Source organism: Xanthomonas sp. A1809 (assembly GCF_017746015.1).
GTDB lineage: Bacteria > Pseudomonadota > Gammaproteobacteria > Xanthomonadales > Xanthomonadaceae > Xanthomonas > Xanthomonas euvesicatoria.
In genome coordinates this window covers 1-48,997 of record NZ_JAGHWZ010000008.1, presented here as the reverse complement: position 1 = coordinate 48,997, position 48,997 = coordinate 1, and the positions used below count along the sequence as shown (strand labels likewise).

Annotated in this window: 35 protein-coding genes, 1 pseudogene and 1 riboswitch; of the genes and pseudogenes, 19 read left to right on the top strand and 17 right to left on the bottom strand. The window is 64.6% G+C overall.

The window, feature by feature from the left end; translation table 11 throughout:
• Nucleotides 1–282 precede the first annotated feature (282 nt).
• From J7396_RS12655 to J7396_RS12645, 3 genes are read left to right on the top strand one after another with little or no spacing between them, the layout of a single operon-like run.
• Nucleotides 283–711 carry a hypothetical protein gene (locus tag J7396_RS12655; protein ID WP_008571740.1) on the top strand — a complete coding sequence of 143 codons (429 nt, stop codon included), beginning with the start codon at nucleotides 283–285 and terminating at the stop codon, nucleotides 709–711.
• A 10-nt stretch (nucleotides 712–721) separates the two neighbouring features.
• Entirely contained in the window at nucleotides 722–1,171 is a 450-nt protein-coding gene (locus tag J7396_RS12650) for a type II 3-dehydroquinate dehydratase (protein WP_031424894.1), read from the top strand.
• The gene (locus J7396_RS12645) at nucleotides 1,152–1,379 is read left to right on the top strand and encodes a hypothetical protein (protein WP_005914565.1); all 228 of its coding nucleotides are present in this window, start codon (nucleotides 1,152–1,154) and stop codon (nucleotides 1,377–1,379) included. The genes J7396_RS12650 and J7396_RS12645 overlap by 20 nt, the downstream gene beginning before the upstream one ends.
• A gap of 339 nt (nucleotides 1,380–1,718) precedes the next feature.
• Here J7396_RS12645 and J7396_RS12640 read toward each other — a convergent pair whose 3' ends face one another.
• Both J7396_RS12640 and J7396_RS12635 read right to left on the bottom strand, forming a co-directional pair.
• Nucleotides 1,719–3,449 carry a PQQ-binding-like beta-propeller repeat protein gene (locus J7396_RS12640; RefSeq protein ID WP_209261536.1) on the bottom strand — a complete coding sequence of 577 codons (1,731 nt, stop codon included), beginning with the start codon at nucleotides 3,447–3,449 and terminating at the stop codon, nucleotides 1,719–1,721.
• An 830-nt stretch (nucleotides 3,450–4,279) separates the two neighbouring features.
• Nucleotides 4,280–4,864, bottom strand: coding sequence for a gluconokinase, GntK/IdnK-type (locus J7396_RS12635; RefSeq protein ID WP_008571736.1), 585 nt, complete (start codon nucleotides 4,862–4,864; stop codon nucleotides 4,280–4,282).
• A 157-nt stretch (nucleotides 4,865–5,021) separates the two neighbouring features.
• On the opposite strand from J7396_RS12635, the gene J7396_RS12630 reads away from it, so the two are divergent.
• On the top strand, nucleotides 5,022–6,404 hold the full coding sequence (locus J7396_RS12630; RefSeq protein ID WP_008571735.1) for an MFS transporter: 1,383 nt from the start codon (nucleotides 5,022–5,024) through the stop codon (nucleotides 6,402–6,404).
• A gap of 2 nt (nucleotides 6,405–6,406) precedes the next feature.
• Nucleotides 6,407–8,806 (top strand): NdvB protein, encoded by a 2,400-nt coding sequence (locus J7396_RS12625; protein ID WP_209261535.1) that lies wholly within the window; start codon nucleotides 6,407–6,409, stop codon nucleotides 8,804–8,806.
• A 93-nt stretch (nucleotides 8,807–8,899) separates the two neighbouring features.
• Here J7396_RS12625 and J7396_RS12620 read toward each other — a convergent pair whose 3' ends face one another.
• The gene (locus J7396_RS12620; protein WP_209261534.1) at nucleotides 8,900–11,542 is read right to left on the bottom strand and encodes a glycosyl hydrolase 115 family protein; all 2,643 of its coding nucleotides are present in this window, start codon (nucleotides 11,540–11,542) and stop codon (nucleotides 8,900–8,902) included.
• Nucleotides 11,543–12,264: 722 nt separating this feature from the next.
• On the opposite strand from J7396_RS12620, the gene J7396_RS12615 reads away from it, so the two are divergent.
• Complete coding sequence (locus tag J7396_RS12615; protein WP_029820741.1) at nucleotides 12,265–15,717, top strand: NahK/ErcS family hybrid sensor histidine kinase/response regulator; 3,453 nt, start codon at nucleotides 12,265–12,267, stop codon at nucleotides 15,715–15,717.
• Between the two features lie 96 nt (nucleotides 15,718–15,813).
• Here J7396_RS12615 and J7396_RS12610 read toward each other — a convergent pair whose 3' ends face one another.
• On the bottom strand, nucleotides 15,814–16,398 hold the full coding sequence (locus J7396_RS12610) for a manganese efflux pump MntP family protein (RefSeq protein WP_209261533.1): 585 nt from the start codon (nucleotides 16,396–16,398) through the stop codon (nucleotides 15,814–15,816).
• A gap of 12 nt (nucleotides 16,399–16,410) precedes the next feature.
• Nucleotides 16,411–16,571: riboswitch (yybP-ykoY riboswitch) on the bottom strand.
• Between the two features lie 263 nt (nucleotides 16,572–16,834).
• On the bottom strand, nucleotides 16,835–17,584 hold the full coding sequence (locus J7396_RS12605) for a helix-turn-helix domain-containing protein (protein ID WP_008571729.1): 750 nt from the start codon (nucleotides 17,582–17,584) through the stop codon (nucleotides 16,835–16,837).
• Nucleotides 17,585–17,764: 180 nt separating this feature from the next.
• Here J7396_RS12605 and fucP point away from each other — a divergent pair, with 180 nt between their 5' ends.
• Nucleotides 17,765–19,066: an L-fucose:H+ symporter permease gene (gene fucP / locus J7396_RS12600; protein WP_008571728.1), complete on the top strand. Its 1,302-nt coding sequence runs from the start codon at nucleotides 17,765–17,767 to the stop codon at nucleotides 19,064–19,066.
• Nucleotides 19,067–19,068: 2 nt separating this feature from the next.
• Complete coding sequence (locus J7396_RS12595) at nucleotides 19,069–19,428, top strand: L-fucose mutarotase (RefSeq protein WP_008571727.1); 360 nt, start codon at nucleotides 19,069–19,071, stop codon at nucleotides 19,426–19,428.
• A gap of 220 nt (nucleotides 19,429–19,648) precedes the next feature.
• On the opposite strand, the gene J7396_RS12590 is transcribed toward J7396_RS12595, so the two are convergent.
• From J7396_RS12590 to J7396_RS12565, 6 genes and pseudogenes are all read right to left on the bottom strand, one after another.
• Nucleotides 19,649–20,971 carry an L-fuconate dehydratase gene (locus J7396_RS12590; protein WP_008576008.1) on the bottom strand — a complete coding sequence of 441 codons (1,323 nt, stop codon included), beginning with the start codon at nucleotides 20,969–20,971 and terminating at the stop codon, nucleotides 19,649–19,651.
• Nucleotides 20,972–21,580: 609 nt separating this feature from the next.
• The gene (locus tag J7396_RS12585; RefSeq protein WP_008576006.1) at nucleotides 21,581–22,438 is read right to left on the bottom strand and encodes a fumarylacetoacetate hydrolase family protein; all 858 of its coding nucleotides are present in this window, start codon (nucleotides 22,436–22,438) and stop codon (nucleotides 21,581–21,583) included.
• 169 nt (nucleotides 22,439–22,607) lie between these two features.
• Complete coding sequence (locus J7396_RS12580) at nucleotides 22,608–23,378, bottom strand: SDR family oxidoreductase (RefSeq protein ID WP_008576004.1); 771 nt, start codon at nucleotides 23,376–23,378, stop codon at nucleotides 22,608–22,610.
• Nucleotides 23,375–24,247, bottom strand: a complete 873-nt coding sequence (locus tag J7396_RS12575) for an amidohydrolase family protein (RefSeq protein WP_008576002.1) — start codon at nucleotides 24,245–24,247, stop codon at nucleotides 23,375–23,377. Before J7396_RS12575 ends, J7396_RS12580 begins: the two co-directional genes overlap by 4 nt.
• The gene (locus tag J7396_RS12570) at nucleotides 24,244–25,254 is read right to left on the bottom strand and encodes an aldo/keto reductase (RefSeq protein ID WP_008576000.1); all 1,011 of its coding nucleotides are present in this window, start codon (nucleotides 25,252–25,254) and stop codon (nucleotides 24,244–24,246) included. The genes J7396_RS12575 and J7396_RS12570 overlap by 4 nt, the downstream gene beginning before the upstream one ends.
• A pseudogene (locus tag J7396_RS12565) lies at nucleotides 25,251–25,488 on the bottom strand (hypothetical protein). The gene J7396_RS12570 and the pseudogene J7396_RS12565 overlap by 4 nt, the downstream one beginning before the upstream one ends.
• A 72-nt stretch (nucleotides 25,489–25,560) precedes the next feature.
• Here J7396_RS12565 and J7396_RS12560 point away from each other — a divergent pair.
• On the top strand, nucleotides 25,561–27,183 hold the full coding sequence (locus J7396_RS12560) for a family 43 glycosylhydrolase (RefSeq protein WP_071117428.1): 1,623 nt from the start codon (nucleotides 25,561–25,563) through the stop codon (nucleotides 27,181–27,183).
• A gap of 208 nt (nucleotides 27,184–27,391) precedes the next feature.
• Here the strand turns inward: J7396_RS12560 and J7396_RS12555 are convergent, their stop codons facing one another.
• Complete coding sequence (locus J7396_RS12555) at nucleotides 27,392–27,595, bottom strand: hypothetical protein (protein WP_005922076.1); 204 nt, start codon at nucleotides 27,593–27,595, stop codon at nucleotides 27,392–27,394.
• Between the two features lie 3 nt (nucleotides 27,596–27,598).
• On the bottom strand, nucleotides 27,599–28,162 hold the full coding sequence (locus tag J7396_RS12550; RefSeq protein ID WP_008575992.1) for a TlpA disulfide reductase family protein: 564 nt from the start codon (nucleotides 28,160–28,162) through the stop codon (nucleotides 27,599–27,601).
• A gap of 553 nt (nucleotides 28,163–28,715) precedes the next feature.
• Here J7396_RS12550 and J7396_RS12545 point away from each other — a divergent pair.
• Nucleotides 28,716–29,624 (top strand): DUF4424 domain-containing protein, encoded by a 909-nt coding sequence (locus J7396_RS12545; protein ID WP_209261532.1) that lies wholly within the window; start codon nucleotides 28,716–28,718, stop codon nucleotides 29,622–29,624.
• A 289-nt stretch (nucleotides 29,625–29,913) separates the two neighbouring features.
• On the opposite strand, the gene J7396_RS12540 is transcribed toward J7396_RS12545, so the two are convergent.
• Entirely contained in the window at nucleotides 29,914–30,582 is a 669-nt protein-coding gene (locus J7396_RS12540) for a response regulator transcription factor (protein ID WP_008575987.1), read from the bottom strand.
• 286 nt (nucleotides 30,583–30,868) lie between these two features.
• Nucleotides 30,869–32,812, bottom strand: coding sequence for an acetate--CoA ligase (gene acs / locus J7396_RS12535; protein ID WP_008575986.1), 1,944 nt, complete (start codon nucleotides 32,810–32,812; stop codon nucleotides 30,869–30,871).
• Nucleotides 32,813–33,108: 296 nt separating this feature from the next.
• On the opposite strand from acs, the gene J7396_RS12530 reads away from it, so the two are divergent.
• From J7396_RS12530 to J7396_RS12505, 5 genes are all read left to right on the top strand, one after another.
• Complete coding sequence (locus J7396_RS12530; RefSeq protein ID WP_008575984.1) at nucleotides 33,109–34,491, top strand: DcaP family trimeric outer membrane transporter; 1,383 nt, start codon at nucleotides 33,109–33,111, stop codon at nucleotides 34,489–34,491.
• 86 nt (nucleotides 34,492–34,577) lie between these two features.
• Nucleotides 34,578–34,895, top strand: coding sequence for a DUF485 domain-containing protein (locus tag J7396_RS12525; RefSeq protein WP_008575982.1), 318 nt, complete (start codon nucleotides 34,578–34,580; stop codon nucleotides 34,893–34,895).
• Nucleotides 34,892–36,619, top strand: a complete 1,728-nt coding sequence (locus J7396_RS12520; protein WP_209261531.1) for a cation acetate symporter — start codon at nucleotides 34,892–34,894, stop codon at nucleotides 36,617–36,619. Before J7396_RS12525 ends, J7396_RS12520 begins: the two co-directional genes overlap by 4 nt.
• 688 nt (nucleotides 36,620–37,307) lie before the next feature.
• Nucleotides 37,308–38,087 (top strand): exodeoxyribonuclease III, encoded by a 780-nt coding sequence (gene xth / locus J7396_RS12510; protein WP_209261530.1) that lies wholly within the window; start codon nucleotides 37,308–37,310, stop codon nucleotides 38,085–38,087.
• Nucleotides 38,084–38,521, top strand: a complete 438-nt coding sequence (locus tag J7396_RS12505) for a GFA family protein (RefSeq protein ID WP_008575974.1) — start codon at nucleotides 38,084–38,086, stop codon at nucleotides 38,519–38,521. The genes xth and J7396_RS12505 overlap by 4 nt, the downstream gene beginning before the upstream one ends.
• A gap of 61 nt (nucleotides 38,522–38,582) precedes the next feature.
• Here J7396_RS12505 and J7396_RS12500 read toward each other — a convergent pair whose 3' ends face one another.
• Complete coding sequence (locus J7396_RS12500; RefSeq protein WP_209261529.1) at nucleotides 38,583–38,834, bottom strand: GlsB/YeaQ/YmgE family stress response membrane protein; 252 nt, start codon at nucleotides 38,832–38,834, stop codon at nucleotides 38,583–38,585.
• 126 nt (nucleotides 38,835–38,960) lie between these two features.
• Between J7396_RS12500 and J7396_RS12495 the strand changes: the two genes are divergently transcribed.
• Nucleotides 38,961–39,557: a 4'-phosphopantetheinyl transferase superfamily protein gene (locus J7396_RS12495; protein ID WP_209261528.1), complete on the top strand. Its 597-nt coding sequence runs from the start codon at nucleotides 38,961–38,963 to the stop codon at nucleotides 39,555–39,557.
• A gap of 18 nt (nucleotides 39,558–39,575) precedes the next feature.
• On the opposite strand, the gene J7396_RS12490 is transcribed toward J7396_RS12495, so the two are convergent.
• A complete protein-coding gene (locus J7396_RS12490; protein ID WP_008575967.1) occupies nucleotides 39,576–41,147 on the bottom strand; it encodes an alkaline phosphatase D family protein in 1,572 nt (523 codons plus the stop codon).
• 522 nt (nucleotides 41,148–41,669) lie between these two features.
• On the opposite strand from J7396_RS12490, the gene J7396_RS12485 reads away from it, so the two are divergent.
• Genes J7396_RS12485 through J7396_RS12475 form a run of 3 tightly spaced genes read left to right on the top strand, consistent with a single transcriptional unit; the run spans nucleotide 41,670 to nucleotide 48,455 of the window.
• Entirely contained in the window at nucleotides 41,670–47,123 is a 5,454-nt protein-coding gene (locus J7396_RS12485; RefSeq protein ID WP_244669649.1) for an RHS repeat domain-containing protein, read from the top strand.
• Between the two features lie 46 nt (nucleotides 47,124–47,169).
• Nucleotides 47,170–48,015: an RHS repeat-associated core domain-containing protein gene (locus J7396_RS12480; RefSeq protein ID WP_244669653.1), complete on the top strand. Its 846-nt coding sequence runs from the start codon at nucleotides 47,170–47,172 to the stop codon at nucleotides 48,013–48,015.
• Nucleotides 47,985–48,455 carry a DUF4265 domain-containing protein gene (locus tag J7396_RS12475; RefSeq protein ID WP_209261526.1) on the top strand — a complete coding sequence of 157 codons (471 nt, stop codon included), beginning with the start codon at nucleotides 47,985–47,987 and terminating at the stop codon, nucleotides 48,453–48,455. Before J7396_RS12480 ends, J7396_RS12475 begins: the two co-directional genes overlap by 31 nt.
• The last annotated feature ends 542 nt before the right edge of the window (nucleotides 48,456–48,997 follow it).

The window sequence follows — 48,997 nt, the reverse complement described above, 5'->3', positions numbered from 1 at the left end:
TGAATTGCGGGGAGTCGACAAACCGATGACGGGGCGGCCCAGGCCGCTATGTAAGCTGTTGAAATCCGATGACCTCTGGTCGGCCCTGACGATCAACCTTGCAGCGCCGATGAACATACGAGCGGCGTCTCCACGTTGCGGTGAGGCCGGGTCCAGGAGTTGGATAAATTTGGCCTGCAGATACAACGTTTTTATGCCTGATCCGCATTGCGCGAATGGCGCCTTTACGCCCAGCAGATTTACCTTGGCACTCCCGCACTGTGGTGCGTTGAGTCGAACACGATGTGTATCCTGATTTTGCGCGGTCCTCAGGCCGATCCGGCACCGTCGGTGACGATGCAGTTGCCTGAGTGTGCTGGCCGTGCGTTGCGCACGTTGGCGTGTGCCGATGTGGATCGCTTGATTGCCGAGCTGCATGCGGCCGGTGGCGATGCCGAGGTGGAGCTGGTGTTGCTGGATTCGGGCGATCTGCCCTTGTCCGAGCGCAGTTGTGCGCGAGCCTTGCGTGCTGCCGTGGACGCGTTGCCCACGCCGTATATCGAGCTGCATACCGATGCCGATCAGGAACTGGAGCCGTGGCTGCATGCGCAGCATGCGCCATTGGCAGTGGTGATCACGCCGCACGATGCGCCGCGTGCATATGCGATGTCGCTCGGCATTGCCGCGCGGTGTCTGCCGCCGATACACGCGCCACTGCGCGTTGCTGCCTGAGGAGGTCGCCATGTCGATCATGATCATGCGTGGGCCGGAGGCGGCCATGCCGCAGGTGCGTGGGCCGCAGCCGTTGCCGCGCGCCGTCATTCGCCAATTGGTGGCGTGTGCCGGGGACGCGGGCAAGACGGTGGCCTTGCGTGCCTGTGGCTCGGAACAGGAACTGCTGGATGCGCTGCGTGTGGCCGGCCAGGCGCGGATGGAGATTGCGCTGATCGATCCGGGCAGCTGCGTGGACAGTACGCGGTTGCATCGCGTGTTGAGCCAATTGCCTTACCCCTATGTCGAAACGCACGACGACAGCGTGGACCGTCCGGAACGCTGCCTGCCGCACGGTTTGGGGCAGTGCATCGCCACGGTGCGTGGCTACTGCGCGCAGAGCTATCTGTTGGGGCTGGAGATCGCGCTGGAACATCTGGGCTGCACGGAGATTCAAGGCGATGTCCACGTCGGGACCTGAGCGGCGCCAGCTGCATTACTTCGCCGACTACGAGGGCTACTGCGATGGTCGGCCGGTGCTATGGGGGCAACTGGCGCACAGCGTGGACGTGCCGGCCGATGGCGAACTGGACGCAGCCGCGCTGGTGCGCGCGCTGCGCCGCCGTGCGGCCGAGGCACACGGCCTGGAAGCAGGGCAGATTCGCCTATGCCAGGTCACGCGGTTGTAACTGGGAGCCTGGAGCAGCTACAACCGCGTGTGCGGCAGCCACTAGCAGCCACTCGGCGGGTGCGGCCTCTGCTCGCCCGGCATGGCATGTGGACGCTGCGGTTGCTGCACGCTGTCCTACGCACCTGGCAACCACTGGCGACGTTTAGTTTGCCGCGCTGTGTTTGGCGCGTGGACGCGGCGTCATCGCTGCAGACGATTCCGCACCGCATTGCGGCTCACGCCGTGCAGCGTTTGCAGCCACACCAGCCCAACAACAATCACTGAAAGACACTGCCGCCCGAAGGCGGCAGTGTCGTGTTGCAGACAGGACGCGTCACTGCCGTCCTGCGAACTCCGCTTACTTGGCTGCTGCGTTGTCCGGCACGAACTTGGTCAGCTGGTTGCCGGTGGCCGCCGTGCCGAAGTTGAAGCGGCCGTAGCCGGCGCCCCAATACAGCGCGCCGTTTGCGATGGCCGGCGAACTGATCACCGAGCCGCTGGCGTTGTAGTTCCACACGGTGGCGCCGGTGTCGGCGTCCAGTGCCACCATATTGCCGGCCATCGAGCCCGCATACAGCAGGTTCGGCGACACCGTCAGCGAGCCCTGGCCGCCCGCCGGCACGGTCGGATTCACCGGGTTGATGCCGGGCACCTTGACCTGCCATTTGATCTTGCCGGTTGCCGCGTCCAGCGCGGCCCACGAACCGCCGTTATGGGTCTGCACGTTCGCCGGCCCCAACGTATAGGTGGCGTTGGAGTTGTTGTTGATGGCCACGTAGATCTGCGACTTGTACGGGTCGAACGCGGTACCCCATTCCACGCCACCGGTGGTGCCGCCGGGGCCGACCTGGGTCGACCAGACCTTGGCGCCGGTCTTGGCGTCGAAGGCCCAGTAGATGCCGCTCTTCTGACCAGCGCCGACCAACTGCTGCAACCTGCCGTTGCGCGGCACGGCAAACAGTTGCACGCCGGCACCGCCAAAGTCGTAATCCGGGCCGGTCAGGTTGGTTGCCTGCGTGTTGGGGCACAGACCGTTGGTCGGCGCCACGATGCAGGACAGGTTCCACGCATCGTATCCCTGTGCACGGTTGGCCCAGATCAATTTGCCGGTATCCAGATTCAACGAAATCACCGAATCGACGTAGTTGTCCGGCGCCATGCAGTTGAGCTCATCCTGCACGGTGAGTTCGCTGCCGCGATAGGAGCGCGCGTTTGAAACGCAGTTACCCACGCCCTGCGGAATGTTGTAGTTGTTGCCGGTGCCGAAATACAGGCGACGGTTGATCGGATCGATGGCCACCTGGCCCCACACCGATGCGCCGGTGTAACCCTCGGGCACGTTGTAGAACTGCCATACCTTCTTGCCGGTGTTCAGATCCACCGCCACCACGCTGCCGCGGAAGCTGAAGGTGTGGTTGGCCGCCAGGTTGCCCCAGTCGCCGGAGGAGACGCCGACGTAGATGCGGTTGCCGTAGATGACCGGCGAGGAGGTGATGCGCGCCTGCGGGTTGGCTTCCACCGTGGTCTTCCACAGCAGCTTGCCGGTCTTCTTGTCTAGCGCCAGCAAGGTGCCGGCGACCTGGTCGCCAACGATGATGCTCTTGGCGCTGATGGCCGGCGTGTTGCGCGTCACCGAGTTGGCGTTGCCGGTGTAATCGGACAGTTTGGCTTGCCAGTTCGGCTTGCCGGTTTGCGTGTCCACGCTATACAGCGTGCCACCCCAGTCGGGCACATACAGGGTGCCGCCTTCGACGCTGGGCGTGGCCGAGATGTCGCCGGTGGTGGTCAGCGTCCACGCCGGTTTGAGCGTCTTGGCGGTGGTGCGATTGATCTTCCACTCGCCCGGTGCGAAACGCGAGTTCAAGTAGCCGCCACCGGCGGTGGTCCAGTTGGTGGGGCTGGCGAAGGGAAGGTCTTGACCGAAGCTGCGCCAGACCTGGCCGGAGCGTGCGAATGCCTCGGTATCCAGGGACGATACCGGCTGTTGCGCGGTGGTGGCGCCAGACTGCGCGAAAGCCACGGCACTGACGAGCAGGCAAGGAACGAGCGTCAAACTGCAAAATCGCAAACGGCGTTTGGGATTGGTCATCACGGCATGTCCTAGATGGAAGGAAGCGCTGGATCCCCCCGGATCTGCTGACCGAACGATGGACGATTGACGTGACTGCGCAACACCTGCGCGGCCCTGCATTCAGACAGCGGTCGGGTCCGTTTGCATCTGGTGCGACCAGCTTGAAAAATTTACGTTCAATCGGTTCGTTATTCGCACAAATCGTGATGATTCATCACTATTTCCTGGGTTGCGATAGAAAAAATGATTGATGCGGGCTTGGCCCAGGATGCGCCGATGACGGCGGTTTGCAAGAAGTAACCAGGAAATGTTGCGCAACCTTGTGTGGTGGGTCTTTGCAACGGATGGACGCGATGGGGAAGGGCGCGAGGAGAACCCGGTGCGCAGCGTCTCCGGTCGATGGCAGCGTCCTGCGGTATGTACCGAATGGGGCGTTTGGGATCGGCGCTGTGGCCGATTGCATTGCGCGTTGCGTGTCGTGCCGCGTGCGGCGGTGGCGGGATGCGCGATGCGGGTGGCCGTACCCTCATCCGTCGCTTCGGGACACCTTCTCCGGCGGGAGAAGGGCATGGCGCGTTGCAGATGCGGGCACTTCGCAGCGGCGTGCGGCCGTGCGGCTGCGCGCTGGATACGCAAGCCAGCGCGACAGCAGATGTTTCGCGCGCTACGCCGTGATGGGTACCACCGATCTGCACTGCGGTAACGCTGCGCGCCGCGCATCGCTGCAGGTTATCCATCTCGACACGGAAGCGGCAGCCTCGCGACGCACAACGCACGACGCATAACGCACAACGCACAACGCATAGACGGCACCCACTGCACGCATCACGCAAATGGTCTGCGTCCGCTTACACCCGCTCCGACGCGCGCGAAGCGTGTTGCACTGCAGCGGGATCGATCGCTGCCAGCTGTGCGATCGCATCCTGCACAACCGCTGGCACGCTGGCGTCCACGTCCACCGACACCACGTCCGCTTCGTCCAACGGCAGCTCCAATGTCTGCAGCTGGCTGTCGAGCAAGGTGGGTGGCATGAAGTGGCCTGCGCGGTTGCTCAGGCGGGCGGCGATCACGTGCGGGGCCGCATGCAGGAACACAAAGCGCATCGGCACGCCGCTGTTGCGCAGCAGTTGGCGATGCGCGCTGCGCAAACCGGAGAAGGCCAGCACCACCGATTCGCCGGCCTGTACGCAATCGCGCAGCGTGGCCGATAGCAGTTCTACCCACGGCAGGCGCATCGCGTCGGTGAGCGGTTGGCCGGCCGCCATCTGCGCGCGTGCTGCCACGCTGTGGTAGTCGTCGGCATCCAGAAAACGGAAGCGGTAATGCGCTGCCAGCGCGTGTGCAATGGTGGTCTTGCCGCTGCCCGACACGCCCATCACCACGATGGCAAGCGGCGAAGCGGACGCGGGCGTGGCATGTGTGGCGGTGTCCATCACGTCAGGTTATATCTCTGGATCGATTCGGCATTCGAATGGATTTCACGTTGGCGGCAGCCGATGCGTGGTGTAGCGTCGGCGCTCCTCGCCAGGTGCGCGGGCACCCAGCGTAACGGCGTGCTCGGCCGGGTACAACGCATTTGAAGGTGTGTCGATGACGTCATCGCCCGCAACGTCTCCTGCATCGGCGCGCCTGCGCTGGCGCGAAAAGCTGGGCTATGGTGCCGGCGATCTGGGTCTGAATCTGTACTGGGCCAACATCTCGGCGTTCTTGCTGATCTTCTACACCGACACCATGCACCTGCCGGCGGCTGCAGTCGGCACCATGATCCTGTTGACCAAGATCGCCGATGCGATCGCCGACCCGGCGATGGGCGCATTGGCCGACCGCACGCGCAGCCGGCTGGGCAAGTTCCGCCCGTACCTGTTGTGGGGTGCGTTGCCGATGGCTGCTGCCGGCGTGCTTGCCTACACCACGCCGGATCTGGACCAGCATGGGCGTATGTGGTGGGCCACGATCACCTTCCTGGTGATGATGCTGGCCTACACGGTGGTGAGCATTCCGTACTCGGCACTATCCGGCGTGATCACCGCCGACAGCCAGCAGCGTACCGGTCTGATCAGCCTGCGTTTCATCGGTGCATTTGCAGGGACCACGTTGGTCAATTACTTCACGATGGACCTGGTGCGCTGGTTCGGCGCAGGCAACGATGCGCTAGGATGGCAACGCACGATGCTGCTGTATGGCGCAGTGGCGCTGGCGTTGTTCGTCACCGTGGCGCTGACCACGCGCGAACGCGTGCAGCCGCCGCCGCAACAACGCACGCCGATTCGTCGTGACATCGCCGACCTGCTGCAGAACAAACCGTGGTGCGTACTGTTCGTGCTGTCGTTGATCATCATGATCACGATCACCATGCGCGGCGGTGCGGGCGTGTACTACCTCAAGTACTACGTACAACGTCCGGATCTGGTCGGCCTGTTTCTGGGCAGCTACTCGGTGGCCCTGGGCGTGGGTGCGGCCATCACGCCGCTGCTGACGCGGCGCTGGGACAAGCGCCAGCTGATGTTCTGGCTGATGGTGCTTGTTGGCCTGCTGAGTTGTGCGATGTTTTTCGTGCCGGCCGATGCGGTGTGGGCGGTGTTTGTCTTGAACATGCTGATCGGCCTGGCGCTGGGGCCGAAATCGCCGTTGGCGTTTTCGATGTATGCCGATAGCGCCGACTACACCGAATGGCGCACCGGCCGCCGTGCCACGGCGATGACGTTCGCCGCGGCGACGTTTTCGCAAAAGCTCGGCGGGGCGTTGGCCTCGGCCGGCATTGCCTGGGTGCTGGCTGCAATGGGCTATGTCGCCAATACCGCGCAGTCCACCGGGTCGTTGACCGGCATCGTGCTGTTGCTGACAGTGATTCCAGGCGCGGTTGCGCTGCTGGCGGCCTGGACCATGCGCTTTTATCCGCTGGACGACGGGCTGTTGAACCGCATCCAGCTCGAACTGGCCGCGCGCAAGCGCGACGAACCGGAGCACCCCTGACCGTGTCTGCAACGCCCCCCGCCACGTCCGATGCGCTGTCCAGCCTGATGGCGCCCAGCGCCGATGGTGCGCGCTATGCGCTCTACAGCCCTACTGCAATGCCCAATGCCGGCGGCTTCCTGTGGAACCGCCGCATGATGGTGCAGCTGACCTGCCGCGGTTATGCCACCGGCCAGTTCATGCAGCCGGAGCCATCGAAATACGCGCATGCGCCGATGCTGGAAGCGCGCAATTTCATGATGCCCGAGCAGCCGTACTACGCGCATCATCCCGGTCGCTTTTTCTATCTCAAGGACGAAGACACCGGCGCGTTGTACTCGGTGCCGCATGAACCGGTGCGCGCGCAGCCGCAAGCGTTTGAATTCTCTGCAGGCAAGCACGATGTGCGCTGGCGGGTGCGCCACGACGACATCGTGGTGGAGTTGTGCGTGTCTCTACCCACCGACGATGCGGTGGAGCTGTGGGAATGTCGTGTGCACAACCTGTCCGGGCGCGCACGCAGGCTGAGCCTGTATGCCTATTTCCCGGTCGGCTACATGTCGTGGATGCATCAGTCCGGCGGTTACGAGCCGGCCTTGGGCGCAATCGTCTGCCGTAGCGTGGCGCCGTATCAAAAGGTGGACGATTACTTCCGCCAGCGCGATTTCAAGGACTGCACCTTCCTGCTGCACGAGCAGACGCCGGTGGCCTGGGACGCGCAGCAGATGGCATTCGAAGGCGAGGGCGGGTTGCACGCGCCTTCGGCCGTGCAGGCCGAGCAGCTGGGCAACCACGATGCGCACTACGAAACGCCTGCCGCCGCGTTGCAATACCGGCTGACACTGGACGCCGATGCGGCCAGCGTGTATCGCTTCGCATTCGGGCCGGCCAAGGATGATGCCGAAATCGCTGCGCTGCGTGCGCGCTATCTCTCCGAAGCCGGTTTCGCCCAGGCGGCGCGTGAATATGCGGAGTATCTGCAGGCCGGTCGTGGCTGCGTGCAGATCGCAACACCCGATGCGGCGCTGGATAATCTGGTCAACCATTGGTTGCCGCGCCAGGTGTTCTATCACGGCGACGTCAATCGCCTGACCACCGATCCGCAGACGCGCAATTATCTGCAGGACCATATGGGCATGGCCTACCTGCAGCCTGCCACCGCACGCGCGGCGCTGTTGCACGCCCTGTCGCAGCAGGAGCCCAGCGGCGCAATGCCGGACGGCATCTTGTTGGTGGAAGGCGCCGAGCTCAAATACATCAACCAGGTGCCGCATACCGATCATTGCGTGTGGTTGCCGATCTTTTTGAGCGCCTATCTGGCCGAAACCGGCGATACCAGCATCCTGGACGCGCTCGTGGAAACCCATGACGGGCAGCGCCTGAGCGTGGCCGAGCGCCTGGATGCGGCCATGCAGTGGCTACTGGATGCGCGCGATGCACGTGGGTTGAGCTTCATCGCGCAGGGCGACTGGTGCGACCCGATGAACATGGTCGGCTGGCGCGGCAAGGGCGTGTCCGGCTGGCTCACCGTGGCCACCGCGTATGCAGTGCGCCTGTGGTCGGAGATCTGCACCGCGCAAGGGCGCAGCGCGCAGGCGCAGGCATTCGGCGAGGCGGTTGCCGTCATCAACGCCGACGCCAACCGTGAGCTGTGGGACGGCAACTGGTACGCGCGCGGCATCACCGACGACGGAGTGCGCTTCGGCATCGCCGACGATGTGGAGGGGCGCATCTATCTCAATCCGCAGAGTTTCGCGCTGCTGGCCGGCACTGCCGATGCACAGCAACGTGCGGCGCTGCTGGAGGCGGTGCGCGAGCAGCTGCACACACCGTATGGCCCGGTGATGCTGGCGCCGGCGTACACGCACATGCGCGATGACGTAGGACGGCTGACCCAGAAGTGGCCGGGCGCGGCGGAAAACGGCGCGGTGTACAACCACGCAGCGGCATTCTATTTGTACAGCCTGTACCAGATTGGCGAGGCCGACCGCGCCTGGGAAATCCTGCGCGCATTGCTGCCGGGGCCGACCCGCGAGGATGTGCTGCAACGCGGCCACCTGCCGGTGTCGCTGCCCAACTACTACCGTGGCGCGTGGCATCAATACCCGCGCACGGCCGGGCGTTCGAGCCAGCTGTTCAACACCGGCACGGTGGCATGGGTGTATCGCTGCGTGCTGGAGGGCTTGTTCGGACTGGTCGGGCAGGGCGATACGCTGGCGATCCGTCCGCAGCTGCCGTCGCATTGGCCGCACGCGCGTGCGAGGCGCCAGTTCCGTGGTGCGGACTTCGACGTCACGCTGACGCGCGAGCCGGGTCGCACCGCGATGGAGGTACTGGTCGATGGCGCGCTCTGTCCGGAGCAGCGCATCGGCAACATCGCGCGCGGGCAGGTGTATCGGGTCGAGGTCCGGTTGCCCGGATGAGTCCGCGGGCCGGTCGCCGCCTCGGCGTTGGCGGCGGCAATGGACGGCTGAAGCGGCTGGAGCGCGCTTGCGACGCGCTCCAGCTGGCTTGCGTCAGCGTGTCGGCGCTGGCCCCAGATAGGAGGCAGGCACCGGCACGGTGCTCAGCACGAGCTTCTCCAGGACGATGTTGTCGTCGATCCTGAAGACCTTGATCGTGTGCCGACCCTTCGCCAACGCGCCCATCTGCGCCGAGACGAACACCGCATTGTCCCGTACCGCGGTTGCCCAGGCTTTTTCGGCGGGCGTGTTCTGTGCCCCGCCGGTCGGGTGCAGCTCCCAATTGACGGTGGTCACCGGACCGTCGTCGATGGAGACGCCGAGGCGGAGCGGCCCGCGGTTGGACGTATCCAGTGTGGGCGCAAGATACAGGCCGAGCGTCGCAGGGCCCGGCGTGGTGACCACCACGTCGTACTCCACTGCGACACGGTCTTCGGCCGTGGTGGCAGGCTGTCCCTGCGGCAGCGCGACCAGGGCGCCTTGCGTTCGTCCCAGCGCGGGGATCGCCGTCCATTGCAGCCCCTTGTTGGCGATGACCCGCGAGAACATGGGCGCTTCGAGCGCAAGCACCCCTGGCGTTTGCGGGGCAGGCGGGGCGAATGCGATCGAGCGCGCGATCCGGTCGGGCGGCGTATCGCCGCCAACGCGGCTGATCGAGGGCATGGACTGTTGGGTCGGGTCGTTCCAGATCACATAGCTCATGTGGACCTGATTCATCATGCCGTCCCATTTGCCGCCGTTGATCGCGTGGTAGCGCTGTGTCAGGGCCTTGTCGCGCTCGAAGGTGGTTTCGACCATGTCGGCGAAGTAATTGGCACGTGCATCGTTGCGAGCGGCCAGGCGCTTGTTCCATGCGGCCGCGTAATAGAGCTGGTACAGATTGGAAACTGCCGCGATCGGGTATTCGATCAATTGGTAATAGGCATCTTGCTGGTCGGCAGGCAGGCTCGCCTTGACGCCGAGCATGCGCTGCTCGAGCGCCTGCCACTGCGCAACCATTGCGCCGAACTCGCCGCCATCCAGCTTGGCCGGCGCACCTTCGCCCAGGGCGAAGCTGTCCTGATCGACCAATTCCGGCTTTCGCCGCGCAACCAGCATGCTGTAGCGGGTGATCAGCTCTCCGATGCGTGCGGCATGCGCCGCGTCGAACGATTCCTGCGCCCATTGCTGCGGATACGCCGCAAGTGCGCCGGGCGTCATCGCTTCCGGATTCCAGGCCATCTTCAGGAAAAAGCTCAGTGGATATTCCATCGGCTTGATATCGCCGACGTTGACCACCCACAGTTGCCGTGCGCCGCGCCGATAGGCCAGATCCATCTGCTGCCAGATCTTTTCGACCTGATTGGTATTGATCCATTTGTAGTTGCGCGGCACCCCCACATAATCGAAGTGGTAGTACACGCCGTACCCACCGGCGCGCTGCAGGTCGGTGACCGGAAGACGGCGGATCTGGCCCCAGTTGTCGTCGGAAAACAGCAGCGTGACATCGTCGGGCACCTGCATTCCGTGGTCGTAGTAGTCCTGCACTTCCTTGTAGAGCGCCCACACCTGCGGCGTTTGCGCGGCCGGCGCCTTCGTCACATCGGCAATGATGGCGCGCTGGTCAGCCACAACCTGTTCCAGCAAATGGCTGGCCGTGCTCTCGGCCATCGGTTCGTCGCCATCGCCGCGCATGCCGACGGTCACCAGGCTGTCGTAGCGTTGGCCGCCGCCCTTGGACATCATTCGCGCAATGCCGCCCTTCCAGAAGGCGCGCAGGTTGGCGGCATTGCGGGTGTAGTCCCAGGCGCCGCCGCTGTTGGGGATGCTCTTGAGATGCCACTCCTTCTGCGCGCGCATCATCGGCTCATGATGGGAGGTACCCATGACGATGCCCATCTGATCGGCCAGCAACATGTTGTTGGGGTCATCGACATTGAATGCCTTGCCCCACATCGCCGGCCACAGATAGTTGGCCTTCATGCGCAGGCCCAGCTCGAAGACATGCGCGTACATCTTCGCATTGACGCCACCGAATTTCTTCGTCGCCCAGCCCTTCAAGGCAGGGTCTTCGTCGTTGATGAAGAATCCGCGGTAGCGCACCTTCGGCGCATCGGACACGCTGCCGCGGGTGATGAACAGGTTGGATCGATGCGCCGTTGCGACGTCGGCAAACCAGTACCACGGCGACACGCCAATCTTCTCCGAGACATCGTAGGTACCGAAGACCGCGCCACGGCGATCGGCGCCGACGATGACGAGCGCCCGATCGATCTGCGGCGTGGGGCGATCGACGACAATCTGCGTATACGCCTCCCAGCGTTGCAGCAAGGCGCGCCTGTCGATTTTCCCGGCGGCGATCAGCGTATCGATGATCGGGCTCTGGCCGAGCGTGCCCACGATCACGGCCGTTCCGCGGACGCCTGCCAGATCGGTGCTCACGCCACTGGTGCGGCCGGCAACCCGTTGCAGGTCGGCTGCGAAATTGTCGGCCACCGATCGCACGGCGGAATCGGCCGAGGCATCGACCACGACCGTGGCGGGTACGTCCGAGCGGATCAGCGCAAGCGCACCGGCGCTGTCGCGTTCGCACACCGACACCGGCGTGCGACAGGCCCAGGCACCGTCGGCGGCGAAAAGGCCGGCCACGATGAGCAGCAGGGATCGCACGCCCGACGGCGCACTAGACGAGATCTGGCTTCTTGCTTGAACGGACATGGGCTCTCCACATGCGGTGCTGATTTCTGGATGGTGCGACACACGGATCGATGGCACTGCCAAGCGGCGGTCGCGGCCGATGCACCGCACCGGTCTGCGCCACGCCTGCACGAGGGGCCGCGTTCCATCGCGTGATGATGACGCGCAACTGGGTGCGTTGACTGCCGTCGTTGCACTGCAGCAGTCGATCGCACTGGCGCAGTGACGCAAGCGATGACGTTGTGCCTGGCATTGCTGTCATGCAAGACGCCATTGAGCAACGAAATGCTTTGGGTACATCGTCCGATTCAAGGTGGACAGACAGTATGTTGTGTTAGCGCTAACATCAAGCCTGCCGGCAAGCCCGGCTGCTCGGTAGACGCTCCGCAGCCCTGCGCAGGTCACGTCTTGCGCGGCCATGGTTTCGCCGAGCGCGGCGATGGTCGCGGTGTGGCTCAACCGTGCCGGCATGTGTGAATGGCCACGGGCGCCGCGCCGGTGGCCGCACACCAACCGCAGATATGCCCCCAGTCCGCGCGGGCATGTTTGCGCAATCTGCGATGCCAATGCCCGGCAAGGCGGGGGGCAGTGCAGGCCACCAAGGTCTTGCGCAGCCCGGCAGGACGCAACGCGCATGCCGATGCACCACACCGCAGAGCCGCCCGGCCCGGATGCGGCGCCTGCAACGCCGATGTGCGCGACTGCGTAAACTCCACCGCTGGCGCTGCGCCACGTCGGAGGACATGTTGGTCTCGAGCTGGATCCTGCTGCTGGTGTCCCTGGGTTACGCAGCCCTGCTGTTCGGGGTGGCGTGGTGGGGCGACCGCCGCCCGCTGTATCCGGAGCGGCCGTGGCTGCGGCCGGCGGTCTACAGCCTGGCGCTGGCGGTGTATTGCTCGTCGTGGACCTTTTACGGCGCGGTCGGCTCGGCGGTGCGCAATGGCATCGGCTACCTGCCGATCTATCTGGGCCCGCTGCTGTTGCTGCTGTTCGGCTGGCGCATCATCGAGCGCCTGGCGCTGATCGCGCGCGCCGAAAATACCGTGTCCATCGCCGATTTCATCTCCTCGCGCTACGGCCGTTCGCGCCGGCTGGCCGCGTTGGTGGCGGTGATCGCACTGATCGGCATCGTTCCGTACCTGGCGCTGCAATACAAAGCGGTGGCGATGAGCCTGGAAGTGCTGACCGGGCATAGCAGCGCCGGGCGCGGCATCTTCGCCGACCCGGCGTTGTATGTGGCATTGCTGATGGCCTTGTTCGCCACCTTGTTCGGCACCCGCCAGGTCGACGCCACCGAACACCACCGCGGCATGATGCTGGCGATCGCGCTGGAGTCGGTGATCAAGCTGGTCGCCATCGTGGCGGTGGGGCTGTTCGCGTGGCTATGGTTGAGCGAGCACCAACTGCATATCGCCGATTCGGCGCGCACGCTGTTCGAGCACACGCCGTCGGTGGGCTTCATTTCGCAGACGCTGCTGAGTTTTCTGGCCGTGATCTGCCTGCCGCGCCAGTTCCATGTGGCGGTGGTCGAATGCAGCGACGTTGGCGATATCCGCCGTGCGCGTTGGTTCTTCGGCGCCTATCTGGTGATCATCTCGGCGATGGTGGTGCCGATCGCCTCGGCAGGCATCGCACTGTTCGGCAAGGGCAGTGCGGTGGTCGACGATGCGGTGGTGCTGGCCCTGCCACTGAGCCAGGGCAACACGGTGCTGGCGCTGGTGGCGTATGTGGGCGGGTTTTCGGCGGCCACCGGCATGGTGATCGTGGCCAGCATCGCGCTGGCCACCATGGTCAGCAACGACCTGGTGATGCCGGTGCTGCTGCGTCGCCGCGGCAGCGCCGATGCGCGCGCGGCGGTGGCCTCGCGCGTGTTGTGGATCCGACGTGTTGCCATCTTGCTGCTGGCGCTCATTGCCTATGGGTATCACCGCAGCGTGGCCAACGACACCACGCTGGCTGCGTACGGGTTGATGGCATTTGCCGCGGTGGCGCAGTTTGCGCCCGGTGTGATCGGCGGGCTGTATTGGCGCGGTGCCAGCCGCAAGGGCGTGGAGACCGGCATGGCGCTCGGCTTCATGACCTGGATCTACACGCTGCTGCTGCCGGCGGCCACGCGCGCCGGCTGGCTGCAGACCGACTGGCTGGTGGACGGGCCCTTCGGTATCGCCTGGCTGCAGCCGCAGCAGCTGTTCGGCATGCGCGGCTGGGACCCGTTGGCGCATGGCACGTTCTGGTCGCTGCTGATCAACGTGGGCGCGATGATGCTGGTCTCTGCGCGCTGGCGTCCCGGCGTGGACGAACGGCTGCGTGCAGCGCCGTTCCTGGATCCGTACGCGCAGCGCCCGGCGGTGGCCGGCGACTGGCCGGGACATGTGCGCGTGGCCGATCTGCAGGCGCTGGCCGAGCGTGTGGTGGGCGAGCGGCACGCGCATCGCGCTTTCGTCGACCAGGCGGTGCTGCTGGAACGCGAGCTGCAGCCCACCGTGGTGGCCGACCGCGCCTGGGTACAGTTCACCGAACGCCTGCTCGCGGCCTCCATCGGCGCCGCCTCCGCGCGCCTGGTGCTGACCAGCCTGTTGCGCGGTTCGGGCATGGAACTGGGCGAAGTGGTGGCAGTGCTGGACGAAGCCGGCCAGGAGCTGCGCTTCAATCGCGAGATCTTGTCCACCACGCTGGAAAACATCAGCGCCGCGGTCAGCGTGGTCGACCCGGACATGCGCCTGACCGCCTGGAACCGGCGTTATCAGCAGTTGTTCGGCTATCCCGATGGCATGTTGTATGTGGGCCGGCCGGTGGCCGATCTGATCCGCTACAACGCCGAGCGCGGCGAACTGGGCGAGGGCGATATCGAAGACCAGATCGATCGGCGTATCCGGCATATGCGCGCCGGCTCGCCGCATGTGTTCGAACGCACCCGCAGCGACGGCAAGGTGATCGAGATGCGTGGCCAGGCGCTGCCGGGCGGTGGCTACGTCACCAGCTACAACGACATCACCGACTACAAGCGCGCCGAACGCGCGTTGCTGGACGCCAACGAAAACCTGGAACAACGCGTGGCCGATCGTTCGCGCGAAGCCGAGCTGGCGCAACAATCCAAGACCCGCTTTCTGGCGGCCATCAGCCATGACGTGTTGCAGCCGCTCAACGCCGCACGCCTGTTCGCCTCGGCCTTGCGCGAGAGCCTTCAGCACAACGAAGAGCAGCGGCATCTGGCCGAACGCGTGGATGCCTCGCTGCGTGCGGCCGAAGAATTGCTCGACGGCTTGCTCGACGTCTCGCGCCTGGATGCCGGTGGATTGCGTCCCACGGTCGAGGATTTCGACGCCAGCGCGCTGATGCACGAGCTGGCCGCGCAATACGCGCCGGTGGCGGCCAGCCGTGGTCTTCAGCTACAGGTGCATGTGCGCCCGATCTGGGTGCGCAGCGACCGCCGCCTGCTGCGCCGGGTGATGCAGAACTTCCTGGCCAATGCGCTGCGCTACACGCGCCAGGGCCGCATCGTGCTGGGCATGCGCGGGCGCGGGCAGCAGGTGGAGCTGCAGGTGTGGGACACCGGCCCTGGCATCCCCGAGCACCACATGCGGCAGATCTTCGAAGAATTCCGCCGCTATCAGCAGCCCTTCGATTGGGGCGAGCAGGGCCTGGGCTTGGGCCTGTCGATTTGCCAACGCATCTCGCGCCTGCTCGACCACGACCTGAGCGCGCGCAGCCAGGTCGGCCGCGGCAGCATGTTCTCGATCCTGTTGCCGCGTGTGGCGCCGGTTCCGGCGGCACCGCTGTTGCCGGTGACGGCCGCACGTGCATCGCCCAGTGGCGATTCGCTGGCCGGCCTGCGCGTGCTGTGCGTGGATAACGACCGCGAAATTCTCGATGGCATGCGCGCGCTGCTCGGTCGCTGGCAGGTGGAGGTGATCACCGCCAGCACCGTGGACCAGGCACTGGAACGTGCGCGCGAACAGCCGGACCTGATGCTGGTGGATTACCACCTGCACGACCGCATGGATGGCCTGGACACGCTCGATGCCGTGCAAGCCGCCGCACCGGCGCCGATCGCCGGCGCCCTGCTCACGGCCGACGGCCGCGACGAACTCAAGCAGCTTGCGCGCGAACGCGGTTATCGGCTGTTGACCAAGCCGGTGAAACCGGCCTCGTTACGCGCGTTCCTGAGCGCCTACCACGATGCAAAGACACGCTGACAGGTGCGGCTGCAGCGTAGGAGCGTGCCTGCGCGCGATTGGGCATTACCGATAACGCTCCGTCGCGCGCAGGCACGCTCCTACGAGGAGAGGTGCTTACGCCGCGCCGCTCAGGTGCTCGTAGAGAATCACGCTGCCGACGATCACCAGGATCAGTCCACCCAGGATTTCGGCGCGCTTGCCGATCAGATTGCCCAGCGCGCGGCCCAGCATCACTCCGGCAGTGACCATGCTGAAGGTGCACAGGCCCACCACCACCGCCACCACGCCGATATGCACGTCAAGAAACGCCAGGCTGACGCCGACCGCCATCGCATCGATGCTGGTGGCAAAGCCGGTGGTGGCCAAGCCCAGCACGCCATGCCGTTTTGGCGTGTCGGAGGCTGCGTCTTCGGCCTCTTCCGGCCCGTTGCGCAGGCCGGCCACGATCATGTGCGTGCCCAATGCGCCCAGCAGCACGAAGGCGATCCAGTGATCGTAGGCAGACACATAACTGGATGCGGCACGGCCCAGCAGCCAGCCGATCACCGGAGTGATGGCTTCGATGCAGCCGAAGATCAGGCCGGCGCGTAGCGCATCGCGCCACTGCGGTTTGCGCATCGCCGCGCCCTTGCCGATCGCCGCGGCAAACGCATCGGTCGACATCGCAAAACCGATCAACACAATGGAAAAAGGAGACATCGACACTCTCGGGTTGGGCACGGTCACAACGGCATGCGCCCGCGCCAACCGTCGTCGTGCACGCATGCCGCTGGTCTCGCCAAACCGAACTGGTTGCCTGCACCACGGCGCACTGGCCGAGTATGTTGATGCAGGCGCTTTCGATGCACGAAAGCAGGCTACTCCCCAAGGGGCGCGCAGTGTACCAACGCATTGCCGCGTTCGGTGCGTTTGCACTGCACGCGAAGGTCGGTCTGATCTTTATAGCCGTGGCTATCCGGGCGCCATGCGTGCGGCCTGCCCGCTTCTTCAAGCTGGCCAATAAGTGTGCATTTCTTACATCGCAGGCATCGACGTGCGGCGCAGTGGCAGCACGGGCGATGCGGCATCGCGCAGGAGCCGGGCGCCTGGAAACGCGTATGGCAGGCGACGGCGCGAGTGCCGGGCGTGCACGTGGCTAGTGCAGCGCGCTGGAAATCTCGGCGGTTGCCGCACACAGGGCCTGCAACGCCGCTTGCGGGCTCACCAGCGCAGGGCGCCGTTCGATGAAGGGCACCGTGAGCGTGTAGCTGGCGCTGCCGCGTTGCAGGATCGGTGCAGTCAGATCGACCACGCCCACCACTGCCTCGCTGGGCTGCATGGCATAGCCATCGCGGCGCGCCTGCGCGGCGGCGGCCAGGAACTGCGCGCGCTCGAATGGCACGTCGCTGGCTTCGAGCATGTCCAGCCAGCGCGCCTGCACCTCCGGCTGCTGGAAGGCGAACAGCACCAGCCCGGAGCTGGAATGCGTCAACGGGCGACGATGCCCCGGGCGCACCACCAGGCCCAGGTCGCTGGGCACGTCCATTTGCGCGATCACCACGATCTGGTCGCCGGACGGCGCCACCAGGTGGCAGGGCTGGGAGATCGCATCGGACAGCCGCCGCATCACCGGCAACGCGGCCTCGCTGATGCTCTGCACGTGCGGCTGCTGCATGCCGAGCATGAACAGCCGGTTGGTCAGCACGTAATCGCCTTCGCCATCGCGCGTGAGGTAGCCGCGCTCTTCCAGCACCTGCAGCATGCGAAAGATCTCCCCGCGCGAGCGCCCGATACCCTGCGAGATCGCGCCCATGCTCATCGGCTGCGCCTGGCGGGCGAGCAATTCCAGGATGTCCAGCCCCTTGTCCAGGGCGGGTGCGCGGTACTTGGCGGGTTCGGTGCTCATCCGTTTGCGGATCCAGGCAAGGTGCGGCGCGCCAGGGTACAGGCATCACAGGCACGGCGGCGGTGGAGGTCTCTTCGTGCAAATATAAACAAAGATTTTATATTTGCATGGCGCTGGTCTGCGCAGTACGCTCGCCCGATTGCAACGCAAGCGCCACAGCCTTGGGAGGGGAACGGTCGCATGCATCACAGTGACATTGCCGCGTCGCCGCGCGGCAGCCTGGCGCGCACCGCCATGGTTCCGCTGTTGTTGATCGTCAGCCTGTTTTTTTTGTGGGGCATGGCCAACAACCTCAACGACATCCTGATCAAGCAGTTCAAGAAGGCGTTCGAGCTGACCGACCTGCAGGCCGGGCTGGTGCAGAGCGCGTTCTACATGGGCTATTTCGTGTTTGCGATGCCGGCGGCGATGTTCATGCGCCGCTACAGCTACAAGGCCGCGGTAGTGCTGGGCCTGCTGCTGTACGCCTGCGGTGCGTTCCTGTTCTATCCGGCCGCGCAGGTGCACACCTACTGGCTGTTCCTGCTGGCGCTGTTCGTGATCGCCAGCGGCCTGGCGTTCCTGGAAACCACGGCCAACCCGCTGGTGACCGTCCTCGGTCCGGCCGATGGCGCGGCGCGACGCCTGAATCTTGCGCAGGCGTTCAACCCGCTGGGCTCGATTACCGGCGTGCTGGTCGGCCAGCACTTCATCTTCTCTGGCGTGGAGCACACCCCGGCCGAACTGGCAGCGATGGCGCCGGCCGCGCGCGAGGCGTTCTTCGCGACCGAATCGGCGGCCGTGCAGATGCCCTACCTGATCATCGGTGCGGTGGTGGTGCTGTGGGCGATCCTGATCGCGCTGGTGCGTTTTCCCAGCGGCGCGCCGGAGGCAGACACCGGCGTTGCGCCCAGGCGCGCACGCTTCGGCGAACTGCTGCGTAACCGCTTGTTCGTGTTTGCGGTGGTGGCGCAGTTCTTTTACGTGGGCGCGCAGGTCGGCATCTGGAGTTATCTGATCCGCTATCTGCAGGACGCAGTGCCTGGCACGCCGGAAAAAACCGCTGCGACCTATCTGACCATCTCGCTGGTGCTGTTCATGGCCGGCCGCTTCATCGGCACTGCGCTGTTGCGTTACCTGGCGCCTGCGAAGCTGTTGGCAAGTTTTGCCGTGATCAATCTGGTCTTGTGCGCGGTGGCCATCGCGCTACCCGGCTGGACCGGGCTGTACGCGCTGGTGGCGGCCAGCGTGTTCATGTCGGTGATGTTCCCGACCATTTTTGCGCTGGGCCTGGACGGCATGCACGACGATGCCCGCAAGCTGGGCTCGTCCATGCTGGTGATGTCCATCATCGGCGGTGCCTTGCTTACGGCGGCGATGGGCGCGGTATCGGATATGGCCGGCATCCACTGGGCGATGGTGGTGCCGGGTGCGTGCTTTGCGGTGATTTTGTCGTTCGCGTTGCGCGCACGTCGCGCGGCGCCCGTCGTTGCAGGAGCCTGAGCATGCCGCGTCTTTGTTATGTGCTGGATCTACACGACGATGCAGCGCTGATCGCCGAGTACGAGCGCTGGCATCAGCCCACCGAGGTGTGGCCGGAGGTAGTGGCCTCGCTGCAGCAGGCCGGCATCCTGGAATTGGAGATCTTTCGCAGCGGCGACCGGCTGGTGATGCTGATGGAGGTCAGCGAGGACTACGACCCGGCCGCCAAAGCCGCGCGCGATGCCGCCGACCCGCGCATCCAGGCGTGGGAGCAGTTGATGTGGCGGTTTCAGAAACCGCTGCCCGGCAGCGCCCCAGGCGAGAAATGGCGGCAGGCCGGGCGGATCTTTGCGCTGGGCGAGGCGATCCACGCGCAGCGCTAAGAGCGCCCTCATCCGCCCTGCGGGCACCTTCTCCCGCAGGCGGGAGAAGGGCATGCTCCGCGTTGATCCAGGCGTGGCAGGTTTAGCCAGCTGTTGGCTGTTCTGCATGGCCGAAAGCTCAGGCCGAGATGTGTCAATCCGAATTGCCGAGCGGTCCCGGACCGCTCCTTCTCCCGCGCGCGGGAGAAGGTGCCCGAAGGGCGGATGAGGGAACGCGGGCTCAGGTCTTGGCGCTGGCCGCCAGATCCTCAACCCAGAACCGTCCACCCGGATAGCTGAACTCCGCGATCGAGGCGGCGTGCATTTCTGCGGAGAAACCAGCCGCTTCCGGGGCGAGATAGCGGCCGTGGCGAATGCGCACCGGGTCCAGGAAGTGTTGGTGCAGGTGGTCGACGAATTCGATGGCGCGGTCTTCCATCTTGCCGGTGATGGCCACGAAATCGGCCATGGCCAGATGCTGCACCAACTCGCACAGACCGACACCGCCGGCATGCGGGAACACGCGCACGTTGAACTTGGCGGCCAGCAGCAGGATGGCGAGATTCTCGTTGACCCCGCCCACGCGCGCGGCATCGATCTGGATCAGGTCCACCGCACCGGCCTGCAGCAACTGCTTGAACACCACGCGGTTCTGCGTGTGTTCGCCGGTAGACACCGGCACCGGAGCGATGCCCTGGCGGATGGCGGCATGGCCGAGCACGTCGTCCGGGCTGGTGGGTTCTTCGATCCAGGCAATGTCGAATTCGGCCAGCTGGCGCATCCAGTCGATCGCAGGGCCCACGTCCCAGCGCTGATTGGCATCGACCGCCATGGCGATATCCGGGCCGATCGCTTCGCGCGCCAGGCGGCAGCGACGGATGTCGTCGCGCACGTTGGCGCCAACCTTGAGCTTGATGGTGCGGAAGCCGTCGGCCACCGCTTCCTTGGCCAGCCGCACCAGCTTCTCGTCCGAGTAGCCGAGCCAGCCGGGCGAGGTGGTGTAGGCGGGGTAGCCTTGCTCAATCAGCCGCGCGATGCGCTGCGCGCGCTGCGGCTGCGCAGCGCGCAGGATGGCCAGCGCTTCGTCGCGGGTGAGCGCGTCGGTGAGGTAGCGGAAGTCGATGGTGTCGACCAACTGCTCGGGCGTGAGTTCGGCGATGAAGCGCCACAGCGGCTTTTTCGCCGCGCGTGCGGCCAGGTCCCAGGCGGCGTTGATCACCGCGCCGATGGCCATGTGCATCACGCCCTTTTCCGGGCCCAGCCAGCGCAGCTGCGAGTCGTTGGTGAGCCGGCGCGCGAATGCGCCCAGATCGGCGATGACCTCGTCGACCGACAGGCCAACCACATGCTCGGCCAGGGCCGCCACCGCGGCGGTCTGCACGTCGTTGCCGCGGCCGATGGTGAACACCAGGCCGTAACCGGCCAGGTCATCGGCTGCATCGGTGCGCAGCACCACATAGGCGGCCGAGTAATCCGGATCCGGGTTCATCGCGTCCGACCCATCGAGCTCGCGCGAGGTGGGGAAGCGGACGTCATGGGTTTCGAGGGCGATGATGGTGCGCATGAAAGTCCTGGCGGTGGATGGCGGGAAATGGAACGGATGGGAAAAAGTGGCTGGAAGAACTAAGTGACGAAGAAATACGTGAGCGGAGAAGTGCGTTTAAGCCCCTCTCCCACCTGGGAGAGGGGTTGGGGTGAGGGTACGAATGCGTAGCGCCAGGGATGTGGAGGCGCTGCAGTGACTCATGCCTTTGCAACGCAGCCCAATAAATCGATCGCACAACCAGCTGTGTATTGCCATCGAAGCGCTACACCGTTTTTGAAATGCAACGCGGCGGCAAACTCCGCAAGAGCAACGTGCTTGTGATGCGTCAGCATGAGCGTCTACATGTCAGACCAAACAACAGACGGCATGACATCGAATTGCGCGACTCCGTGGCTACGTACCCTCACCCCAACCCCCGCTCCGCGCCCCGGCCCGCGCCAGCAACGCGGGCGCTTCAAGGCACGCGCACCAATGGCGCGCAAGCTGTGCCTTGGCGCCCCGATGGGAGAGGGGCTTTGCGTTGTCGTGCGATTCGAGTTGCGTGAGTCCTTCGGCTTTCGCGCAAGAAAAATTCTTAGGGGTGGTACGCAATGTAGTGCAGTGCTACCTCAATCCTTCTAGAGAACCTCAAGCCGCATCGCGCGGGTGCGCCACCACCGGCTGGCGCTGACGACCCAGGCCTTCGATCTCCAGCTCCATCACATCGCCGGGCTTGAGGTAGACCGGCGGCTTCTGGCCCAGGCCCACGCCCGGCGGCGTGCCGGTGCTGATCACATCGCCCGGCATCAGCGTCATATAGCGGCTGATGTGGCTGACCAGTTCGGCCACGCCGAACACCATCGTGCGCGTGCTGCCGTTCTGGTAGCGGTGGCCGTTGACCTCCAGCCACATCGACAGGTTCTGCGGGTCGGCGATTTCGTCGCGGGTGACCAGCCACGGGCCGATCGGGCCGAAGGTGTCCGCGCTCTTGCCCTTGACCCACTGGCCGCCATGTTCGAGCTGGAACTCGCGCTCGGACAGGTCGTTGATCACCGCGTAGCCAGCCACATGGTTCAGCGCTTGCTCCACCGATACATCGCGCGCCACATCGCCGATCACCACGCCCAGCTCCACTTCCCAATCGCTCTTCACCGAGCCGCGCGGGATGATCACCGTGTCATTGGGGCCGCACACCGCCGTGGTGGCTTTCATGAAAAGAATCGGCATCTTGGGCACTTCCATGCCCGATTCGGCGGCGTGGTCGGCATAGTTCAAGCCTACGCAGATGAACTTGCCGATGCGGCCCACGGCGGCGCCGTAACGCTGCTCGCCTTCGATCACCGGCAGCGCAGAGACATCCAGCGCGCGCAGCTTGTCCAATCCGGCGTTGGTGAGATGCTCGCCGGCCACGTCGTCGATCACACCGCTGAGGTCGCGGATGCGGCCTTCGCTGTCGATCAGGCCAGGGCGTTCGTGGCCTTCGGCGCCAATGCGTACGAGTTTCATGCGGTCTTCCTTTGCAGATGAGAAGGGGAGCGGCTAGCAAACCTAGCGCGCATGCATCGGGTGGGTAAGGACGGTGTGCGCATCCTGACGCAGACACATGCGACAGATCGCGTCACGCGATCGCTGCGCCTGCGTGTGTGGCGGGCGGCCGCATGCGTCGTTGCCGTGCTCAGTTGGACCAGCCGCCATCGATGATGTGGGTCTGGCCGGTGGTGAACGACGATTCGTCCGAAGCCAGGTACACCACCAGCTGCGCAATCTCGCGTGGGTCGCCCAGGCGGCCCATCGGTTGGCGGTCGGTGAAGCTCTTCCACACCGCCTGTTCGTCGCCGCCCAGGGCCTTGACGCGTTCGCCCAGCGACGGCGTCTTGATGGTGCCCGGGCAGATCGCGTTGCAACGCACGCCCTGCGCAACGTAGTCGGCCGCGATCGCCTTGCTCAGGCCGATCACCGCGGCCTTGGTCACGCCGTACACGAAGCGGTTGGGCACGCCCTTGATGCTGGAAGCCACCGAGGACATGTTGATGATGCTGCCGCGGCCGCGTTCGAGCATGCCCGGCAACACCGCCTTGCAGGTGTAGTACATCGCATCGACATTGATCGAGAACGAGCGGCGCCATGCCGGCTCGTCGCAGTCGAGAATGCTGCCCTGATGCACGAAGCCGGCGCAGTTGAACAGCACGTCGAACGGGCCGTGTGCGGCGATCAATGCGTTGATCGCGGCGGCGTCGGTGACGTCGAGCAGCTGGGTGGTGATGGCATCGGATTCGGCGGCCAGCGCCTGCAAGGCCGCGGCGTCGATGTCGGTGGCAATCACCTGTGCACCGGCGCGTGCACAGGCCAGCGCGCTTTCGCGCCCGATGCCGGCGCCGGCGGCGGTGATCAGGCAGCGCTTGCCCTGCAGGCGGGTGTTGGGTGTGGTGGAGATCGAGACAGTCATACCGATGAGGTTCCGTGGGTGGGGGCCGCCGGCCGTGGCAGACGATAGAACGTGCGTGCGTTGTCGCCGAAGATGGCTGCCGCGTGCTCGGCGGCATGCCGGGTGACGAGTTGCTGGGCGAGCGCGAACCAGTGCGCGTAGTCGGCGCGCAGGGTCAGCACCGGCCAGTCGCTGCCCCATAGCAGCCGCTGCGCGCCGAAGCGGGCGAACAGGTGCGCCACATACGGCTCCAGCGCGTCCACGCCCGCGCCGCGCGCGGCTTCGGTCAGCAGGCCGGAGAGTTTGCAATGCACAGTGGGATGCTGCGCCAGGGCCGCCATGCCGGCGGCCCAGGCAACGAACTCGCCGGCCGCAATCTGCGGCTTGCCGCCGTGATCGACCACCACGCGCAAGCCCGGATGGCGCTTCAAGCGCGCCTGCAGTGCCGGCACATGCACGGCACGAATCAGCGCATCGAAGGCCAGATCGTGCGCCAGCAGTGCATCGAAGGCGGCATCCAGGGCGGGACTGGCCAGCCAGTGCACGTCGGTGATGTCCTGCACCATCGGGCGCAGGCCCTTGAGTACGCCGCCGCCGGCATGCACAAGTGCGCCGATGCGTGCAGCGGCATCGGGCGCAGCGAAGTCCACCCAACCCACCACGCCGGCAATGCGCGCATCGTCGCGGGCCAGCTCGAACAGGTAACAGGTCTCGGCTTCGGTGGCGGCCGCCTGCACCACCACCACCTGACCGACATTGGCCGCGTCCAGCGCAGCGTTGACGTCACCCGGGCCGAAGTCGCGGTACAGCGGTGCCAGCTCGGGCGTCAGCCAGTGGTAATCGCCACGGGCCAGGTGCCAGAAATGCAGGTGCGCGTCGACCCGGCTCATGGCGTGGGCAACTCCGCTGCGAGCAGGCCCTCATTGCGCAGGCGTTGCCACAGTGCCGATGGCACCGGAGCCGCAAGCCGCGTGGCAGCCGATCGCACTTCGGCCACGGTGCGCATGCCGGCCACCACCGTGGTCACCGCCGGGTGCGCCAGCGGGAACTGCAAGGCGGCCGCGCCGATATCCACCCCGAACGCCGCGCAGGCCGCGTACAGCCGCTGCGCATGCTGCAGCGTGGCGGTATCGACCGGGGCGTAGTTGTAGGTGGCGCCGGGGCCGCGTGCGTCGCTGAGCAGGCCGGAGCTGTACGGGCCGGCCGACAGGATCGCCACATCGCGTTGCTGCGCCTGCTGCAGCAACGCGCGCGCGCCGTGCTGTTCCAGCAGGGTGTAGCGGCCGGCCAGCATCACGCAGTCGAGCGGAAAACGCGGCAACACCTCCAGTGCTACGTCCTGCTCGTTGACGCCCAGCCCGATCGCCCCGCAGGCACCGGCCGCCTTGAGCTCCGCCATCGCCGGCAAGGCCTCCTCCAAGGCCTGGCGCAGCACGTTGGCGTGGTTGTCGCCGTGGGTCAGCGCGCCGATGTCGTGCAGCAGCAGCACGTCGATGTAGTCGGTGCCCAGGCGCTGCAGGCTGGAGTCGAACGCCCGGCGTACGCCGTCGGCGCTGTAGTCGAACTCGGCACGCCGCCCGGCCACCGCAAAACCGTCGCGCCCGGCAACGGCGTGGGCGTCGTCGTAGACGCAACGGCCAACCTTGGTCGACAGCGTGTAGTCCGCGCGCGGCACACCGGCCAGGCCACGACCCAGACGCGCTTCGCTCAGCCCGTAGCCGTAGTAGGGCGCGGTATCGAAATGGCGAATGCCGGCCTCGAACGCGCCTGCGACCGCTGCCAGTGCGTCTGCTTCGTCCACTTCCGTGTACAGGTTGCCGATCGGGGCTGCACCGAAGCCCAGTGCAGACAGCTGCACGTCCGTGCCGCCCAGACGCTGCCGCGCCACGCCGCTCATGCGCGCCGCTCCGCGAGCAGGGCGCAGGTGCGGGGGCTTGAAGAATCCGTCGAGCAGAAGCTGAGCATTGCAACGTCCACCATCCGGCAGGTGCCGGACTGTTCGCATATGAATATGGCAATCATCAATGAACAGATCACGCTGCAGTGCAGCATTGCGGTGCCCGGGCCTGCACACCGTCGTGAGGCCGGCGGCGCTATGTCGGATTTCGCAACTGGCATGACCAGTTCCTATAACGCCCGGCCTGCGGTTGCGGCATGAAAGCCGGTGCGGCTAGATACCTGCCTTCTTCGACGAAGCTGACGCATGGCAGACACGACACGGCGGGACTTGTTCAAGGGGCTGGCTGCCGGCGCACTGGTCGCGCCGCTGGCGGCCGCGGCCCAGGCGTCGACGCCACAGTGCGCAGGCACCCCGCCATGGGCGCGCGGTGTGGAGGGGCAGCGCAAGGCGGATCTGGGCAACGGCACCTATCTCAATCCCATCGTGGCCGGCGATCACCCCGACCCCACCATCCTCAAGGATGGCGACGACTACTACATGACGTTTTCGTCGTTCTTTTCCTACCCGGGCATCGTGCTGTGGCATTCCACCGATCTGGTCAACTGGACCCCGATCGGCCCGGCGTTGCATCAGGGGCTGGGCACGATCTGGGCGCTGGACCTGTGCAAGCACAACGGTCGCTACTACATCTACATCCCGGCCAATCCGGACGACACCGGCTGGTCGATCTTCGTGATCTGGGCCGACGACATCCGCGGGCGGTGGAGCGCACCGATCGACCTGAAGATCGCCGGCTGCATCGATCCCGGTCACGTGGTCGGCGAAGACGGCAAGCGCTATCTGTTCGTCAACGGCATCCGCAAGGTACGCCTGCGCGATGACGGCCTGGCCACCGACGGACAGCTGGAACCGGCCTACGCGCCGTGGCGCTATCCCGACCACTGGGTGGTGGAGAATTTCGCGCCCGAGGGCCCCAAGCTGACCTGGCACGATGGGTGGCTGTACCTGGTCACCGCCGTCGGCGGCACTGCCGGGCCGGTGACCGGGCACATGGTCATCGCCGCGCGTTCGCGCTCGGTGCATGGGCCGTGGGAACACTGCCCGCGCAACCCGCTGGTGCGCACCCAATCGGACCAGGAGCCGTGGTGGTCGCGTGGGCATGCCACGCTGGTGGAAGGGCCGCGCGGCGACTGGTGGATGGTCTATCACGGCTACGAAAACGGCTTTCGCACGCTGGGGCGGCAGACCTTGCTGGAGCCGATCGAGTGGACGGCCGACGGCTGGTTTCGCGCCACTGGCGGCGATCTGTCCAAACCATTACGCACACCGGCACGCGTGCCTGCCGCCGGCATGGTGCCGGCGACGGGGTTGGCGTTGTCCGACGATTTTTCCAGCGACAGGTTCGGCACCCAATGGAGCCTGCATGCGCCCAAGCCCGGCGAACAGGCGCGGGTGCGGCGCGCGAACAAGGCGCTGACGCTGGCCTGTGCGGGCAGCTCGCCGATCGACAGCACGCCACTGACCTGCGGCGTGCCCGATCGCGCCTACATGGCAGAGGTGACGCTGGAACTGGTCGGCAATGCCGAAGGCGGCATTGTGTTGTTCTATAACCACAAGGCCTTCGTCGGCATCGGCTTCACTGCCGACAGCATGAAGACCTACGAATATTCCGAAGAACTGGTCTGGGCACGCGCACCCAACACGCATCGGCGCATTCGCGTGCGGCTGACCAACGATCACCAGGTCGTAGGGTTCGAGTATTCGGTCGATGAAGGCCGGCAATGGACGCGCCACCCCACCCGCATGGAAGTCTCCGGATTCCATCACAACGTGTTCGGCGGTTTTCTCAGCCTGCAGCTTGGCGTGTATGCCGCGCAGCAAGGCGAGGTGGTATTGCGCGATTTCCGCTATCGCGCGCTGAGCTGAGCGCGCATCACGCCACCCAGCGTGACAGTCAAATGGCGAGGCCCGGGGGGACCTCGCCGTCAGGCGTAACAGCGACCATCGAGGCCTTGCGCACAGCGTCAGCGGGATGCGGACGGCGTCAAGAATCGACATGGATACGCGGTACATGCCGATTCCGTACGCCGGCCTGCTCCATCTGGCAGCGACGCGGTCGCTCTATCGATCGCAGTTAACCGCAGCAGTAGCAGACGTTGCCCTGGCCCAGGTCGCCGCCGAATTCCGGACACTCGGCTTTGCAGGCCCATGCACTACACGATTCGACTTTCGGCTGTGCGTTATCGACCGCCATCACCTGGAAGGCACCGAAGCCGGTGCTGGCCAGAAAGGTCGCTGCCATCAACGCACTACGCAAGCTTACCCAACGCTTCTTCATGCATTACTCCTTCACCGTTGCAAAAGCCGCTGGCGCGTCCGTGCGGCGCAAGGCGGCAACGAGGTCCTGCACCCGCTCCGTGGTATCGAAAACGCCAAGATGCGAATGACGCACGCGCCCCTCCCCATCGATGGCCATCAGCAGCGGCACGTTGCGTGCGCGGAACAGCATCAGCGCGCGACGATCGGTCAACGTGACCACCGGGAAATCGAAACCGTGCACATGTGCGTAGCGCGCAGCCTGCGCGGCATCACAATGGCACACGCCCAGCAGCTGCGGCCGGCCGGGGAGGTTGGCCTGCAGCTGCCGCGCTGCCCGCAGCACGGTCGGTGCCGAGCGCTGGCAGTACGGGCAGGTGGTGGTGAAAAAGAACAGCACCTGCGCCGGCCCATGCGGCGCACCGAGCAGATGCCGTCGGCCATCGCCATCGGTCGCTTCGATACGCGGCACGTACATGCCGTCATACGGCGTGCTGATGCGCGTCTGCAGCCAGTGTTGCTGCACGCGTAGCTGCCGGTTCTGCCACGCCAGCACCGCAATCAATGCACAGGCCACCAGCAGGCCCATCCAGAGCCAGGGGAAACGTCGCGCCATGCCAGCTCCAAAGCGTCCTTGGTGCTCGAGCCTTGCCCAGGCATCAGCTCATGGTCAATGGTGATATCGACAACTGCGATGTCGCACGGTCTGCGGTTGTGGATGCGATCACGCCCCCGCGCTTGGGCTTGTCACTGACGCGTGGTGTCGCGATTGGCATTTGCGCAATCAGCGCGCCATGGAAGCGTGCATGCGGCATTGGCGTGGCAAGCGTAGGGAAGGCCGGATGACGGTGCGAGCGCACTGGCGCGTTCAAATCACCCAGCACGCTAAGCGGGCCCCACAGCAACGCCGCCACCAAGGCGAGCGAGCGCCTGTGGACGGTCGAGGTGCGTCGCCTCGCGTGCAGGCTGATCCGTAGGCCAGGCCAACGCCACCAGCAAGCACGACAGCACCACAAACACATCAGACCCTGCGCCATTGCCGCACGCGTCGCGCGACGCGCTGCCCACCATTCGGTCGAGCCCGCGCGTGGCATGCTGTGCGGCCCGGCGCGCGGGTACGCCGGTCTTTCAAGGATCACCTCATGCGTGCAATGGCGTTTTCCGTCCGGCTGTGTGTGCTGGCACTGTGTGCCTGCAGTGCTGCACAGGCCAATGACAGCAGTTTCGGCGACGACAATGGCACCATCCGCCTGCTGCATCAGCCCGACATCAGCATGGACCGCGAAGCGCTGTTGCTCAGCGAAGAACGCGTGCAAGTGGACTATGTGTTCACCAACACCAGCGAGCGCGACCTGAGCGTGCCGGTGGCCTTCCCGATGCCGCCGATGTACTTCGGCATGGCCGACCATAATGCGCTGAGCGATTTCAAGCTCTGGGCCGACGGCAAACCGGTTGCCACCACGCGCAAGCTGGTGGTGCTGCTGGATGACGGCAGCGACATCTCCACCGCGTTCGCCGCCACCGGCTGGACCCAGGACGATGTTGCCGCGTTCACCGAATCGGCCACGCCGCCGACGGGGCGCAAGCCGCTGCCCGCGCGCTGGGTCGATGGCGATGGGCAACCGCGTTTCACGCTCAACGCCTACTTCGTCTGGCAGCAGAAATTTCCTGCCAAGGCAAGCGTGCAGATCCGCCACACCTACACACCCAGCCTGTCTACCGGCGTCCCGCAGCCCAGCAGCTATTTGCTGAAGGCGTATGCAAAAGACACCTGCATCGAACCGGCGACCAAAGCCAGCATGCAGCGTCGTGAGGGCAAGTACGGGTTGGGATGGGCCAACCTGCGCTACGTGCTCACGACCGGCAAGAACTGGAACGGCCCGATCAAGGACTTCCAGCTGACCATCCGCAAGCAGGCGGCCAGCGACATCCTGAGCCTGTGTTTCGACGGCGACCTGAAAAAGATCGACCCGCTGACCTTCCAGTTCAAGCAGGCCAACTTCGTGCCGATGCGCGATTTGAACGTGTTGTTCGTGCGCGCACCGGAATAAACCGGACAAGCAGCAGGGCAGCCGGGCGCGACGAAGCGTCTTGCAACGCTCACCACGATCGTATGCGCCAACGCGCATCGGTTGTCTTCTGCAAATGAAGCGTTGCCGAGAACGCGCATCGTGCCCAGGTGCGCTCCTACGTTGGTGCCACGCTGCGTTGCATGGCACGTCCGTCGATTGCCCACCACCGATGACGGCCGAGGTGGCGGGAGCACGGGCACGAGCGCACCCGGACGCGGCCCAGCGTTACCGATCAACCCCAACGCACGCAGCCCTACACCTGCGCGCGTCAGTCTTCTTCCGGCGGCGGCAGCACGATGCCGTCGGCATCGATGGCGAGCTTGCCGGCCATCAGCACTGCCTGGGTGCGATTGGTGACGCCGAGCTTGCGCAGGATTGCGGTGACATGGGCCTTGATGGTGGCTTCGGATACGCCCAGGTCGTAGGCGATCTGTTTGTTGAGGCGCCCCGCGCCCAGCATCTGCAACACGCGAAATTGCTGTGGCGTGAGATCGCGCAGACGCTGGCCAACCTCGCGTTCCTCGCTGTCGGTCGGCGGCAGGTTTTGCGCTTCGGCCGGGATCCAGCGCTCGCCATCGAGCACGGTGGCCAGCGCCCGCCCGATGGTGTCCGAATCGGCGGATTTGGGAATGAAGCCGAACGCGCCGTGGTCGATCGCGCGCCGCATCACCGTGGGCTCTTCGCGTGCGGAGACCACCACCACCGGCAACTGCGGATGCAGCGAGCGCATGTGCACCAACGCGCTGAATCCCTGTGCGCCGGGCATGTTGAGATCCATCAGCAGCAGATCGGCGTCCGGCTGCGCATCGGCCAGGGTGTACAGCGCATCCACGTTATCGGCTTCGAACAGTTCGACCCCCGGCATCACGCGCTGCACCGCCCCGCGCAAGGCTTCACGGAACAGGGGATGGTCGTCGGCGATGAGCAGGGTGGTCATTGGGGGGCCGGGAATCGGGAGTGGGGAATCGGGAATGGCAAAGGCAACAGAAACAGCAACGCCAGACGTGGCAAGCAGGCAGCAAAGAAAGCAGGGGCAACGAACCGCACGAGCAGCAAACGACAGCAAAAGAACACAGGAGCGAATTGGACAGCGTTGAAGGACATCGGCCGATGGCGAGGGCTGGCAGAACGGAGCCGCTTGCGAACCCCCTCGCCATCCCCCTCTCGGCAATCAGGGAACCGCTCTACCGATTCCCTACTCCCGATTCCCCATTCCCGGCGCGTCAGCGCGCCAAGCGCTCGTTGACCAGCGAATCCACTACCGACGGATCTGCCAGCGTGGAGGTGTCGCCGAGCTGGTCGGGCGCGTTCTCGGCGATCTTGCGCAGGATGCGGCGCATGATCTTGCCCGAGCGGGTTTTGGGCAGGCCGGGCGCCCACTGCAAGTGGTCGGGCGAGGCGATCGGGCCGATCTCCTTGCGCACCCAGCTGACCAATTCCTTGTGCAGGTCTTCGCTCGGGCTCTGCCCGGCGATCAGGGTGACGTAGGCATAGATGCCCTGGCCCTTGACGTCATGCGGGAAGCCCACCACGGCCGCTTCGGCGACCTTGGGGTGCGAAACCAGCGCGCTTTCCACTTCGGCGGTGCCGATGCGGTGCCCGGAAACATTGATCACATCGTCCACGCGGCCGGTGATCCAGTAGTAGCCGTCGGCATCGCGACGGCAGCCGTCGCCGGTGAAGTAGCTGCCCGGATAGGTGCGGAAGTAGGTGTCGATAAAGCGCTGGTGGTCGCCGTACACGCTACGCATCTGGCCCGGCCACGAATCGAGCAGCACCAGATTACCTTCGGTGGCGCCTTCCAGAATCTTGCCTTCGGCATCGACCAGCGCCGGCTGCACGCCGAAGAACGGCAAGGTGGCCGAGCCCGGCTTGAGATCGACCGCGCCGGCCAGCGGCGAAATCAGGATGCCGCCGGTTTCGGTCTGCCACCACGTATCCACGATCGGGCAACGGCTGTCACCGACCACCTCGTAATACCAGCGCCAGGCTTCCGGATTGATCGGCTCGCCAACGCTGCCAAGCAGGCGCAGGCTCTTGCGCGAGGTCTTTTTGACCGGTTCCGCACCGTCGCGCATCAGCGCGCGAATCGCGGTGGGTGCGGTGTAGAAAATGGTGACCTGATGCTTGTCGATCACTTCCCAGAAGCGCGACACGTTCGGGTAATTGGGCACGCCTTCGAACATCACCGCGGTGGCGCCATTGGCGAGCGGGCCATAGACGATGTAGCTGTGGCCGGTGACCCAGCCCACGTCGGCGGTGCACCAGTAGATGTCGTCCTCGCGCAGGTCGAACACCACTTCATGCGTGTAGCTGGCAAACAACAGATAGCCGGCGGTGGTGTGCAACACGCCCTTGGGTTTGCCGGTGGAGCCGGAGGTGTAGAGGATGAAGAGCGGGTCTTCGGCGTTCATGCGCTCGGGTGTGCACTCGGCCGGCTGGCCGTCGACCACATCGTGGAACCAGCGATCGCGCGGTGCCTGCATCTCCACTGCGCCACCGGTATGGCGCACCACCAGCACGGTTTCCACCGTATCGGTGCCGGGAATCTTCAGCGCTGCATCGACATTTGCCTTGAGCGGAATCTTCTTGCCGCCGCGCAGGCCTTCGTCGGCGGTGATGATCAGCTTGCTCTGGCAATCGATCACGCGGTCGGCGATCGAGTTGGCAGCAAAGCCGCCGAACACCACCGAATGCACCGCACCGATGCGCGCGCAGGCGAGCATGGCCACAGCGGCGTCGACGATCATCGGCAGATAGATGGTGACCCGGTCGCCCTTCTTGACGCCCAGGTTGCGCAGCGCATTGCCCAGCTTGCAGACGCGCTCGTACAACTCGCGGTAGGTGACCGGGTAGGAGGCCGCATCCGGGCTGTCGGGTTCGAACAGCAGTGCGGTCTTGTCGCCGCGTGTGGCCAGCTGGCGGTCCAGGCAGTTGACGCTGGCGTTGAGCTCGCCATCGCCGAACCAGCGGATATGGAAGTCGTCCAGCGCGTAGCTGACGTCCTTGATCTGGGTGGGTTGCTTGAACCATTCGAGCCGCTGCGCGGCCTTGCCCCAGAACTGTTCGGGGTGTTCGATCGATTCGCGGTACAGCGCGGCGTACTGCTCGCGCGTCACGCGCGCATCGGCGGCGAACGCGGGATCGACGGGATAAACATCAGCCATGGCACCCTCACTTGCGATGAACTTGTCGGAAGAGGGCGTTGCGGCTGCCCTCGGTAGACAATCAGTGTGCCGCATCCATTCTGTCCCGGCGGTCAACGGCGCCTTAGACCATGGTCGTAACCGGGGTGAGTGCGCCAACGCACATGCCAGGCGTGCTGCGGTGCGACCATCGGTCATCTTGCGCAATGCTGCGTTGCAGCTACGACCAAAGGCGAATAGGCTCCGAAGCGCGGACTGCCTCACGCTCCGCACAGCATCGCCATCAAGCGCGAGGCCTTCATTGGGGAGAGGGTTCCATGAAACACCGTATTGCACCGCTGGTGCGCCATCCGTTGGCGGCCGCCTTGTTCGTGGCCACCATTTTGCCGGGCGCTGCGTTCGCCCAGACGTCCAAGGAAAAGGCACTGGAAGCGCGCATCGCCGAGCTCGAGCGCCAGGTCCAGATGCTGGTGTCTGCGCAGCAACAGCAGCAGGGCCAGATCGCGCAGACGCAGACGCAGGTCACCGAAGTGCGCACCTTGCAGGCGCAGACGCCGCCTGCACCGGCGGTGCCGGCCGGCAAGAAGCCGATCCAGCTGACCAGCATCACGCCGAACGCGTTGCCGGGGACAACGTTCCGTTACGGTGGTTTCATCAAGGCCGACTTCATGACCACCCGTACCAGCGACGGCGCATTGCCTGAGGGTGCGGTGGGGCGTTACCTGTATATCCCGACCCAGACGCCGGTCGGCGGGCAGGCGTCCAGCACCGATACCGACTTCCATGCCAAGTTCTCGCGCTTCAATCTGGGCGTGGACACCGTCACCGAAAACGGCGACAAGCTTACCGCCTTCATCGAACTGGATTTCTTCGGCAACGCGCTGGCCAACCAGGTCAACAATCTGTATGGCGGTACCTTGCGGCACGCCTACATGAGCTGGAACAACTGGCTGGCCGGTCAGACCTGGTCCAACTTCATCGATCCCACCATCCTGCCGGAAGCGGCCGACATCGTCGGGCCGACCGACGGTGCGTTGTTCAGCCGTCAGACCCAGATCCGGTACACCCGCGGCGCTTTCAGCGTGTCGGCCGAAAACCCCGAGACGCTGACCACCCCGTACCAGGGCGGCAACACCATCCTGGCCTCGGACCATGGCGCGATGCCGGACCTGACTGCACGCTACAACTGGAAGGGCACCTGGGGCACCTTCGGTCTGTCGGCCATTGCGCGCCAGTACCGCACCCGCAGCGCGCTGACCAACGACACCGACTTCGGCGGTGCCATCGCCGGCGGCGGCCGCTGGATCATCAACTCCAAGAACGATCTGCGTTACCAGCTCAGCTACGGCGAGGGCCTGGGACGCTATCTGGGCCTGGGCAACGGCTCGGATGTGGAGATCGACATCGACGGCAATATCCAGACCGTCACCACGGTTGCCGGTTGGGTGGCCTGGCGCCATGACTACAACGCCAAGCTGCGCAGCACCCTCATGTACTCGCGCGTGAATTACGACCATTCGCTGGCCAATACCGGTGGGCTTGCCAGCAAGTCCCAGCAAAGCATTCGCGCCAACGTGTTCTATTCGCCGTTGCCGAAGGTGGATGTGGGCGCCGAGCTGATGTACGGCCGTCGCGAAGCCGAAAACGGCGACAGCGGCGACATTTCGCGGCTGCAGTTCACCACCAAGTACAGCTTCTAGCGTTCTGCCACTGGCGGCCTGCTCCACTGCGGTGGAGCGGGCATCGCCGCCTTATGTCTTACCAGCGCTCTACCAGGAGACAGACCATGACCGTCTCGAATGACGCGTTGATCGCCAAGATCGATGCCAATCCGAAGTACCACGCACTCAAGCGTCAGCGCAACACGCTGGGCTGGACGCTCACCATACTGATGTTGCTGGCCTATTACGGCTACATCGGCCTGATTGCCTTCGACAAGGAATTCCTCGCCAAGCCGATCGGTGCCGGCGTGACCTCGATCGGCATCCCGATCGCGATCGGAGTGATGGTGTTCACCATCGTCATCACCGCCATCTACGTGCGTCGCGCCAACAACACCTACGACCAGCTGACCGCGCAGATCCTGGAGGAAGCCCGCAAATGAGCAAGATTTCGCGCCTTCTCCTGATCCTGGCCGGCCTGATGCCTGCCGGCATCGCGCTGGCCGCCGGCGGCGACCTGGGCCAGGTCGACAAGCAGCCCACCAACTGGGTGGCGATCGCCATGTTCGGCTTCTTCGTGCTGGCCACCCTGTGGATCACCAAATGGGCGGCGGCCAAGACCAAGTCGGCCGCCGACTTCTATACCGCTGGCGGTGGCATCACCGGTTTCCAGAACGGCCTGGCGATCGCTGGCGACTTCATGTCGGCGGCGTCGTTCCTGGGCATCACCGCTGCGGTGATGGCCAACGGCTACGACGGCCTGATCTATGCGATCGGTTTTCTGGTCGGCTGGCCCATCCTGACCTTCCTGATGGCCGAACGCCTGCGCAACCTCGGCAAGTACACCTTCGCCGACGTGGCCGGTTACCGCTTCGCGCCGACGGCGATCCGCAGCTTTGCGGCGTCGGGCACCTTGGTGGTGGTGCTGTTCTATCTGATCGCACAGATGGTCGGTGCCGGTGCGCTGATCAAGTTGCTGTTCGGCCTGGACTACTGGGTGGCGGTGACCCTGGTCGGCGTGCTGATGATGATCTACGTGTTGTTCGGCGGCATGACCGCAACGACCTGGGTGCAGATCATCAAGGCCGTGCTGCTGCTGACCGGCGTGACCTTCATGGCCGTGGCGATCATGTGGCATTTCAACTTCAGCTTCGAGGCGCTGTTTGCCGAAGGCGTGCGGGTGAAAACCGCGGTCGCGGCCAGCGGTGGCGCTTCGCCCGAGGATGCAGCAAAAGCAGGCTTGTCGATCATGGGGCCGGGCGGTTTCGTCAAGGACCCGATTTCGGCGATTTCCTTCGGCATGGCGCTGATGTTCGGTACCGCCGGCCTGCCGCACATCCTGATGCGCTTCTTCACCGTTCCCGATGCCAAGCAGGCACGCAAGTCGGTGCTGTGGGCCACCACCTGGATCGGGTACTTCTACATCCTGATCTTCATCATCGGCTTCGGTGCGATCGCACTGGTGTTGACCAACCCGCAGTTCGCCGATGTCGCCACCGGCACCATCCACGGCGGCAAGGGCGCGGCCAACATGGCGGCGGTGCTGGTCGGTAACGCGGTGGGCGGCAACGTGTTCATGGGCTTCATCTCGGCGGTGGCCTTCGCCACCATCCTGGCGGTGGTGGCCGGCCTGACCCTGTCCGGCGCCTCGGCGGTGTCGCATGACCTGTATGCCACGGTGCTCAAGAAGGGTAACCCGGCGCCTGGTTCGGAGCTCAAGGTCTCGCGTGCCACCACCCTGGTGCTGGGCGTGATCGCGGTGCTGCTGGGCATCGTGTTCGAGAAGCAGAACGTGGCCTTCATGGTGTCGCTGGCCTTCGCCATCGCCGCCTCGGCCAACTTCCCGGTGCTGATCCTGTCGTTGCTGTGGAAGAACTGCACCACCCGTGGTGCAGTGACCGGTGGTTTCCTCGGCCTGATCTCCTCGCTGGTGCTGACGATCCTGTCGCCGTCGGTGCGGGTGGACACGCTGGGCAACGCGGCCGGCTCGGCGCCGTTCCCGTACACCTCGCCGGCGCTGTTCTCGATGACGATTGGTTTTGTCGGCATCTGGTTGTTCTCGGTGCTGGATCGCAGCCCGCAGGCCGCCAACGAACGCGCTGCCTTCAAGGCGCAGCAGATCCGTGCCGAAACCGGCCTGGGTGCCAGTGGCGCCTCCGGTCATTGATCGACGGGTTGATGGTTGCTGTGATCGCAGAACGCCGGCCCAGTGCCGGCGTTCTGCGTTTTGGCGATGCGGCCGCTGTTGGGGCGGCCCGGCCAGGGACATGTGCGAGATGCCCGCACGGACCTGGCCCAGGTGGCTGCGTGTTCGCGGTGGTGCGTGCACACTCCGGTGCCACGGCTGAGGTCGGCACGGGTGAGTAGGCCGGCCAGACGCAGGCGGTCGAGCATGTCGCGCTCGTCAAGGCTCAGGCCGGGGAAGGCAGGCGACTGCGGTGGCGACGCGACTGCGGCGGATGACGGCATGGCCGGCGGTCTCATGGGGGTCAGGCCAACTTATCCACTTCGACCGGGCGGGTTGCTTCACGCCAAGTGATTGAATGATGGCGGCTGTCCGGTGCAGGTGCCCGCCTCGTGCCTTCGCTCACGGGCGGCGGCGCCCGACCGGCAGCGCCCGCGCATAGGCGCAGGCCGCTCGCCAACGGTCGGCGGCAAGCGCGTCAGTTGCGCTGATCCAGTGCGCCAGCTCACAGGGTGGCGTCGATGACGCACGCCAGGCCGGCACGCGCGCCTTCCCACACACGGCACGGCAGCGCGTGGCGGAATAGCCCGGTTCCGCCACGCCGGGCTCCACCGTCCTGAGGGCGACGCATGGCGCGGTACCATTGGTGGTTTGAACCACGGTCCGCGCCATGAAGATTGCCTCCTGGAACGTCAACTCGCTCAATGTGCGCCTGCCGCACCTGCAACAGTGGCTCGCCGCGTTTGCGCCGGATGTGGTGGGCATCCAGGAAACCAAGCTGGAAGACCGCAAGTTCCCCGATGCAGCGCTGGCGGCACTGGGCTACCGCAGCGTGTTCTGCGGGCAGAAAACCTATAACGGCGTGGCGATCCTGTCGCGCTCGCCGGCAGTTGACGTGCAGATGGGCATCCCCGGGCTCGACGATGTGCAGCAGCGCGTCATCGCCGCCACGGTGGATGGCGTGCGCATCATCAATCTGTATGTGGTCAACGGCCAGGACGTGGGCACCGACAAGTACGCCTACAAACTGCGCTGGCTCGCCGCAGCGCACGACTGGATCGCGCAGGAGCTGCAGCGGTACCCGCAGCTGGTGGTGCTGGGCGACTTCAACATCGCCCCGGACGCGCGCGACGTGCACGATGCAACGGTGTGGAACGAGCACCACATCCTCACCTCGACCGACGAGCGCGCCGCGTTGGACAAACTGCTGGCGCTGGGCTTGCACGACGCGTTCCGGTTGCACAACCAGGACGCCGAGCACTTCAGTTGGTGGGATTACCGCCAGGCCGGTTTCCGCCGCAATCTGGGCTTGCGTATCGACCTGACCCTGATCTCGGACGCGTTGCGCACGCGCGCGGTGGAATCGGGCATCGATCGCGAACCGCGGACCTGGGAGCGGCCCAGTGACCATGCGCCGGCGTGGGTGCGGCTGGCGGAGGTCGGCGCATGAGCGAGCGGCATCTGCGTCGGAGCACGCACAAGGTGGGCGATGTCACGCTGGGGCCGGTGCATCGCCTGAGTTGCCACTGCGGTGCAGTGCAAATCGATCTGGATCTGCCGCATGGCCTGCTCGATCCACGCCGCTGCGATTGCTCGATGTGCCGCCGGCGCGGCGCCATCGTCGCGTCGGTCACCCTCGATGGCCTGCATGTGGTGCAGGGCGAGGAAGTGCTGCAGCTGTATCAATTCAACACGCAGACCGCAGCGCATTATTTCTGCGGCGTGTGCGGCATCTACACCCATCACCGGCGCCGCTCCAATCCCAATGAATACGGCTATAACGTCGGCTGCCTGGAAGGCGTCAATCCGTATGCGTTGAACATCGCCGTGCCGGTGGAAGACGGCGTGCACCACCCGGCCGATCGCATTGCCGCGAAAGGCTGAAACGACAACGCCCGGGCAGGCCCGGGCGTTGCGCGACGCGAGAGCTGTGTGAGGCGCTGCGTTAGCGCAGGCGGCCGCGGGTCACCAGATTGAGGATGGCCAGCAAGATCACCGCACCCACCAGCGACCACACGAAGGTCCACAGCGTAATGGCCTGGTTGATGCCGCCACCAAACAGGAAACCGGCGATCAGTGCGCCCACGATGCCCACCACCACATTGAGGATGATGCCCTGCTGCGCGTCGCGGCGCATGATGATGCTGGCCAGCCAACCCACGATGCCGCCGACGATCAACCAGATGATGATGCCCATGTTGCTGATCTCCATGTTCGCGTGCACCGGAAGTGGTGCATGGGCGCCATTCAACGCAGCTGCGCGTGAAGCAGCTGTCGAGCGCGATGAACGATGTGGCCGAATGTTCGGCTTGGTGCACGGCGCGTGACAGCGCATGCGAGCTGGCAGGTTGGCCCGGTGCAGCTGTGGCTACGCCCGCACCGCCCCGGCGAGCGTGGCGAGCCGCAGGCGCGTCAGCTGCTCGGCCCGGCCTTGGGCATCGACCCGGCAGTGGTGCCATTGCAGCGCGATGCACGCGGGCGTCCCTCGTTGCAGCCGGCGCTGCCCGACCGCGATACCGGTTGGAGCCACAGCGGCGACTATCTGCTGGTAGGGCTGGGCCAGGGCGTGCGACTGGGCGTGGATCTGGAACGCATTCGTGCGCGCCCGCGTGTGCTGGAGATCGCGCAACGCTTCTTCCATCGCGATGAAATCGCCTTGCTCGCTGCGCTGGCGCCGGACGCACAACACGCGTTGTTCTTCCGGCTGTGGTGCGCCAAGGAAGCCTTGCTCAAGGCCCATGGGCATGGCCTGTCGTTCGGCTTGCACCGGCTTGCGTATGCGCCCGCGCCCGACGGCGCACTGCGCCTGCAGTGGTGCGATCCGGAACTTGGCCAGGCCGAACACTGGCAGCTGCACGAATGGTGGGCTGCTCCGGAGTGTCGCGCGGCATTGGCGTTCCATCCGTTGGCGGGCGCGTAACCCGTCCGCTGCGTGGGCCTACGCCACGCCGTGCGGCAGAATCGGTTGACGGAACTGCGCCACCCCATCCAGGTCGCGCAACGTCACCGTGAGGACGCCGCTGCGGCCATCGATGTCCACTTCGCCAAAGAACTGGTAACCGGCCAGCGGCGAGGTGTTGGGCGCAGGTGGCGCTTTTTGGAACACCACGCTCGGGCCGAACGTGGCATCCAGTGCATTGGGCCCGAAACTGCCGGCATTGAGCGGGCCGCCGACAAATTCCCAGAACGGTTCGAACTGCTGAAACGCGGCGCGATCGGGGTGATAGTAGTGCGCCGCGCAGTAATGCACGTCGGCGGTGAGCCACACCGTATTGCGGATGCGTGCGCGGCTGATGAAGCGCAACAGCGTGGCGATTTCCTGTTCGCGGCCACGTGGCACGCCGGGGTCGCCATTGGCAATCGCCTCCCAGCGCGGGCGCCCGTTTCCATCTTCGCCATCTGGCACCTGCAGGCCGATCGGCATGTCGGCGGCAATCACCTTCCATTGCGCGCGCGAGCCGGCCAGTTCGCGCTGCAACCACGCCAGTTGCTCCGGCCCGAGAAACGCGGCATCGGGACCGGGCCGCGGTTGCAGGTTGTCGCTGTTGGCGCCGCGGTAGCTGCGCATGTCCAGCACGAACACATCCAGCAACGGGCCGTAGGCAATCTTGCGGTAGATACGCCCGCTGCCGTCGGCGCGCACGCCGCGCATCGGCGCGTATTCCAGAAACGCCTGGCGGGCGCGCCTGGCCAGCACGTCGATGTCGCGCACCTGATAGCGCGCATCCAGTTGCTTGCCGGGCGACCAATTGTTGGTGGTTTCGTGGTCGTCCCATTGCCACAGTTGCGGCACCTCGGCATTGAAGCGGCGCACGTGCGCATCGAGCAGGTTGTAGCGATAGTTGCCGCGAAATTCGTCCAGCGTTTCGGCCACCTTGCTTTTGGCCGCGGTGGTGAGATTGCGCCAGCGCTTGCCGTCTTCCACCGTCAGCTCGGCCGGGATCGGGCTGTCGGCGTAGATGGTGTCGCCGCTGTGCAGGAAGAAATCCGGATTGCGCTCGCGCATCGCCGAGTAGATGCGCATGCCGCCGATGTCCGGGTTGATGCCGAAGCCCTGGCCAACCGTGTCGCCGCTCCAGACAAAGCGCACATCGCCACGCGCCTGCGGTGCGCTGCGCAGATGGCCGTGGACGGGCGCGCTCAACACACCGCTGTCGGCATCTTCGAAACGCACGCGATAGAAGATGTCCTGGTCGCGTGGCAGGCCGCTCAGGTCCGCACGTGCGGTGAAGTCGTGCGCCGCCGATGCGATCGTGCCGTCCACGCGCCGCGCCTGACGCAGGCTTGGGCGGGTGTCCCATTCCACCCGCAACCGCGCCGGGCGGTCGGCACGGCTCCACAGCATCGCGCGGTCGTCCAGCACATCGCCGCTCTGCACCCCGTCGGTGATGGTGGGTCGTCCCGACGGCGCGGCCAGGCTGCGCGCAGACCAAGCGGCAGTGGCCGGCAGCAACACACCGGCACCCAAGCCTTGCAGGATGCGGCGACGGGCGGGATCGGAGACAGTCATGGGATCCTCGAACGCTTGACTTCGACTTCCAGATATAGCGCCGCCGTCTTACCGCCACGTGTCGATGTGGGTGCGGATAATCGATTCCAGGATGGGTTGCTGATCCGCCAGACAGCTCCGTTGGTTGGGCCACCTCCGTCATCTGCTAGTCGTGTTCATTCGGCCGTGTCAGAGCATAGGAACGAAGTGGCTGAATACCTTTCGTCGTAAAAGTTGTGAGACGTGCAACTATTAACGCAATTGAGCGTAAGGCTGGCCGGATGCGTTGTCGCAAATGTTCTGGGAGGCACAACGATTTGACCAGTGTCCGTCTGGAAATTTGCCAGTACCGCTAGCCAAGCGCATATGCCTGAAAACGCATAGATAAATTCCTGCGACTGCCACAGAATTTATACGGTCTTCAAAAAGTTCAGAGCGCAGAAATAAATTAGTCGCCACATGTGTTTATGTTTGACTGAATATTGGTTCTTGACGAGACTTGGATCATATAAGCAGACTCGCTAGGTGCATCCAGGGAAGAGGTTGTCGCGCATTGCGCGATGCATCAGCCGACTCATCGGCCGGGGCGGCGGTCTTGGGGAAATTTTCAATCAATTACAGGGGTCAGGGATGAGCAGGACGCAGCGCGTGTCTGGGGGCACGTTGAATAGGCTCTGGGCAAGGAGTGAGGGAAATGATGCGAAGCGCTTCGTCGCCAGCTATTGCTGGCTACTGGGAATCGCGTTGGGGTCCTCATCTATTGCGCTGCATGCGGAGATTCCCAGCTGGCACGAGGAATACGGCAATCGGCTGAAATATGCGGAATTGGTCGAGCCGCTCAAAGGCGACATCTTCGGCGAATCCGTCAACCTTTATGACGGCGCGGTGTCCTTCTCGGCCACTGAGCTGTCCTTACCCGGCAATAGCGGTTTGCCAGTGTCCATCGGTCGCAAGCTCGATCCAACCAACCCCAAGCGCAATCTGGCTTTCGGTGACTGGGAACTGGATATCCCTTCGCTTTCCGGAGTGTTCGGAAACGACAGCGTCACGGTCGCCGCGGGTTATTGGGCGCCGGCGCAACGCTGTGCGAGTGTTGGCGTGCCACCGGTTGTCAGGATCAAGAATGTCCGGGGAACCTATGACGTCGACTTTGCCGATTACGAGTACTGGGATGGCAACCGGCTCTCACTGCCCGGAGGTGGAGGCGGCGAACTGCTTGGCGCCTCCGGCGATGTGCGTCAGGTCAGGCCGAACATTGCCGAGCCTACACGTTGGAATACCAAGGATGGCTGGTTTTTCTCCTGTTTAAGCGCTTTGAAGAGCGGACAGCCAGGCCAGGGATTCGTCGGCCATGCTCCCGATGGCAACAAGTACTATTTCGATTGGATGGTGGTGAGAGACCATAACGATCCGGCGCACAAGCAAAGCCTTGGGCCTGATACGCATGCGGTGCTGCGCCGCAATAAGGTGCTCTTGTACCCCAGCCAGATCGTGGACCGCTTCGGTAACTGGGTGCGTTACGACTGGAGTGGCGCTCAGTTGCAGCGGATTTATTCCAACGATGGTCGTAGCATTGGGTTGGCGTACGACAGCGCGGGTCGTATTGCCAGTGTGACAAGTGGCACGCGTCAATGGACCTACCAGTACGACGGGACAACCTCAAGGCTGCTCTCCGTCACGCTGCCGGATGGGACGGCATGGGGCTACAACATCATCCCGCCCGCGCTGGTCTACAAGCAGCCGCAAACCCAGAACGAGCCCGAATCCAATTATCGAGTGCGCATGGATCTATGCGCCAAGATGGGCATCTTTATCGATAACGAGGCCGTTTACACAGTCAACCATCCATCCGGTGCAGTGGGAACCTTTCGCCTTCGCCCGATCCGGCATGGGCGGATGGGCGTGCGTTTCGACTGTCAGGAAAATGGCGAGAACGGCACGCTGGAAGAGGGCTGGAACCAGACGCCGTTGTATCGCGACGCTTACACCCTCAAGTCTAAGACCATCTCCGGGCCTGCGTTGCCGACCGCACAATGGCAATACGAGTATCTCAATCTTGGTGGACGCTACGACCGCGACGTCACGCTCGCCAACTGGCCGCTGTATCCAACTGGCAACGCCGAGCATAAGTTCACGGTGGAGACCGGCCCCGATGGCACGGTCAAACGCTACGAGTTCGGTAAGGAAGTCCGCTACAACGATGGACGCTTGCTGGGTGTGGCGACGATGCGCAATGGCGCCACTGTCAAAGTCGAGACCACCAGTTACATCCCCGAGTCGCAACTTGCGGGCGCATCATTTCCAGCATCGGCTGGCAACAGCTATGTCTACGGAAGCGACGAGATCATGTCGCACGGCAACCGTCCCGTGCAGAACACCAGCACGATACAGGACGGTGTCCAGTTCACCCGGCAGGTGACCGGCTTCGATGCATTGGCACGCGAGACCTCGGCGGTGGAGTCAAATTCCGCCGGGCAAAGTCGTACCACCGCCAAGTCCTACTACGACAATACCGCGCTTTGGTTGATGGGGCAGGACCAGCAGGAGGCGGTCGCAGGCGTCGAGCGCAGTCGCACCGAGTTCGACACGGCAACCGGATTGCCGGTGCGTTTCTACGCCTTCGGGCGGCTTGTGCAAAGCGTCGGTTACGCCGCCGACGGAACGGTTGCCAGCGTGAGCGACGGACGGGGCAACGCGACCTTGCTCAGCAGTTGGAAGTTCGGAGTGCCGCAGCTGATCCGGTTCCCGGGCACCGCCGAAGCTCCTAACGGGGCACTGCGATCGGCAGCGATCGACGACAACGGGTGGATCGCCGCGCTGACCGACGAGAATGGATTCACCACCAACTATAGCTATGACGGCATGGGCCGGCTGGCGTCGATCCAATATCCGCGAGACGACAGCACGGCATGGAATGGCGTGACCTTTGCACTACAACGCATCGGCACCGCCAATCTTGGTCTGCCCGCGGGACATTGGCTGCATAGTCGCACGCAAGGAGGGCACACGACACAGACCTATCTGGATGCGTTGTTTCGCCCGGTATTGACGGCCGAGTTGGCGCAAGGGCAAACCGACAGTGCGATCGTCACCCGCTACGATGTCAGCGGGCAAAAATCGTTCATTTCGTATCCTTCGCGCACGGTGAGCGATGTCAATCAATCCCTTCCAGGAACATCCTATAGCTACGATGCGCTTGGGCGGGCGGTCAGTCTGTCGCAAACATCCGAGCTCTGGCCGTTGGTCACAAACACGGCGTACCTCGGCGATCTGAGCGTGCGCGTGACCAACGCGCGCGGCTTGGCCACGACAACCCGCTATCTGGCCTACAGCGGTCCGGACTACGACACGCCACTGAGCATTGCGCAACCGGAGGGCGTGCTTACCGAAATCCAGCGCGATGTGTTTGGATCCCCGCTTGCAATCACCCGGCGCAACGCCGACGGCAGTCAGCAGGTCACGCGGCGCTATGTTTACGATGCGTACCAGCGGCTTTGCAAGACCATCGAGCCGGAGTCCGGTGCCACCGTGCAGGATTATGATGCTGCCGGCAACCTCGCCTGGTCGGCGTCGGGTACTGCGCTGAGCAGCCCGAGCCAATGCGATACCGCAGCGGCTCAATCCAGCGGGCGCGCTGCGGTGCGCAGCTATGACCCGCGTAACCGCCTGACCCAGCTGCGCTTTCCCGACGGTCGGGGTAATCAGGATTGGTCCTATACGGCAGACGGCCTGCCTGCCTCGGTCAGCACCTTCAACACCTCCGCTGCACTGCCGGTGGTGAACACCTATCTGTACAACCGCCGGCGATTGCTGGTGCAGGAGTCGCAGCAGCACGTCGAGCTTGGCGTCAAGACCATGGCCTACGCCTACGATGCCAATGGCGCACTGGCCAGCCATACCTATCCGGGTGGCCGTGTCGTGGACTATGCGCCCGATCCGCTGGGTCGCCCTACGCGTGCGGGCAGCTTTGCTTCCGATGTCACCTATTACGCCAACGGCAGCATGTCGCGGTTCGTCTATGGCAATGGCGTCGTGCACACGTTGGTGCAGAACATCCGTGGACTTCCCGATCGCAGTACCGATCTGTCTGGCGGCACAGCGGTGCTCGACGATGGTTACGACTACGATGCTGCAGGCAACGTGGTGGCTATCAGCGACGGTGTGCCCGGCGGCAACAGCAGCCGCGACATGGCCTACGACGGCCTGGACCGGCTGAAGACCGTAACCTCGGCTGCATTCGGCGGCGCCAGCTACAGCTATGACGTGTTGGACAATCTGCGTACGGCCAAGGTGGGTACGCGAGATCGCACGCATTTCTACGATGGCAGCAATCGCCTGACCAACGTGGTCGATGCAGTAAGCGGCGCGACCCTGATCGGGTTGGGCTACGACGTGCAGGGCAATCTGAACAACCGCAACGGCGTGGCCTATGACTTCGATTATGGCAACCGCCTGCGCCAGGTCGGCGCGGTCGAGGCCTATGAGTACGATGCGCAGGGTAGGCGTATCCGCGCCCAGGCAGCGGCCGGCGGCGCGATCTACTCCTTCTACGATACTGCTGGCGTCCTGCGGCAGCAGCGCAACGAGCGCACCGGCAAGGACGTCGACTACATCCAACTCAATGGCAGCCTGGTGGCCAGGGTATCCGGCAGTCTGACGCCAAATGTCCCAGCTTTGAGTGGCCCCGGCTACGTCAATCAGGGCACCTATGCCCTGAGCTGGAACGCGGTGGGCGCGGCAACGCGTTACGAATTGCAGGAAGCCGCAGGCGGTGGAAGCTGGACAGGCATCTACAACGCGGGCGCGCTGACGTTTACCGTCAGCGGAAGGTCGACCGGCAGCTTTCAGTACCGTGTTCGTGCCTGCCGCGACACCTGTGGCGGCTGGAGCAATACCGCCACGGTGGCGATCGAACTGCCGCCCTCGACGGTGCCGGCGGTGTCGGTGCCGCCGTTTGGCGACAACGGCAACTACAGCGTTGGCTGGTCCACGTCGGCGGGTGCTACCCGTTACGAATTGGAGGAAAGCGTTGCAGGCGGCGGCTGGAGCCAGAGCTACTCGGGCGCCGGCCTGTCCAAGACGTTCGGCACACGCACGGCGGGCGTCTATACCTACCGTGTGCGCGGCTGCAATCCCATCGGCTGCACCGGCTACAGTGCCAGTGGTAGCGTCAGCGTGGTCTATCCCCCCGCAGCCACGCCGGCGGTGAGTGCTCCGGCTCGCGCCACCACTGCGGGCTTTACGGTCAACTGGTCGGCGGTCGGCGGCGCGGACCGCTACGTATTCCAGGAGAGCGCCAACGGCGGTGCGTGGTCCACGCTGCAGGAGGGCGCACAGCAGACGTTCGGAACCGGCGCCCGTGGGGTGGGCATGTACGCCTACCGCGTGGCAGCGTGCAATCGTGCCGGCTGCGGCGGCTGGTCCGGCAACGTGTCTGTGCAGGTCATCGCCCCGCCGACTCTGGAGCCCTCGTTGTCGGCTCCGGCGCTGGTGTCGGGTAACGCGTATACGGTGAGTTGGAGCACGCCTGCTGGCAGCGAGAGCTTCCAGCTGGAAGAAAGCGTCAATGGCGGTGGCTGGACGCTGGTCTACGTCGGCGGCGGCGCCAGCTTCGCGACCAGCAAGGGCAAGGGCAGTTACGGCTACCGCGCCAGGGCCTGCAACTTTGCCGGTTGCGGACCGACTTCGGGCATCGTTACGGTAACGGTTTTCCCGCCGCCAGCTACCCCGACCATGCAACTGGCGAACTGGCTGACCACGCGCACTGCGCCGTATCAGGTCTGGTGCGAAGTGGGCTGGTCGGCGGTGGCCGATGCCGTGGAGTACCAGCTGCAGACCAACGCCGGCAAGGCGCTCTACGCAGGGGCCAAGACCTACGTCAGCGCCAACGGCAACGCTTACTGTGCCTATGAGTACAAGGTGCGCGCGTGTAACGCAGGTGGCTGTTCGCCATGGTCGAACCCGCCGTTCCCGGTCACCCAGAGCAAGATGGACTGAGGACGCCAGGATGCTGAAGCAACTATCGACTATCGCGGCACTGCTGATGGCCCTGACCTGGCCCAGTGCCGGTCGTGCGCAGACGGTGGAGTACATCCACACCGACGCACTGGGCTCACCGGTGGCGATTACCGACGCCGCGGGCAATGTGACCGAGCGGACGGTGTATGAGCCGTATGGAGCAACGGTGAACAAGGCCGTGGTAGACGGGCCGGGATATACCGGACATGTCACTGATGCGACTACCGGGCTGAGTTATATGCAGCAGCGGTATTACGACCCGCAGATTCCACGGTTCCTGTCGGTCGATCCGGTTGTCGCTGATACGCGCAACGGTTGGAACTTCAACCGCTACAACTACGCTGCGAGCAACCCCTACAAGTTCAAGGACCCCGACGGTCGGATCATCGACACCATTGCCGATATCGGGTTTATTGCCTACGACATTTATGCGCTGGCGACAGAGCCGAGTTGGACGAATGCTGGTGCATTGGGGGCCGATGTTGTCGGTGCGGTGGTGCCATTCGCGACAGGATTAGGAACTGCTGTTAGAGCGGGCTCCCACGCAGCAGATGTGGCTAAAGCTGCCGATAAGGTTGATGATGCAGTAAAGGGGGCTGCTGGCGGTGAGAGGGCCGGTAAGCGGTTCACTCGTGCAGGTAAAGCCGAAGTCAAAGCCGATAACGCAGCAAAGAGCGGCGGACAAACGAAATGCTCGAATTGTGGTCAGGCAACAGTGCCCGCTCAGCAAAGTCGTGCTGGTGTGACTCCGCCGAAGAACGAAACCCATGTCGACCACGTAATCCCGCAGTCCAAGGGCGGGAATGGATCGCCTGATAACGGACAGGTGCTTTGCCGCGAATGCAATTTGCAGAAGGGAGACAAGATGTGAATGTTCGGGTTAGGGTCCATTTTCAATTGGAGCAAGATGAGGATGGTTATCCTCATCTTGCGGTGGAATCTTTGTGGGCTGAGCCTAGTGCAAAGCCCAATGAATACGTTATCGACAACGTTCCATTTTTTGTCCGCACTGCGACAATCGGGGATACGGTGCGGGTGCGTGAAGAAGATGGAAATCGCTGGTTCGATAGTTTGGTGCACCGGTCAAAAAATTCTCTGGTGAGGGTTGTGTTCTTTGATCGGGATTGCGTCGATGCTGTCAGTGAACGTCTTGTGGCTATGGGATGCTCCACGGAGTATTTACGTGAACACAATCTCATGGCGGTGAGCATTCCCTTCAGCGTCAGCTTGGGAGATGTTCAAACGTATCTTCAAGTGGAAGCGGACGCTGGCCGAATCGACTTCGAGGAACCGATTCTTAGGCAGGGCTGAAGTCGGCTTGTGACTAGAGCGTCGGCAACTTAGCGGCATGGCGCGTCTGGGATCGTCGGTCCAGCAGGTGCTGAGGTGGCGCCGTCGGCACAGAGCGTAGGCGTTCTGGCCGAGCAGGCGGCGGGCTTGGCCAGGTTGGCTCGCTGACGCGTTCCCTGCGCACGGTGTTGTCGCGCCAGCCGCACAGGTGCACCTTGTCAGCCTCTTCCACGTCGCGATAGACCTGCACCACGTCGGCGGCGGTGGGCCGGTCGCCGGGGCCGACGGTGTGCGGCAGCGGTGCGCCGCGTCTTAACCTGTGTCACTGAATTAGCCGAAAGTCGCTTTAAGGCGTTTTTACGAATCGCGAGAGGTGCTTCAAGGGCGAAATGCGGCGGCGGGCTTGATCGCGTCTAGGGTTGATCGCAGCAGTAGGCGGAATCCGCGTCGGGTCAGAGTGTTCAGCCCTAATATGACCCGCAGATTCCACGGTTCCTGTCAGTGGACCCGGTGACCGCTGATACGACCACTGGCGGAAATTTTTGTCGACTCCCCGCAATTCA

What these genes read in the sequence shown, in the direction of transcription:
- J7396_RS12570 (WP_008576000.1), bottom strand. Translation starts at nt 25,254, where the DNA reads ATGAGCGGCGTGGCGCGGCAGCGTCTGGGCGGCACGGACGTGCAGCTG.
- J7396_RS12655 (WP_008571740.1), top strand. Translation starts at nt 283, where the DNA reads ATGTGTATCCTGATTTTGCGCGGTCCTCAGGCCGATCCGGCACCGTCG.
- J7396_RS12590 (WP_008576008.1), bottom strand. Translation starts at nt 20,971, where the DNA reads ATGCGCACCATCATCGCCCTCGAAACCCATGACGTCCGCTTCCCCACC.
- J7396_RS12635 (WP_008571736.1), bottom strand. Translation starts at nt 4,864, where the DNA reads ATGGACACCGCCACACATGCCACGCCCGCGTCCGCTTCGCCGCTTGCC.
- J7396_RS12640 (WP_209261536.1), bottom strand. Translation starts at nt 3,449, where the DNA reads ATGACCAATCCCAAACGCCGTTTGCGATTTTGCAGTTTGACGCTCGTT.
- acs (WP_008575986.1), bottom strand. Translation starts at nt 32,812, where the DNA reads ATGGCTGATGTTTATCCCGTCGATCCCGCGTTCGCCGCCGATGCGCGC.
- J7396_RS12615 (WP_029820741.1), top strand. Translation starts at nt 12,265, where the DNA reads ATGTTGGTCTCGAGCTGGATCCTGCTGCTGGTGTCCCTGGGTTACGCA.
- J7396_RS12620 (WP_209261534.1), bottom strand. Translation starts at nt 11,542, where the DNA reads ATGTCCGTTCAAGCAAGAAGCCAGATCTCGTCTAGTGCGCCGTCGGGC.
- J7396_RS12585 (WP_008576006.1), bottom strand. Translation starts at nt 22,438, where the DNA reads ATGAAACTCGTACGCATTGGCGCCGAAGGCCACGAACGCCCTGGCCTG.
- J7396_RS12645 (WP_005914565.1), top strand. Translation starts at nt 1,152, where the DNA reads ATGTCCACGTCGGGACCTGAGCGGCGCCAGCTGCATTACTTCGCCGAC.
- J7396_RS12580 (WP_008576004.1), bottom strand. Translation starts at nt 23,378, where the DNA reads ATGACTGTCTCGATCTCCACCACACCCAACACCCGCCTGCAGGGCAAG.
- J7396_RS12605 (WP_008571729.1), bottom strand. Translation starts at nt 17,584, where the DNA reads ATGAGCACCGAACCCGCCAAGTACCGCGCACCCGCCCTGGACAAGGGG.
- J7396_RS12540 (WP_008575987.1), bottom strand. Translation starts at nt 30,582, where the DNA reads ATGACCACCCTGCTCATCGCCGACGACCATCCCCTGTTCCGTGAAGCC.
- fucP (WP_008571728.1), top strand. Translation starts at nt 17,765, where the DNA reads ATGCATCACAGTGACATTGCCGCGTCGCCGCGCGGCAGCCTGGCGCGC.
- J7396_RS12520 (WP_209261531.1), top strand. Translation starts at nt 34,892, where the DNA reads ATGAGCAAGATTTCGCGCCTTCTCCTGATCCTGGCCGGCCTGATGCCT.
- J7396_RS12530 (WP_008575984.1), top strand. Translation starts at nt 33,109, where the DNA reads ATGAAACACCGTATTGCACCGCTGGTGCGCCATCCGTTGGCGGCCGCC.
- J7396_RS12610 (WP_209261533.1), bottom strand. Translation starts at nt 16,398, where the DNA reads ATGTCTCCTTTTTCCATTGTGTTGATCGGTTTTGCGATGTCGACCGAT.
- J7396_RS12560 (WP_071117428.1), top strand. Translation starts at nt 25,561, where the DNA reads ATGGCAGACACGACACGGCGGGACTTGTTCAAGGGGCTGGCTGCCGGC.
- J7396_RS12595 (WP_008571727.1), top strand. Translation starts at nt 19,069, where the DNA reads ATGCCGCGTCTTTGTTATGTGCTGGATCTACACGACGATGCAGCGCTG.
- J7396_RS12525 (WP_008575982.1), top strand. Translation starts at nt 34,578, where the DNA reads ATGACCGTCTCGAATGACGCGTTGATCGCCAAGATCGATGCCAATCCG.
- J7396_RS12475 (WP_209261526.1), top strand. Translation starts at nt 47,985, where the DNA reads ATGCAATTTGCAGAAGGGAGACAAGATGTGAATGTTCGGGTTAGGGTC.
- J7396_RS12500 (WP_209261529.1), bottom strand. Translation starts at nt 38,834, where the DNA reads ATGGGCATCATCATCTGGTTGATCGTCGGCGGCATCGTGGGTTGGCTG.
- J7396_RS12505 (WP_008575974.1), top strand. Translation starts at nt 38,084, where the DNA reads ATGAGCGAGCGGCATCTGCGTCGGAGCACGCACAAGGTGGGCGATGTC.
- J7396_RS12650 (WP_031424894.1), top strand. Translation starts at nt 722, where the DNA reads ATGTCGATCATGATCATGCGTGGGCCGGAGGCGGCCATGCCGCAGGTG.
- J7396_RS12555 (WP_005922076.1), bottom strand. Translation starts at nt 27,595, where the DNA reads ATGAAGAAGCGTTGGGTAAGCTTGCGTAGTGCGTTGATGGCAGCGACC.
- J7396_RS12550 (WP_008575992.1), bottom strand. Translation starts at nt 28,162, where the DNA reads ATGGGCCTGCTGGTGGCCTGTGCATTGATTGCGGTGCTGGCGTGGCAG.
- J7396_RS12545 (WP_209261532.1), top strand. Translation starts at nt 28,716, where the DNA reads ATGCGTGCAATGGCGTTTTCCGTCCGGCTGTGTGTGCTGGCACTGTGT.
- J7396_RS12490 (WP_008575967.1), bottom strand. Translation starts at nt 41,147, where the DNA reads ATGACTGTCTCCGATCCCGCCCGTCGCCGCATCCTGCAAGGCTTGGGT.
- xth (WP_209261530.1), top strand. Translation starts at nt 37,308, where the DNA reads ATGAAGATTGCCTCCTGGAACGTCAACTCGCTCAATGTGCGCCTGCCG.
- J7396_RS12630 (WP_008571735.1), top strand. Translation starts at nt 5,022, where the DNA reads ATGACGTCATCGCCCGCAACGTCTCCTGCATCGGCGCGCCTGCGCTGG.
- J7396_RS12575 (WP_008576002.1), bottom strand. Translation starts at nt 24,247, where the DNA reads ATGAGCCGGGTCGACGCGCACCTGCATTTCTGGCACCTGGCCCGTGGC.
- J7396_RS12480 (WP_244669653.1), top strand. Translation starts at nt 47,170, where the DNA reads ATGGCCCTGACCTGGCCCAGTGCCGGTCGTGCGCAGACGGTGGAGTAC.